General features: G+C 64.6%; 52 protein-coding genes and 3 pseudogenes (2 of these 55 running past the window's edge). 38 read left to right on the forward strand and 17 right to left on the reverse strand.

From position 1 onward, the window contains the following. From ACUP6Y_RS00495 to ACUP6Y_RS00520, 6 genes are all read left to right on the forward strand, one after another. On the forward strand, positions 1-43 hold the final stretch of the coding sequence (locus tag ACUP6Y_RS00495; protein ID WP_462553646.1) for a sugar ABC transporter substrate-binding protein. 950 nt of this gene lie to the left of the window's left edge; the window shows 43 of its 993 coding nt (coding positions 951-993); its start codon lies beyond the left edge, outside the window; the stop codon is at positions 41-43. A gap of 91 nt (positions 44-134) precedes the next feature. Next, positions 135-692, forward strand: coding sequence for a VOC family protein (locus ACUP6Y_RS00500; RefSeq protein WP_462553647.1), 558 nt, complete (start codon positions 135-137; stop codon positions 690-692). 103 nt (positions 693-795) lie between these two features. After that, positions 796-1,251, forward strand: a complete 456-nt coding sequence (locus ACUP6Y_RS00505) for a TIGR03618 family F420-dependent PPOX class oxidoreductase (protein WP_462553648.1) — start codon at positions 796-798, stop codon at positions 1,249-1,251. A 428-nt stretch (positions 1,252-1,679) separates the two neighbouring features. Continuing rightward, positions 1,680-2,363 carry an NADPH-dependent F420 reductase gene (gene npdG / locus ACUP6Y_RS00510; protein WP_462553649.1) on the forward strand — a complete coding sequence of 228 codons (684 nt, stop codon included), beginning with the start codon at positions 1,680-1,682 and terminating at the stop codon, positions 2,361-2,363. Positions 2,364-3,023: 660 nt separating this feature from the next. Continuing rightward, on the forward strand, positions 3,024-3,344 hold the full coding sequence (locus tag ACUP6Y_RS00515; protein ID WP_462553650.1) for a helix-turn-helix domain-containing protein: 321 nt from the start codon (positions 3,024-3,026) through the stop codon (positions 3,342-3,344). Between the two features lie 144 nt (positions 3,345-3,488). After that, a protein-coding gene (locus tag ACUP6Y_RS00520; protein WP_462556739.1) for an IS3 family transposase occupies positions 3,489-4,660 on the forward strand; the annotation gives its coding sequence in 2 pieces (ribosomal slippage) (positions 3,489-3,741 and positions 3,741-4,660; 1,173 coding nt in all). A 365-nt stretch (positions 4,661-5,025) separates the two neighbouring features. Here the strand turns inward: ACUP6Y_RS00520 and ACUP6Y_RS00525 are convergent. Further along, positions 5,026-6,444, reverse strand: a complete 1,419-nt coding sequence (locus tag ACUP6Y_RS00525; protein WP_462553651.1) for an IS1380 family transposase — start codon at positions 6,442-6,444, stop codon at positions 5,026-5,028. A gap of 210 nt (positions 6,445-6,654) precedes the next feature. Then, the gene (locus ACUP6Y_RS00530; RefSeq protein WP_462553652.1) at positions 6,655-7,416 is read right to left on the reverse strand and encodes an SDR family NAD(P)-dependent oxidoreductase; all 762 of its coding nucleotides are present in this window, start codon (positions 7,414-7,416) and stop codon (positions 6,655-6,657) included. Between the two features lie 67 nt (positions 7,417-7,483). Between ACUP6Y_RS00530 and ACUP6Y_RS00535 the strand changes: the two genes are divergently transcribed. The 6 genes from ACUP6Y_RS00535 (at position 7,484) to ACUP6Y_RS00560 (ending at position 13,721) form a co-directional block, all read left to right on the forward strand. Then, a complete protein-coding gene (locus ACUP6Y_RS00535; RefSeq protein ID WP_462553653.1) occupies positions 7,484-9,295 on the forward strand; it encodes an acyl-CoA dehydrogenase in 1,812 nt (603 codons plus the stop codon). 88 nt (positions 9,296-9,383) lie between these two features. Beyond that, entirely contained in the window at positions 9,384-10,610 is a 1,227-nt protein-coding gene (locus ACUP6Y_RS00540) for an LLM class flavin-dependent oxidoreductase (protein WP_462553654.1), read from the forward strand. Continuing rightward, positions 10,610-11,647: an aldo/keto reductase gene (locus ACUP6Y_RS00545; protein WP_462556825.1), complete on the forward strand. Its 1,038-nt coding sequence runs from the start codon at positions 10,610-10,612 to the stop codon at positions 11,645-11,647. The genes ACUP6Y_RS00540 and ACUP6Y_RS00545 overlap by 1 nt, the downstream gene beginning before the upstream one ends. A gap of 4 nt (positions 11,648-11,651) precedes the next feature. Next, positions 11,652-12,728: a lactonase family protein gene (locus ACUP6Y_RS00550; RefSeq protein ID WP_462553655.1), complete on the forward strand. Its 1,077-nt coding sequence runs from the start codon at positions 11,652-11,654 to the stop codon at positions 12,726-12,728. Then, positions 12,725-13,237 carry an NADPH-dependent FMN reductase gene (locus ACUP6Y_RS00555; RefSeq protein ID WP_462553656.1) on the forward strand — a complete coding sequence of 171 codons (513 nt, stop codon included), beginning with the start codon at positions 12,725-12,727 and terminating at the stop codon, positions 13,235-13,237. Before ACUP6Y_RS00550 ends, ACUP6Y_RS00555 begins: the two co-directional genes overlap by 4 nt. Next, the gene (locus ACUP6Y_RS00560) at positions 13,227-13,721 is read left to right on the forward strand and encodes a flavin reductase family protein (protein ID WP_462553657.1); all 495 of its coding nucleotides are present in this window, start codon (positions 13,227-13,229) and stop codon (positions 13,719-13,721) included. Before ACUP6Y_RS00555 ends, ACUP6Y_RS00560 begins: the two co-directional genes overlap by 11 nt. Here the strand turns inward: ACUP6Y_RS00560 and ACUP6Y_RS00565 are convergent. The 6 genes from ACUP6Y_RS00565 to ACUP6Y_RS00590 form a co-directional block, all read right to left on the reverse strand. Beyond that, positions 13,696-14,331 carry a TetR/AcrR family transcriptional regulator gene (locus ACUP6Y_RS00565; RefSeq protein WP_462553658.1) on the reverse strand — a complete coding sequence of 212 codons (636 nt, stop codon included), beginning with the start codon at positions 14,329-14,331 and terminating at the stop codon, positions 13,696-13,698. The two genes, ACUP6Y_RS00560 and ACUP6Y_RS00565, sit on opposite strands and share 26 nt — an antisense overlap. 50 nt (positions 14,332-14,381) lie before the next feature. Continuing rightward, positions 14,382-15,548 (reverse strand): epoxide hydrolase family protein, encoded by a 1,167-nt coding sequence (locus ACUP6Y_RS00570; RefSeq protein WP_462553659.1) that lies wholly within the window; start codon positions 15,546-15,548, stop codon positions 14,382-14,384. Positions 15,549-15,551: 3 nt separating this feature from the next. Further along, a complete protein-coding gene (gene fdhA, locus ACUP6Y_RS00575; protein ID WP_462553660.1) occupies positions 15,552-16,763 on the reverse strand; it encodes a formaldehyde dehydrogenase, glutathione-independent in 1,212 nt (403 codons plus the stop codon). Between the two features lie 14 nt (positions 16,764-16,777). Further along, positions 16,778-17,659 (reverse strand): TIGR03620 family F420-dependent LLM class oxidoreductase, encoded by an 882-nt coding sequence (locus ACUP6Y_RS00580; protein ID WP_462553661.1) that lies wholly within the window; start codon positions 17,657-17,659, stop codon positions 16,778-16,780. 74 nt (positions 17,660-17,733) lie between these two features. Beyond that, a complete protein-coding gene (locus tag ACUP6Y_RS00585) occupies positions 17,734-18,150 on the reverse strand; it encodes a MaoC family dehydratase (RefSeq protein ID WP_462553662.1) in 417 nt (138 codons plus the stop codon). Further along, positions 18,150-18,641, reverse strand: coding sequence for an FAS1-like dehydratase domain-containing protein (locus ACUP6Y_RS00590; protein ID WP_462556827.1), 492 nt, complete (start codon positions 18,639-18,641; stop codon positions 18,150-18,152). The genes ACUP6Y_RS00585 and ACUP6Y_RS00590 overlap by 1 nt, the downstream gene beginning before the upstream one ends. Positions 18,642-18,832: 191 nt before the next feature. On the opposite strand from ACUP6Y_RS00590, the gene ACUP6Y_RS00595 reads away from it, so the two are divergent. The 5 genes from ACUP6Y_RS00595 to ACUP6Y_RS00615 all read left to right on the forward strand — a co-directional run bounded on the left by ACUP6Y_RS00595 (position 18,833) and on the right by ACUP6Y_RS00615 (position 24,841). Beyond that, positions 18,833-19,891, forward strand: a complete 1,059-nt coding sequence (locus tag ACUP6Y_RS00595) for a Rieske 2Fe-2S domain-containing protein (RefSeq protein ID WP_462553664.1) — start codon at positions 18,833-18,835, stop codon at positions 19,889-19,891. Continuing rightward, positions 19,888-21,081 (forward strand): acyl-CoA dehydrogenase family protein, encoded by a 1,194-nt coding sequence (locus tag ACUP6Y_RS00600; protein ID WP_462553665.1) that lies wholly within the window; start codon positions 19,888-19,890, stop codon positions 21,079-21,081. Before ACUP6Y_RS00595 ends, ACUP6Y_RS00600 begins: the two co-directional genes overlap by 4 nt. 28 nt (positions 21,082-21,109) lie before the next feature. After that, positions 21,110-22,675 carry a class I adenylate-forming enzyme family protein gene (locus tag ACUP6Y_RS00605; protein WP_462553666.1) on the forward strand — a complete coding sequence of 522 codons (1,566 nt, stop codon included), beginning with the start codon at positions 21,110-21,112 and terminating at the stop codon, positions 22,673-22,675. An 82-nt stretch (positions 22,676-22,757) separates the two neighbouring features. Then, entirely contained in the window at positions 22,758-23,285 is a 528-nt protein-coding gene (locus ACUP6Y_RS00610) for a DoxX family protein (protein ID WP_462553667.1), read from the forward strand. Next, positions 23,282-24,841, forward strand: coding sequence for an ANL family adenylate-forming protein (locus tag ACUP6Y_RS00615; protein ID WP_462553668.1), 1,560 nt, complete (start codon positions 23,282-23,284; stop codon positions 24,839-24,841). Before ACUP6Y_RS00610 ends, ACUP6Y_RS00615 begins: the two co-directional genes overlap by 4 nt. Before the next feature lie 702 nt (positions 24,842-25,543). Here the strand turns inward: ACUP6Y_RS00615 and ACUP6Y_RS00620 are convergent. Further along, the gene (locus ACUP6Y_RS00620; protein WP_462553669.1) at positions 25,544-26,770 is read right to left on the reverse strand and encodes an NAD(P)/FAD-dependent oxidoreductase; all 1,227 of its coding nucleotides are present in this window, start codon (positions 26,768-26,770) and stop codon (positions 25,544-25,546) included. A 9-nt stretch (positions 26,771-26,779) separates the two neighbouring features. Then, on the reverse strand, positions 26,780-27,097 hold the full coding sequence (locus tag ACUP6Y_RS00625; RefSeq protein WP_462553670.1) for a 2Fe-2S iron-sulfur cluster-binding protein: 318 nt from the start codon (positions 27,095-27,097) through the stop codon (positions 26,780-26,782). 111 nt (positions 27,098-27,208) lie between these two features. Between ACUP6Y_RS00625 and ACUP6Y_RS00630 the strand changes: the two genes are divergently transcribed. The 9 genes from ACUP6Y_RS00630 to ACUP6Y_RS00670 all read left to right on the forward strand — a co-directional run bounded on the left by ACUP6Y_RS00630 (position 27,209) and on the right by ACUP6Y_RS00670 (position 37,929). After that, a complete protein-coding gene (locus ACUP6Y_RS00630) occupies positions 27,209-28,927 on the forward strand; it encodes an N-acyl-D-amino-acid deacylase family protein (RefSeq protein ID WP_462553671.1) in 1,719 nt (572 codons plus the stop codon). Between the two features lie 61 nt (positions 28,928-28,988). Then, positions 28,989-29,840 carry an LLM class flavin-dependent oxidoreductase gene (locus ACUP6Y_RS00635; RefSeq protein WP_462553673.1) on the forward strand — a complete coding sequence of 284 codons (852 nt, stop codon included), beginning with the start codon at positions 28,989-28,991 and terminating at the stop codon, positions 29,838-29,840. After that, entirely contained in the window at positions 29,837-30,958 is a 1,122-nt protein-coding gene (locus ACUP6Y_RS00640; RefSeq protein ID WP_462553674.1) for a lactonase family protein, read from the forward strand. Before ACUP6Y_RS00635 ends, ACUP6Y_RS00640 begins: the two co-directional genes overlap by 4 nt. Positions 30,959-31,056: 98 nt before the next feature. Next, positions 31,057-32,247 (forward strand): thiolase family protein, encoded by a 1,191-nt coding sequence (locus ACUP6Y_RS00645; protein ID WP_462553675.1) that lies wholly within the window; start codon positions 31,057-31,059, stop codon positions 32,245-32,247. 21 nt (positions 32,248-32,268) lie between these two features. Further along, on the forward strand, positions 32,269-33,036 hold the full coding sequence (locus ACUP6Y_RS00650; protein WP_462553676.1) for an SDR family NAD(P)-dependent oxidoreductase: 768 nt from the start codon (positions 32,269-32,271) through the stop codon (positions 33,034-33,036). Between the two features lie 94 nt (positions 33,037-33,130). Then, on the forward strand, positions 33,131-34,876 hold the full coding sequence (locus ACUP6Y_RS00655) for an ABC transporter permease (RefSeq protein WP_462553677.1): 1,746 nt from the start codon (positions 33,131-33,133) through the stop codon (positions 34,874-34,876). A gap of 42 nt (positions 34,877-34,918) precedes the next feature. Beyond that, positions 34,919-36,088: an ABC transporter ATP-binding protein gene (locus ACUP6Y_RS00660; protein WP_462553678.1), complete on the forward strand. Its 1,170-nt coding sequence runs from the start codon at positions 34,919-34,921 to the stop codon at positions 36,086-36,088. Further along, positions 36,075-37,181, forward strand: a complete 1,107-nt coding sequence (locus ACUP6Y_RS00665) for an ABC transporter substrate-binding protein (RefSeq protein WP_462553679.1) — start codon at positions 36,075-36,077, stop codon at positions 37,179-37,181. The genes ACUP6Y_RS00660 and ACUP6Y_RS00665 overlap by 14 nt, the downstream gene beginning before the upstream one ends. A gap of 136 nt (positions 37,182-37,317) precedes the next feature. Further along, positions 37,318-37,929, forward strand: coding sequence for a carboxymuconolactone decarboxylase family protein (locus tag ACUP6Y_RS00670; RefSeq protein WP_462553680.1), 612 nt, complete (start codon positions 37,318-37,320; stop codon positions 37,927-37,929). Positions 37,930-37,983: 54 nt separating this feature from the next. Here the strand turns inward: ACUP6Y_RS00670 and ACUP6Y_RS00675 are convergent, their stop codons facing one another. Continuing rightward, positions 37,984-38,637, reverse strand: coding sequence for a TetR family transcriptional regulator (locus ACUP6Y_RS00675; protein ID WP_462553681.1), 654 nt, complete (start codon positions 38,635-38,637; stop codon positions 37,984-37,986). A gap of 319 nt (positions 38,638-38,956) precedes the next feature. Here ACUP6Y_RS00675 and ACUP6Y_RS00680 point away from each other — a divergent pair. The 10 genes and pseudogenes from ACUP6Y_RS00680 to ACUP6Y_RS00725 all read left to right on the forward strand — a co-directional run. Further along, positions 38,957-39,352: pseudogene (locus tag ACUP6Y_RS00680) on the forward strand (MFS transporter); the annotation flags it as partial. Between the two features lie 82 nt (positions 39,353-39,434). Next, complete coding sequence (locus tag ACUP6Y_RS00685; RefSeq protein WP_462553682.1) at positions 39,435-40,871, forward strand: MFS transporter; 1,437 nt, start codon at positions 39,435-39,437, stop codon at positions 40,869-40,871. A gap of 123 nt (positions 40,872-40,994) precedes the next feature. Continuing rightward, complete coding sequence (locus tag ACUP6Y_RS00690; RefSeq protein ID WP_462553683.1) at positions 40,995-42,248, forward strand: acyl-CoA dehydrogenase family protein; 1,254 nt, start codon at positions 40,995-40,997, stop codon at positions 42,246-42,248. Between the two features lies 1 nt (position 42,249). After that, on the forward strand, positions 42,250-42,984 hold the full coding sequence (locus ACUP6Y_RS00695; RefSeq protein WP_462553684.1) for an SDR family oxidoreductase: 735 nt from the start codon (positions 42,250-42,252) through the stop codon (positions 42,982-42,984). Then, positions 42,981-44,042 carry a phosphotransferase family protein gene (locus tag ACUP6Y_RS00700; RefSeq protein ID WP_462553685.1) on the forward strand — a complete coding sequence of 354 codons (1,062 nt, stop codon included), beginning with the start codon at positions 42,981-42,983 and terminating at the stop codon, positions 44,040-44,042. The genes ACUP6Y_RS00695 and ACUP6Y_RS00700 overlap by 4 nt, the downstream gene beginning before the upstream one ends. Before the next feature lie 349 nt (positions 44,043-44,391). After that, positions 44,392-45,606, forward strand: coding sequence for an acetyl-CoA C-acetyltransferase (locus tag ACUP6Y_RS00705; RefSeq protein WP_462553686.1), 1,215 nt, complete (start codon positions 44,392-44,394; stop codon positions 45,604-45,606). 31 nt (positions 45,607-45,637) lie between these two features. Continuing rightward, a complete protein-coding gene (locus ACUP6Y_RS00710) occupies positions 45,638-46,243 on the forward strand; it encodes an enoyl-CoA hydratase/isomerase family protein (protein ID WP_462553687.1) in 606 nt (201 codons plus the stop codon). A gap of 101 nt (positions 46,244-46,344) precedes the next feature. Continuing rightward, positions 46,345-47,607, forward strand: a complete 1,263-nt coding sequence (locus ACUP6Y_RS00715; protein ID WP_462552196.1) for an ISL3 family transposase — start codon at positions 46,345-46,347, stop codon at positions 47,605-47,607. 27 nt (positions 47,608-47,634) lie between these two features. Then, on the forward strand, positions 47,635-47,976 hold the full coding sequence (locus tag ACUP6Y_RS00720; protein WP_462553688.1) for a hypothetical protein: 342 nt from the start codon (positions 47,635-47,637) through the stop codon (positions 47,974-47,976). Continuing rightward, positions 47,946-48,350, forward strand: a pseudogene (locus ACUP6Y_RS00725) (transposase); the annotation flags it as partial. The gene ACUP6Y_RS00720 and the pseudogene ACUP6Y_RS00725, both read left to right, overlap by 31 nt. Here ACUP6Y_RS00725 and ACUP6Y_RS00730 read toward each other — a convergent pair. After that, complete coding sequence (locus ACUP6Y_RS00730) at positions 48,307-49,605, reverse strand: ISL3 family transposase (protein WP_462551837.1); 1,299 nt, start codon at positions 49,603-49,605, stop codon at positions 48,307-48,309. The pseudogene ACUP6Y_RS00725 and the gene ACUP6Y_RS00730 overlap by 44 nt on opposite strands. Positions 49,606-50,374: 769 nt before the next feature. Here ACUP6Y_RS00730 and ACUP6Y_RS00735 point away from each other — a divergent pair. Further along, the gene (locus ACUP6Y_RS00735) at positions 50,375-51,535 is read left to right on the forward strand and encodes a Glu/Leu/Phe/Val family dehydrogenase (protein WP_462553689.1); all 1,161 of its coding nucleotides are present in this window, start codon (positions 50,375-50,377) and stop codon (positions 51,533-51,535) included. A gap of 1 nt (position 51,536) precedes the next feature. Next, on the forward strand, positions 51,537-53,018 hold the full coding sequence (gene hglS, locus ACUP6Y_RS00740) for a 2-oxoadipate dioxygenase/decarboxylase (protein ID WP_462553690.1): 1,482 nt from the start codon (positions 51,537-51,539) through the stop codon (positions 53,016-53,018). A 104-nt stretch (positions 53,019-53,122) separates the two neighbouring features. Here the strand turns inward: hglS and ACUP6Y_RS00745 are convergent, their stop codons facing one another. From ACUP6Y_RS00745 to ACUP6Y_RS00765, 5 genes and pseudogenes are all read right to left on the reverse strand, one after another. Then, positions 53,123-54,427, reverse strand: a complete 1,305-nt coding sequence (locus ACUP6Y_RS00745) for an IS256 family transposase (RefSeq protein ID WP_462553128.1) — start codon at positions 54,425-54,427, stop codon at positions 53,123-53,125. 180 nt (positions 54,428-54,607) lie between these two features. Beyond that, a complete protein-coding gene (locus tag ACUP6Y_RS00750) occupies positions 54,608-55,519 on the reverse strand; it encodes a helix-turn-helix domain-containing protein (RefSeq protein ID WP_462553691.1) in 912 nt (303 codons plus the stop codon). Positions 55,520-55,584: 65 nt separating this feature from the next. After that, positions 55,585-56,388, reverse strand: coding sequence for a LysR substrate-binding domain-containing protein (locus ACUP6Y_RS00755; RefSeq protein ID WP_462556830.1), 804 nt, complete (start codon positions 56,386-56,388; stop codon positions 55,585-55,587). Positions 56,389-56,448: 60 nt separating this feature from the next. After that, a pseudogene (locus ACUP6Y_RS00760) lies at positions 56,449-56,664 on the reverse strand (helix-turn-helix domain-containing protein); the annotation flags it as partial. Then, a protein-coding gene (locus ACUP6Y_RS00765) for an FAD-binding and (Fe-S)-binding domain-containing protein (RefSeq protein WP_462553692.1) crosses the window boundary here: on the reverse strand, positions 56,624-57,501 show its end. Its footprint extends 1,855 nt past the window's final position; only the last 878 of its 2,733 coding nucleotides appear in the window; its start codon lies beyond the right edge, outside the window — the gene reads right to left on this strand; it ends in the stop codon at positions 56,624-56,626. The pseudogene ACUP6Y_RS00760 and the gene ACUP6Y_RS00765, both read right to left, overlap by 41 nt.

Raw genomic sequence — 57,501 nt, forward strand, 5'->3', positions numbered from 1 at the left:
GAGCATCATTTTCACCCAAGGTGACGCAGTCAACCTCCAGTAGCCACTGGCATTAAGAGCCCGGTTGGCGATGCGCTAGGGACCGACGGACGTTCCTCAGCGTGGTGTACCCCTCTCAATGAAGTGAGACAACGATGACCGAAACAGCCCAGCGTCGCGGTATCCCAACAGCGACCAACGTCGACCACATTGCCTGGACCGTTCGCGACCTCGACGAGACCGTGCGCTTCTTCGTGGACGTTCTCGGCGGCGAGGAGATCCTCCGCGCAGGGCCGTTCTCTGACCCGGACGGCGAGTGGATGGCCACCCAGTTCGACGTCGACCCTCGCGCCACCGCAGTCGCAGCGCTCGTGCGACTCGGGCCCACGCAGGTCGTCGAGTTTCTCCAGTGGACTGCGGACAGCCAGGACCTCAACTGGCCGATCAACAGCGACGTAGGTGCAACGCATGTGGCCATCCACGTGACCGACGTAGAGGCAGCCCTGGAGTACCTCGTGAGTCACGGGTGCAGCCCGTGCGGCGAACCGATCCACCTGGCCGGGGTCCCGCACGCCGGCCTGACCATCCTCTACGTTCGCACGCCCATCGGCCTCTACCTGGAGCTGGTCAGTCAGCCCGACGAGCCGATGCCGTACGAGGCCGAGACCAGCGTGCGACTGCTCGCCCCGGCCAAGGAGTGGACGAACTTCTAGCCCGGCCGCACGCCGCACGGCGCTGTCTCCGCGCGGCGAACTGCACAAGTGGGATGCTCGCGCACAGACGTGCGGAGCGTCATCGCTCAGAAAGGAACTGCGAATGCCCTTCGACCTTCACCCGGAGGCGCGTGCCCTCATTGAGTCGCGTCCCCCTGCGCACCTGGTGACGACACGGCCGAACGGTCGCCCGCACGTTGCATTCATCTGGCTGGACGTCACCGACGAGGGACAGATCCAGTTCGGGACACCAGGGTGGCGTGTGAAGGCCAAGAACCTTCGCCACGACCCACGATGCACATTCTCCATCCAAGACACCGTCAAGGCTGAGAACGGCCTTCTCCGTCACCTGCTGATCGAGGGCGTCGCGACCATTGACGACCACCCCGAGCACGGCGACCAGTTCATGGACGCCCTCTACTTCAAGTACACGGGCAGCTATGGGTTCGCGTTGGACGAGAAGAACCCGCACTGCCTGATCACGGTCGACATCACCCGTGTCACGGGCCACGGACCTTGGCACACCGGTCGTACCACGTCCTACGGCACCCCTATCTGATGACGTGTGGGGATCTCCTCAGCAGCCTGGGAGTGGAAACGACGCTTGTCTCGCTTCGCCCGCGGATCATGCTGTCCGTTGGCTTAGGTCTGGACTTCGCTTAACCGACATCCTTTGCGTAGCTGAGCAAGCGGTACTTCCTGCTTGCGGGAACGCCGTCTAGGTTGTCCAGTGGTCACTGCATCCTGGTCCTCGATCGACGCGGATATCGACGGGCCGCTGGAGCAGGACTCTGGCACGCCCGCTCGTCACGACCAGCGTTGGCGGCGCCGTGACTGGGTGGACCACGTGTCGCGAAATGCGTCAATGCCGAAGGCGCGATCGTCACAACCGGAGCAGTCAGGCGAGGTTGGTCGACCCCGGTCCTCACGCAGGCCTTGACGCGCCATACACCCGAACGCATTGCCATCACACAAGAGAGAGAATCCGTGCCCAAGTACACCGTCGCCGTGATCGGCGGCACCGGGCCTCAGGGCAAAGGTCTGGGGTACCGCTTCGCCCGTCACGGCCACGACGTCGTCCTCGGTTCCAGGGCCGCAGGCAAGGCTCAGGCGGTCGCCGAGGAGGTGACCGAACGCCTTGCGCGTGTTGGGGGCACAGGATCGGCACAGGGCGCGTCCAACGCGGATGCAGTTGCTGCTGCGGACGTCGTACTGCTCGCTGTTCCCTATGACGGTCACGACGAACTCGTCGCATCCTTGGCCGGTGGGCTGGAAGGAAAGACGCTCATCTCATGCGTCAACCCCTTGGCGTTCGACAAGGGCGGTGCCCACGGGCGGGTGATCGGCCACGGTGAGAGCTCGGCTGCGGAGTCCGCTGCCGAACTGGCGCCGGAGGCGGCCGTCGTCGGAGCGTTCCACAACGTGTCGGCCGTAGGCCTGTGGGGCGAGGACGAGTTCCTAGACGAAGACGTGATCGTTGTCGGGGACTCGGCCGAGGCCAAGCAGGTCGCGATCGACCTCGCGGCCGCAGTCACCGGACGTCCGGGCGTGGACGGTGGGCGGCTCCGGCTGGCGCGGGTGCTGGAGCCGTTCACCGCGTTGCTCATCTCGATCAATCGAAAGTACAAGACACACTCAGGCATCCGGGTCACCGGACTCGGGGAGCACTGAACCGTCGCCGTTGACCGACGGCGCACTGTCGCACTTTGAGATCGGGCTGGTAGTCCCCGCGAACGCCTAAATGAGATGGCTAGGGAGTGCACGCAGCGGCCAGGCTCTAACCGGCACTGGATCGGAGATTGCCTGAGGGGGAGCGCTCGCTCTTCGGCTGATCGGGCACCCCATCAGCGCCTTCGAGCGCCTGCAGCGCGGTCACTTGTGGGCTGAACTTCGCCGCTATCGACTACCGTTGGTTCGCCGGCGGCAAGCCGGCACAACTGAACATTGGCTGGTGCACCCCCGGGGCGCACGGAGCCGAGGAAACGGGAGCCAACTGGAGCAAACGGGACGCCGACTTCACGCTCAGAACGCTGGTTCGTGCGTGATTGAGTGTGGTGTTCCTACGGTTCAACTCCCCCCTCGCGCACGTGGGCAGTTTCAGGTGAAAGCCTGGATCTGCTTCAGGCAAATGAATGGGCCTCTGACCAGCAGGAACGGACAGAGGCCCATTCGCTTCCTCGCTGCGGACGGAGGTCGGGATGTGAGCCCCCGAGTCCTTCCGCGCCGTGTTCTTCGGCGGGCGACCGGTCTATCGGCACGCTTGAGCTGGGTGTGCTCGCGAGGTGCGTCGTGGCTGTAGCTGGTGCAGCTCAGGGTGCTGAGCATGCCGTCGTGGGTGAGCTGCGGGCGGCTGAGTTGGAGTGGGTTGCTGCGCGGGCCGAGGAGTTGCAGAAGTCTGACCGTCTGACTCCGGCCAAGGCTGAGCGGGCCGCCATCGAGGAGCGTCGCAAGGCTGAACTGAGGCGTCTTGGTTCGCGGGTTCAGGAGCTTCGGAAGGCTGCGGGTTGGACGCAGGCTGAGGTGGCGGCTGTGATCGGGGTGACTCGGGTGACGGTGGCTCGCTTTGAGGCCGGCGGTAATGACTTGGGGTCGAGTCGGCTTCGTGTTTTGGCGCTGGAGCTGGGTGTCGATCCTGGGGCGTTCTGGGAGTAGGCGTGCGGCGGGTTCGGGGGCCGGGGTGTGTTGGCTGGTTTCTGGCTCGCTCGTGGTTACGGCCTAGTCAACGGCGTGACACGCTCCGCGCTTCTCGGACAGTTGGCCCCAAGATAGAATTCTTGGGATTGACTGAAAGGCAATATTCCGTTGGCTGCGAAGAAGTATTCTCAGGAGTTCAAGGACGCGTGTGTCCAGGAAGTGATCAGGACTTCACAGCCGATCGCTGTGGTGGCCCGCGAGAACGGGGTTGTCGAGCAGACGCTGCGTAACTGGGTGAACGCGTACAAGAAGGCGCATCCAGTTCCGGAGGCGGAGTTGTCGGTTTCGGAGCGTGCCCGTTTGAAGGCGCTCGAGGCCGAGGTGCGTGAGTTGCGCGCTGAGAACGAGTTCTTGGGAAAAGCAACGGCCTTCTTCGCGAAGAAGCACCGGTGAGCGTGAAGTACGCGTTCATCGAATCCGAAGAGGGCAACTATCCGCTGATCTCGATGTGCCGCTGGGCGGGTGTGTCCCGATCGGGGTACCACTCGTGGAAGACCAGGCCGCCGTCGGCGCGGGCGGTGCGAAGGGCCGAGCTTGCCGTGCTGGTCCGGTTCTCGTTCACCGAGTCTGATGAGACCTACGGCTACCGACGGGTCCATGCCGACCTGCTGCGGTGGGGTCACGACGTTGATGACGAGACAGTCCGTTCGATCATGCGCGAGCTCGGTCTGGTGGCCTGCCAGCCCCGTCCATGGCGTCCGGTCACGACGATTGCCGGCGACGCCGGCGAGACTCCCGACCTCGTCCGACGCGACTTCACCGCTGCGGCGCCAGCTTCCAAGCTCGTCGGCGACATCACCTACATCCGCACCTGGCAGGGATGGTTGTACCTGGCGACCGTGCTGGACTGCTTCACCAAGAAGGTCGTGGGCTACGCGATGGCCGACCACATGCGCACCGAGTTGGTCACCGCCGCGTTGGATATGGCTGCACGCAATGGTCATATCCGTCCCGGAATTACCATCATGCACACCGATCGCGGCACTCAATACACGTCGGACGAATACGCGAAACACGCCACACGGCTCGGGATATTGCGGTCCGTTGGGCGCACCGGGATCTGTTATGACAATGCTTGGGCGGAATCGTTCAACTCGACCCTGAAGAACGAGCGAGTTCACCGGACCTCGTACCCCACTCGCGATGCTGCTCGGTTTGACATTACCCGCTATATCGAACTACGGTATAACGCCAGAAGGCTTCACTCTGCGGTCGGTTACCGCACCCCGAACGAGGTCGAAGAAGCTTGGTACGCAGCGCATAGCGCCGCGTAATCAACCACCGAAATTCACTGTCCGAATTTCGCGGGGCGGCTCAGCGCGAGGCGGGTCGCTCCGCATGCTGTCGTGTGGTGACGGTTCGTCTTCCAGCTGGTTACCCAGCAGGTACTGGGTAGCGCGCGGCTGCTTGTATCCGGGCCTGCGGCGCGATGTTGGTGGAGGGTCTCCGCGCTTCTGCGGGTCGCATTAGCCTCGGCGTTTCATGCCGCCGCGTGGCGGCGGCGGTTTCGGGTTCCGGTGGCCGGTGAGGTGGCCTGGGGGCCGGCGAGGGTCGCTGGTGGTGCGGCTGGCGCTGCCGGTGGGCGGTTCTCCGGGTCCTGGGTCGTGGGCGGGCAGGGCGCGTTCAGCAGTGTGTGGAGTCAGCTGAACGCGGTGCGTAGTCGGTGGAACCCTTCGGCGATCTCGACTGCCCAGCGCCAGGTCGTGTCGATGCGGAGCCGGATCTGTCGCGAGCCTCGGGTGATCCGGGCGGCGACGTGCAGGACTCGGTAACGGAACGCGTGGATCTCGCAGCGTGCGAGCTCGGGTACGTCGGCGAAGCAGATCTTCTTGGTCCATGCGATGAGGTCGACCGCGATCATGACGACCTCCAGCCACGCGGCGTTCTCGTTCCACGCCCGGCACGGGAGGTTCCGCAGTCCGGTGGCCTTCGCCTCGCGGATCCGGTCCTCCACCCGAGCGTGTTGACGGTGCCGCAACTCCAGCCCAGCGGCCTGACCGGGCACGACACCGGGCCCGTGGGCTGGGGTGTTGGTGAGGATCGCGGTGACCCGGTGTCCGTCGACATCGGTGAACGTGAGCTGTGCACCGGGATGAGGACGTTCCTTGCGCAAGATCAACCGCGACCCTTCGGGCCAGGTCGAGAGGTCGATCATGCCGGTGGCCTCCGCTACCCACGCCCCTTCACGGAACTCGCCGTCGGTCTGGATCGCGGGGTGCCAGCATTCCTCGGGGATGATGTCGACGATCCGCTGGATCCGCGCATCTACGGGGAATCCGAACGAGAACCCGACACCCCGTTCGACACACGCGGCCGCGAACGCGTGCGTGGCGCCAGCCGAATCCGAACGAGCAACCAGACGCTGGGCGCCCCAACACCCGGTGTGTGGGTCGAGCCAGGGGCGGGCGTGCTCGGGCAGCGCCTCGATCGCCATGTCCAGCACGGTGATGTGGTCAGCGGCGGTGTTCGAGCCGGCGTTCCCGGGACGCAGCAGACCGGCGAGCGCTTCGCCGGAAGCGATGTCGGGACGGTCCAAGAAGCACAACAGTGGATGGAACCCGAAGGTCCGTTTCCAGGTCGCGGCAGCGTTCTCCTTCTCGCTGTGCGCGATCGTGATCGTGGCGTCAAAGTCCAACAACAGTTCGGCGAACTCCTCACTGCCCAGGTCCGGCCCGCCGCCCGCGGCCCACGCCTGCTCCCGAGCCGCAGCGCGTGCAGCTCGCAGCGCGGGGAGGTGGTTCGCATCGGCCTTGTCCAAGACCCGCCAGGTCGTCGGCATCGAGGCCACCGGACCGTGGAGGTCCTCACGATCACCGAGCACTGCGATCCCGGTGATGGCGTCCGCACCGTCAGCAACCGCGGCCGCGAGATCGGTGAACACCCGGCCCGGCGCATGCAGCCAGGGACCGCGGTAGGTGTCGGCCAGCGCGGCGCTGACGGCGTCGACCAGCCCGGTGTACTCGGCCATCTCTCGGAGCAGCCCGACCCCAGCGTGCGACACCACGCCAGCCCCGTCCGCACTGACCACGACCCGACGCATCCGCTTGTTACGCTTCACCTGCAAAGTGCTCGCTCTCTTGGTCAACTTCAACTGTCGCAAGTCAAAGTTTCCCAAGCAGGACGGGCACTTTCGCGTTCCTGCGCTACGTGTCACCCAGAACCGCGTGAAACGCGGAGGCTAGTCGTCGATTCCTTCAGGACAGTAACAATCACTTTCGTGAGATCCCTTCGGGCTGTCGCGTGCGCCAAGCTGATCGTCGAGCAGTGATCAGGTGATCGAGAAGCCGCCGTCGGCGATGACCGTCTGGCCCGTCACATAGCCGCCGGCGTCGCTCACGAGAAACAGCAGCGCTGCAGCCAGTTCCTCTGGCCGTCCCATGCGACCGGCACCGATCCGACGAAGCTGTTCAGCCAGGTATTCATCCGTGTAGTCCTCCGTCATCTCCGTCGCGAAGAAGCCGGGCGCGAGAAGGTTCACCCGAATTCCGCGTCGGCTCGTCCACTGCTGCGCAAGGTCTCGGGTGAGACCGATGAGACCGGCCTTGCTTGCCGAGTAGGCAGCCTGGGGGAGTCCGGCCGTGGTCAGCGCCAGCACGCTTCCGACGTTGACAATGCTGCTGCCGGGCTTCATCACGCGGCCGCAGGACTGCGCCATCCAGTAACAGGCGTTGAGGTTGAGATCGATGACTTGGCGGAACTGTTCCGCGGTCTCGGTGACGGCGGGGTGCGCTGTGCCGATGCCGGCGTTGTTGACGAGAATGTCGACCCGCCCGAACTCATCCATGGCGCGATCGACCAGGGTCTGGCACTGGGTGGGGTCGGTGACGTCTGTGGGCACGGCAAGCGCACGGCGCCCGGTCGCCTCAACTGCTGCCTTCGTCTCGGCGAGCCGATCGGCACGTCGGGCGGCGATCACAACGTCGGCGCCCGCCTCCGCGAGCCCGACGGCGAAGGCAACACCTAGACCCGAGGAGGATCCGGTCACGAGCGCAACCTTCGTGTCGAGTCGGAACAGATCGAGCAGCGTCATCGGGATGCCTTTCTAACAGTGTTTGGTTAGGATACGGCCTAGTCCTGAAGAGTTGAAGGGTGGCCCGATGAAATCGACCGAGTCGCGCATCATGTCGAGAAGCGACCTCGCGTTCCTCCTCTACGACTGGCTTAAGGTCGAGGACCTGGTCTCCCGAGAACGGTTCGACGCCCACGGTCGCCAGACGTTCGACGATGCGATCGACCTCGCTGCGACGATCGCAGCCAATCGCTTCGTACCCGGCAACCGCGTCGCCGACCTCGACGAGCCGACGATCGGAGCCGACGGCGCGGTGGTGTTGCCTGTCGAGACCCGCGCCGCGGTAGCGGCATATCTCGAGAGCGGCCTCCAGGCGGCAACGTTCGACGACGAGCTCGGCGGCATGCAACTGCCGATGGCGGTCCACAGCGCCGTCAGCACGTGGTTCCAGGCGGCCAACGCCAGCGCGTTCGCCTATCCGACCCTTGCTATCGCCAACGCGAACCTAGTAGCGGCCCATGGCACGACACGCCAGGTCGACCGCTTTGCGCGGCCCATCGTCGACGGGCGATGGCTAGGCACAATGTGCTTGTCAGAGCCCGAAGTCGGTTCGTCACTGGGGGATGTCCGGACTCGTGCCATCCGCCAACCGGACGGCCGCTACCGCCTGTTCGGCAACAAGATGTGGATCTCGGCAGGCGACCACGAACTGAGCGAGAACATCGTCCACTTGGTACTCGCACGCACTGGCGCTGCGGACTCGGGCGTCCGCGGCCTGTCTCTATTCATTGTCCCCAAGTTCCTCGTCGAGGACGATGGAACGCTCGGTGAGCGAAACGACGTCGCGGTGGCGGGGCTCAATCACAAGATGGGATACCGGGGCACGACGAACGCCCTGCTGAACTTCGGTGAAGGACTGGTCCAGCCGGGCGGCGCGGCCGGTGCAATCGGCGAACTCATCGGTGAGGAGGGCAGCGGCCTCGCTTACATGTTCCACATGATGAACGAGGCGCGTATCGTCGTCGGTGCCGGAGCGGTCGCCCTTGGCTACACGGCGCATCTCCACTCGGTGGCATATGCCCGGGAGCGGCGACAGGGTCGACTGCCCGGAGCAAAGGACCCTGCGCAGCCGCAAGTTCCGATCATCCGCCATCCGGATGTTCGCCGGATGCTGCTCACCCAAAAGGCCACAGTTGAGGGCGGGCTGGCGCTCGTCCTCTACTGCGCTCGACTCGTGGACGAGCAGCGCACTGCGCCGGACGCAGGCGGGCGGAACGACGCCGCTTTGCTTCTCGAGATCCTGACGCCCATCGCGAAGTCCTGGCCATCGTCGTGGTGCCTCCACGCCAACGACCTGGCCATTCAGATTCACGGCGGCTACGGCTACACCCGCGACTACCCAGTCGAGCAGTTTTACCGCGACAACCGACTGAACCCCATCCACGAGGGAACCCACGGCATCCAGGCGCAGGACTTGCTCGGTCGCAAGGTGCGTCTCGAGGAGGGACGCGCGCTGAGTCTATTGGTGGACCGCATGACCGCTACGGCGTCCGCGGTGAGCAGGGACGGTGACGTCGTTCTTGTCGAGCTGGCAGAAGAGTTGATCCGATGCGTAGGCCGGATCGTAGACACCACTCGCGTGCTCTGGTCGACCGGCGATTCGACCCAAGTATTGGTCAATGCCTCGTCCTACCTGGATGCGGTCGGTCACGTCGTGGTCGCTTGGCTCTGGCTCGATCAACTCCGCGCTCTCGATGAGCGCACAGACGAGTTCGCCGAGGGCAAGCGGGCTGCTGCGATCCACTTTTATAGGCATCTCCTGCCATCGGTTCACCAGCACTTCGACCTCTTGATGGCAATGGACACTTCGCTCGCCGACCTTGACGACGCCATCTTCTGACAGGGCCTTGTGACTAGGACCGCATTTTTGCTAGCTTAGCCAAAATAGCGCTCGAGAGTAGCCACCTAGCGGGAGCAGAGGTCGAAGAATGGGCAGTTCAACCGCGTTCGCAGTTTTGCCGTCACCACCTCGCTCAGGTGGCACCGAGGTACGAGACACCTTCGAAGACGTGCTTGGTCTCGCCCGACGCGTCGAAGAATCCGGTGCCGACGCCTTCTTCCTCGCTGACTCACTCGCCTACGACCCAAGCTTCTCGACACACACGAGATTCGAACCCGTCTCCTTGGCCGGCTCCCTGCTCGCGACCGTGGAACGTATCGGCGTCATCATCACGATGTCGACCACGTTCAGCCACCCCTACCACGTCGCACGATCCCTGACCTCGCTGGCGAACATCGGAGCTGGGCGAATCGGCGTCAACCTGGTGACCTCGTTCGGAGGTGAGGCAAACTTCGGCCTTTCTGAGCTCCCCAATCCGGAGGATCGCTACCACCGGGCAAGCGAGTTCATCGAGGCCATCAACAAGCTGATTGGGAGCTGGGGGTCAGATAGGTCAACCCCAGAACCTGTCAACCACGTCGGCAAGCACTTCGACATCGCCGGACCCCTCAGTATCAAGCCGCACGAAGACAACCTCCTCGTTGCCCAATCCGGCCAGTCCCCGGAGGGGATCGAACTCGCCGCCAGATCAGCCGACCTAGTCTTCACCGCAGCCCAGTTCGACCATCTTCAGCAGCGATACTCCGACGCCCTGACCACGACCGCTGCCCAGGTCCGCCCAGACGGGACGCGTCCGACCGTTCTCGCCGGACTGGCACCCATCATCGGCACCACCGCGGAGGAAGCCTGGGAGCACGAGCAGACCCTGTGGGGAAGTGAGACCTATGAGACCCAGCGTCTCAAGATCGAGGAAGTACTCGGCGTCGACCTCTCGGACATCGATCCACACGACCGAGTCCCTCGACACCGACTCCCCCCGATCGACCAGGTCACTCGCAGGCCCGGTCGTGCGAGCACTATCTACGAGATCCTGGATCGCTATGACCTCACTATGGCCGAACTGGTCCGAACCCAGACCCGCCACAACGGCCACCGGACCGTCGTCGGTACGGCTGACCACGTTGCCGACGAGATTCAACGGCTGGCCGACCTGCCGACCCTTGACGGCTTCATCATCCTGCTCCCCAAGGCGTCCGAGCTCGTCGATCCCGTCTTCGACGAGCTCCTCCCCAGGCTGCGCGACCGTGGCGTCCTTGTCCCGGCTGAGGACGCCCACCAGACGATGACGCGACTGAGCAGGAGGCAGACCCGATGATGGACTACAGAGTCCTGGGACGGACCGGAGTGAAAGTCAGTCCCCTCACCCTCGGCACCATGAATTTCGGCTCCTACGGCAAGGTCTCGGCACCGGCCGGCGCCGAGCTGATCGATCGTGCTCTGGAAGCCGGGATCAACGTCATCGACACCGCCGACGTCTACTCGGCCACTGAATCCGAGTCCATCATCGGCGCTGCCCTCGCCGTGAGCGGCCGCCGTGAAGACGTCGTGCTCGCGTCGAAGTTCAATCGCCCGCTCGACAAGGACCCGAACCATCGAGGGAACTCGCGCCGTTGGATCCGACGCGCGGTCGAAGACTCCCTGCGCCGGCTTCAGACCGACCATCTCGACATCTATTACGCCCACCGCCCCGACGAGGACACTGAACTCGAGGAGACCGTCGATACCTTGGTCGACCTCGTCCGAGAAGGCAAGGTCCTCTACTACGGGACCAGCACGTTCCCGACCAGCCAAATCGTCGAGGCTCAGTGGCTGGGGCGTTCTCGAGGGGTCCGCCCGACCGTAGAGCAGCCTCCCTACTCCATCCTTGTCCGACACGGCGAGCGCGAACTGCTACCAACCGCCAGCGCCCACGGTCTTGGCACCTTCGCCTGGAGTCCCCTGGCGGGTGGCTGGCTCTCCGGCCACTATCGCCAGTCGGACAACGGCGACCAGTGGACGAGGTGGAACAACGCCCTTCGGCACGACCCCGAACTCGATGTCAACAAGCGCAAGTCCGCGGCCGTTGCCCAGCTCGAAGACCTGGCCAACGCTGCAGGGCTGAGCCTGGTTCAACTCGCGATCGGGTTCGTGCTCGAACATCCGGCGGTGACTTCAGCGATCATCGGCCCCAGGACCGTCGAGCAGCTCGACGCATACCTGAGCGCGGCTGACACCGTCCTGGACAGCGACACGCTCGACGCGATCGACCGGATCGTCGCCCCCGGAGAGACGCTGAGCCCGGGTGACATCGGCGATGACCCCCTCCCAATCCGGCAGCCGCGGCTACGCCGGCGCCATCACCGAGGGGAGTAGCCCGATGCCCGTCTGGGACCTCTACGTCGGCGGACTGACCGCCGACGTCTGGCAGTACCACCCCCGACCCGAGGGGGACACCACCATCCCCGCCCGCGGAATCGAACGGTTCGCCTACGACGACGCCGACGGATCCATCGTTCATCACGACACCGTCTCCGGCGACCTCGCCAGTCCGCAATGCCTAGTCCCCCATCCCCGGCTGCCGATCCTCTACGCCGCCGAGTTCGCGGTCCCCGCCCGACTAGTTGCGTTCACGCGCCGCGACCAAGGACGACTTGAGCGCATGCAGGCCGTCGCGACCGGCGGTTCCCTGGCGATCACGGCAGCCGTCCATCCCAACGGAACCAAAGCGTACGTCGGCCACCTCGGGGACGGGATCGTGACGACTATTGCTATCGCCGACGACGGGCAACTCGAGACGCCGACGGCCGTCCACGATTTGCAGGGCCGAGACGCCAAGGTCCACCACCTCGTCGTCACCCCCGACGGACAGTCCCTTATCTTGACCGACTTCGGGCGCGACGAGGTCGTCTCCTACGACCTCGACCGACAAGGAAACATCAAGCCCGAGTCGAGGCAAGTCATCACGTTTCCGAAAGGTTGCGCTCCGCGGCAGGTCGAGCTGCACCCCCACGGAGCGCGCGCCTACGTCGTGGGTGTCGGGGACGGCAACCTCTACGTTCTCGAGGCTGCCCGCCACGTTCCAAACCGGATCCTCGCTGTGCACCCGATCGCTACCGCGAGCGAGGTCAAGCCGGCCGAAACGAGCCTGCACACCAACGCACGCTTCCTCTTTGTCGGGGTCCGCGGCAGCGACTCCGTCGCCACCATCGACCTTGACGAACGCGGCGACCTCCGAGACATGACATCGGTGCCCAGTCGTGGAAGCTCACCACGATCCATCGCTGTCGACCCATCGGGGAAGCGCCTTCTTGTGGCGAACTGGCACTCGAACGAGCTGGTCGTGCTCGAGGGAGCCGACACTGGTGTGCTGCGGTCCGCCGAGCAGGATCTGCTCGTTCGTTCCCCCGGATCGTTCGTGTTCCTCCGACCCGTGCAGAGTCGGGAGGGAGCATGAACCTGACGATCGTCGTGGGCAACCCAAAGCCCGCGTCGCGAACCCTCAGCGCAGCCCAACTCTTGGCACGGACGCTCACCGGTCATGACGACGCACGTGTCTTCGACCTCGCACTGTTCGGCCCAACGCTGCTCGCTGAGCAGGACGAAGACGTAGCCAGCGCCCTTGACATCGTGACCCGGTCGGACCTCGCGATCTTTGCCAGCCCGACCTACAAGGCGACCTACACAGGGATGCTCAAGCTCTTCCTCGATCGCCTTCCCAACGGAACGGGGCTAGAGAGCGTCGTTGCTGTTCCACTCATGTTGGGGGCGCAGTCTCGGCACGCGATGGCGGCGGATTTGCTGCTCAAGCCCCTTCTGGTTGAACTCGGAGCAGTCGCGCCCGCCCCGGGTCTCTACATCGATCAGTCGTCCGAAGCGCCGAGCACATCGATCTCTGCCTATGTCGACCGCTGGGGCGATGCCATCATGGCGGCGACCGGAGGGCGGAAAAGCGATGAGAACTGACCTCGTCAACCTCAGCCCTGGTTCTCTTCGCCGGGCCTTCGCGGAGTTTCCCACTGGTGTGGTGGCTATCTGTGCCGAACTCGAAGGCCAACCAGTGGCCATGGTGGCCAGCACCTTCGTCGGTGTCTCCCTCACACCGGCACTAGTCACCGCCTGCATTCAGAACTCATCAGCGACTTGGCTTCAACTGCGCCGAGCTCGACACCTCGGCATCAGCGTCTTAGGTCAGACCCATGACGCTGCCGCCCGTGCTCTAGCGGGCAAGTCCGGTGACAAGTTCGAAGGCGTGAAGACAACGCGCAGGGACAACGGAGCCGTCTTCGTCAACTCGTCCTGCGCTTGGCTCGACGTGACCGTGGTGCAAGAGATCCCCGCCGGCGATCACTCCATCGTCATGATGCAGGTCATCGACCTCGACATCCTGGACGAGTTGCCGATCGTGTTTCACCGAAGCCGGTTCAACCGTCTCGGCGAGTCAGACTGAAACGCTCCATGCCGGACCTGGCGTAGTCCAACACAGCGTCGAGCATGTCCTCTATCGACGACCCCTGAGCAAGAGACTCCGCGGAAAAGAAGTGGATCTCCCTGAGGCCGCCCATGATCGAGACCGCGACGAGCCGCGGCACCAAAGGATCGCGTGTCAGTTCTTCGCTTCGGGCGAGATGGTCTGCAATGAGATCCTCGAACTCGGTGAAGCTGGCCGTCGCGTAGCCCTGCAGGATCTTGCTGCTACGGATCACGCTGGCTCGGACACGTCGTTGACGCCAGAAGACCTTCTCATCCCCTTCCGAGATCGCCGAGCGGATGCTGTCCAAGTACCAGCGCCGCACTGCGTCGAAGACAGTCCAAGGATCGCCGGTCTCGCCGAGCTCGGAACGCAGCAGGTCCAATGACCACAGGTCGACGCCAATAACCAGGTCGTGCTTCGCAGGGAAGTGGTGCGTAAGGGTGCGCGGCGCTACGTCAGCTCGGTCGGCGATCTCCTGGAGGGTGGTCTGGTCGTAGCCCTTCTCATCGAACAAGGACAGGGCTGCGTCCTGGATCCGACTGGTTGTGGCTCGACGCTTCCGTGTCTGCCGCGTCCGATCTGCCATTGCTCGATCCTAGGCCGCTCTCACGTACCCATTGGTGACAACTGGCGGCATCAATGAGCAGCTTGGCGGAACGGGCGGAAGAACGACCGGAGTTCCTCGGCGTACAGTTCCGGCTCCTCGAAGGCGGCGAAGTGGCCGCCGCGGGGTGGCTCGGTCGCATAGACCACGTTCGCGACCCTTTCGAGCCACTCCCGGGGAGGCCGGACGATGTCGCCGGCGAAGATGGAGAAGCCCGACGGCACCTCGACCCGTCGAAGCTGCTTCTCGCGGGCGATTGCGGCATCTGCACGGTACATCCGCATGGACGAGCCGATAGTTCCCGTGAGCCAGTAGATAGTGACGTTGGTGAGGATCTCGTCCTTCGTGTAGGACGTCTCGATGTCACCGGCGCAGTCACTCCACGACTGCATCTTCTCGACGATCCAGGCAGCCAACCCGACGGGGGAGTCGTGGAGGCCGAACGCAGCCGTCTGGGGCTTGGTGCGGTGCATGAGCCCATAAGCTCCCTCCGTCGCGCCCCAGGCGAGCGCTCCGTCCAAAAAGTTTCGCTCGATGTCGCTGAGCTCGGATCGATCTCCGTCGAACACTGGCAGCCCCGCGTCTGTGCGATGGACCGCATGCACCTGCTCCGCGTGCTCGAGCGCCAGGTAGCGGCAGACCAGGCTTCCTTTGTCCCCGCCCGCCGCAAAGAACGAGTCGTAGCCCAACCCCGTCATAAGCGTGCTCCACAACGAGGCGACGTCCGTGGAATCGAGCGCTCGTCCGCGTGGGCGCTCCGAGTAGCCGTGGCCCGGCATGTCAGGCACCACGACGTCAAAGGCGTCCGCAGGGTCGCCTCCATGAGCTGCGGGATCGGTCAGCAGAGAGATGACCTTCGCGTAGCGCCAGAACGAGTCGGGCCAGCCGTGACAGAGCACGAGGGGGATAGCCTGCTGGGTCGAATCCGCGGCGCGTGCATGGATGTAGTGCACCCCGAGACCGTCAACCGTCGCGCGAAAGCGAGAGAGTCGGTTCAGCTCCCGCTCCTGTGCGAACCAGTCGAACTCCTCGGCCCAGTAGCGGACAAGTTCCCGCATGTAGGTGAGATCGACTCCTGCCGTCCAGCCAGCGTCCTCGGGCGCGTCCGGCCAGCGCGTTGCCCGCAGCCGGCGCCGGAGGTCTTCGATAGCCGCAGGATCGGTGGTGTGTCGGTAGGTCTCGGGGTGCACGTTCGTCATCGCTCAGATGCTCCCGTGGGGGTCGAGCACGTACTTCTTCGCAGCGCCCTGGTCGAAATCTGCATAACCCTGAGGCGCCTCAGACAGCGGGATGACCGTTGCGCCCACAGCCTTCGCGATCTGCACCTTATCTCGAAGGATTGCCGACATCAGATAGTGGTTGTACTTCATGACGGGGCACTGGCCCGTGGCGAACGACAGCGACTTGGCCCAGCCCGTGCCGAGGGCGAGCGACAGGGCGCCCACCTTCGCCGCCTCGTCGACACCACCCGGGTCGCCGGTCACGTAGAGGCCCGGAATGCCGACGGAACCGCCAGCGGCGGTTAGTTCCATCAGAGAGTTCAATACCGTCGCCGGTGCCTCCTGAGCCTGCGCCGAGCCGTGGCCGCGTGCCTCGAAACCGACGGCATCGATGCCCGCGTCGACCGTCGCGACACCAAGGATGTCCTCGACCTGATCACGAGGATCGCCCTTTGTAACGTCGACGGTCTCGCAGCCGAAGCTGCGAGCCTGCTCGAGTCGTTCGGCGTTCAGGTCCGCCACGATGACTGCGGCAGCACCGAGCAGCTGGGAACCCACCGCCGCGGCGAGGCCCACCGGGCCAGCGCCCGCGATGTAGACCGTCGATCCGGGACGGACGCCGGCGCTAACGGCGCCGTGGAACCCGGTCGGGAAGATGTCGGACAACATGGTGAGATCGAGGATCTTCTCCAGCGCCTCATCGCGGTCCGGGAACTTCAGGAGGTTCCAGTCAGCGTATGGCACCATCACGTACTCGGCCTGGCCGCCGACCCAGCCGCCCATGTCGACGTAGCCGTAGGCGGACCCGGGCCGGTCGGGGTTCACATTGAGGCAAATTCCGGTCTTGCCCTCCTTGCAGTTCCTGCAGCGGCCGCACGCAATGTTGAACGGGACGCTGCAGACGTCACCGACCCGGATGAACTCAACGTCTCGGCCCACCTCAATGACCTCACCCAGAATCTCGTGTCCGAGCACCAAACCCGACGGGGCGGTCGTACGTCCCCGAACCATGTGCTGGTCGCTGCCACAGATGTTGGTGGACAACACCTTGAGAATGACACCGTGGTCACACTTGCGTCCCACGTTGGCGGGGTGCACCCCCGGGCCATCCTGCAGTACCAACGTCGGGTACGGGGTGTTCTGCACCTCCACCTGACCGGGGGCGACGTACACCACTGCGCGGTTGCCTGACATGTCGAAGTCCTTTCTCAGAGAACGGCCTGCGCGAGTTCGCGCCACTCGTTCAGAGGTACGGTCGTGTCGCCGCGCAGCACCTGGACTGCAACGTGATTTGCGCCGGCGTCGAAGTGCTCGTTGATTCGCTCGGCGGCCCGGTCCACGCTTCCCCAGGCGACCAGGGCGTCGACGAGCCGGTCCGAGGCGGCGCGGGGGTCTGCCCAGTCCGCGTCCTCGAAGCCGAGGCGACGAAGGTTGCCGAGGTACCCCGGCGCGCGCAGGTAGTAGCTCAGGGCAGTCCGCGCGATGGCGCGCGCCGCTACGGGATCCGTCTCCAGGACCACCATCTGTTCAGGCGCCAGGAGCGGCTCCGGACCGAGGATCTGTCGTGCAGATCGGGTGTGTTCCGGGGTGGTCAGGTACGGATGCGCGCCGTTTGCGTGACTTCCAGCAAGCTCGATCATCTTGGGGCCGAGTGCACCGAGGACGCGCGGCGGCGTACCGTCTGGCTGCACCGAGTGATACGGCGCCTCGTCGATCGCCTCCAGGTAGTTCGTCATGTAGCTGAGCGGCTTGGCATAGTCGTGACCGCGAACTTTTCCGACGAGCGCAGGGCTGCTGACGCCAAGGCCGAGCAGGAACCTGTCGGGGAAGGCTTCGCTCAGCGTGTACTGCGCTGCCTTGGTCGTCAGTGCGTCGCGTGCATAGATGTTCGCGATGCCCAGCGCAACGTTGAGCGACTCGGTTGCTGAAAGAACCAGGCCCGCCATGACGAACGGTTCCCGTCCCGTTGTCTCATTGAGCCACAGGGTGCGATAACCCATCTGCTCCAGCTCGCGCGCCGCGGCCTGAGCCCGCGCCACAGGCTGTGCCTCGAAAACTGCTGTCCAAATACCTACTCGGCCAAGATCCATGGCGCGAACTGTACAGAAACCAATCGCTGTTTGATAGGGGGCGTTGGGCGCGGCCGAAGAACGCCGTTTCTGCGCTAGAAGCGGGCGGTCGCGTATCCGTTCATTACCTCGGCGCCGTGCTGGTTGACCGCGGTCAATGAGAACTGGACCAAGGGCGCGCCGTCGTCGTCGGCCTGGACTTCCTCGACCGTTGCAGTGGCCTCGACGGTGTCTCCCGGCCGCACCAGATCGACGAATCGGGCGCCAATCCGAGTGAGCTGCGCTGTGCCGACCCAGTTCGTGATGACGGTCATCGCTGTCGCCATGGTCAGCATGCCGTGCGCAAAAACCGTCGGCTGACCGGCGGCCTGGGTCGCATATACCTCGTCGGTGTGGATCGGGTTGAAGTCGCCCGATGCCCCGGCGTACATCACCAGCCGGCTGCGCGTCAGCCTGTCAAGAACAACCTCCGTTCGCTGGTCGCCCTTGGACACCCCGTCTGGCATCGTCATCACTTCTCCTGCTCCTGCCGGGGTGAGGTGGTCGGTGCTGACTCGGGCAAAACCCAGACCGACCTAGCGGTGACGACGATCGAGCCCGTGCGGGCATCGCGGTACTCGGCAACGCGCTCACTGAACTTCAAGAGACCACCGCGTCGCGACCGCTTCTCCCACGTCCTGCCTTCACGCTCCGACACCTCCAAGACGTCACCGGCCACAATCGGCCTCGCGTACTCGAAGTGCTGCTCAGCATGAAGGCCGGCCGCGCCCTCGACCCTCCTGCCGCTCGGCGTGTCTGCCGAACCGAACCAAGGGGAGCCGTCCTTCGGGCGCAGGACGAAGTCGGGATCGAACTGAGCAGACGACAATGCGAACGTCGGTGGAGCGACGACGGCTCCAGGATCGCTCTCCTGAGACCCGGCTCGCCAAGCGTTCACCGCTGCGTCGTCTCCAATCGCGCGGGCGAACAACAGGATCTGTGCTGCCTCGACAGGAAAGTGCACGATCAAGATCGTCTCCTCAGTGCCTCGATGCGACCTCGTCTCGGCCGCGCGATGTCCGCTGGGGCCTGGCGCGGACTCTGCCGAGAGTGAGAGTGTCTTGTCAATCCAATCGGTGTTGGATTAATCTGCGAGCAACCCCGGTTGGAGCGTTGAAGCGGGGACCGACTCGACCCAATGGAGGGGGATCCCCCATGAATCAACCCCGACACCCTGCATCGGCTCTGCCTACCGGCTGGTTCCAGATCGGCTGGTCACATGAGCTCGCGCCCGGCGAGGTTCGCCCGGTGCGGGCGTTCGGACAGGACCTCGTCCTCTGCCGCTACGAATCGGGAAGCATTGGTCTCTTCGACGCCTTCTGCCCGCACATGGGCGCCCACATCGGCCACGGCGGCCGCACTGTGGGGGAGGACCTCGCCTGTCCATACCACGGCTGGCGCTTCGACAAAGCGGGATGCAACACCCTCGTTCCCTACAGCGAGCGGACCAGCCGTGTGGCCAAGCTGCGCTCCTGGCACGTCGAGGAAATCGGCAGTTCTCTCATCGTCGCGTGGTACAGCCCGAACGGCGGCGAACCGACCTTTGATGCACCCGATGCCGGCCAGATGCCGGGCGCAGGCGAGGTCGACTTCTGCCCTGTCAGCGATGACACGACCAGGCGCTACGAATCTACGCCGATGCAGGTCGACTTCGTCACCGAGAACACCGTGGACATGAGCCACTTCAAGTTCGTGCACGAAACGCCCGAGATCGGTTCCCTCATCGAGCTCGATCCGGTCGACCACCGATTCCACGTCAAGTTCTCTATGCCGATGAAGCTGTACTCGGACGAGGGCGGGGAGATCGTCGACACCGTCACCGAGCTCACAAACTGGGGTCTGGGCTTCATCTTTGCCCGGTTTGCTGATGGCGCGACCATCGTCCAGGCGCAGACCCCCGTGGATGAAGGCCTCTGCGACGTGATGATGACTGTCATCCTGCCCCGTGAAGACGCTGATTCCGACAAGCCGACCGGCAAGCAGAAGGCTCGCTTCAAGATGGCCTGCCGGCAGGTTGAGAACGACATGGTGATCTGGCAGCACCGCCGCCATGGGGCTCAGGCGCACCTGGTGGCCGAGGAGATCGCCGGTTTCAAGACATTCGCGAAATGGAAGCGGCAGTTCTACGCCGACGCGGCCGCTTCCACCGATGGAAAGACGGTTTACGTGCAGACTGAACAGAGCGACCGCGCCGACGCAGGGACGCGATCGTGACGCCGGGCGAGCTCGAGGAGCGCCGTCAGGACCTCCAGAGCTTCGTCGACGAGCGACTCGTCCCGCTCGAGCCCGACCTGCCCGTCGAGGGTTTGCCCGAGGAGCCACTGCTCTCCCAGCTCCAGAAGGAATCGCGGGCTCGTGGTTTCTGGGGTCTGACGGCGCCGAAGGAGTACGGCGGGCAGGGTCTCAATGTGTACGAGAGCGCCGTCCTCTACGAGGAGCTGATGCGCACGACCGTGAGCGGCGTCAGCGGCGGCTACTACGGAGCCGGAATCTTCGGTGGCAATCCGCCGGCGATCATCCTGTCCGCCGGCACCGAACGCCAGCGCGACCTCTACGCGCGACGGGTCACCGAGGAGGGCTGCGGCTTCTTTATCGCCATGAGCGAGCCTGCCGCCGGTTCCGACCCCGGCGGCATGATGACCACCACCGCTACCCGGCAGGAGGGTGGCTGGGTCCTCAACGGCGTCAAGGGCATGATGAGTGAGTTCTTCCTCGCCCGCTTCGGAGTCGTGTTCGCGCTTACCGATCCCGACAAGAGGGCACGCGGCGGAATCACCGCCTTCATCGTCGACCGTGACAACCCCGGGGTGTCCATCGACGGTGAGACGGCGACGATGTCCGGCAAGGTTGCGTCCTGGATGCGACTGACCGACTGTTTTGTGCCCGACGAAGACGTACTCGGACCCATCGGCGGTGGTTTCGCCCTCGGCCAGCAGTGGTTCGGCAAGCTGCGCACGCTCTACTACGGCGCCGGCATGCTCGGTCCCGCCCGCCGTGCCCTGGAGATCGCCAGCGACTACGCCAACCAGCGCGTCACGTTCGGAGAGCCCTTGGCATCCCGACAGGCCATCCAATTCATGCTGGCCGACTCAGCAATTCAGCTCAACGCTGTGCGCACCGTCACCCACGACACCGCACGCAAGCTCGATGCCGGCGAACGGGGCCGAGTGGAGTCCGCGATGGTCAAGATCATGGGAACCGAGATGGCCTGGGAGGTCCTGGACCGCGCACTGCAGATCCTCGGCGGTATCGGCTACACCAACCGATACCCGATCGAGCGCATGATGAGGACCGTGCGACTGTTCCGGATCACCGAGGGAGCGAACGAAGTACACCGCGCCTTCATCGCACGGGAGCTCCTCAAGCCTGACGCATCCAAGCCCCCCAGGCCCTTCGTCGGGTGACCGACACTTACACAAAGGCGGAAAACTGATGTCCGGCGAGAACCTCGGCGAGTTCGTGCGCTTTTGGGCGCGAGCGATGCCGAACCGCGAGGCGCTGATCCACGGCGACGCCACGGTGACGTGGGCCGAACTGAACGACCGCACCACTCGCCTGTGCAACGGGCTGCGCCAGCTTGGGATCGAGAAGGGCGACAGGATCGGACTCATCGCGCCGAACTGTGTCGAGTACCTCGAGATCGTGATCGCCAGCTACAAGCTCGGTGCGGTCACGGTCCCCCTCAACCATCGCCTGACCGCCAGCGAACTCAGCTTCATCCTCGAGCATGCCGGCTGTAAGGCGGTGATCAGCCACGGGTCATTCAGTGAAGTAACTGCACAAGCGGTAGATGCGCTCGCCACCACAGCCGCGCTCGAACCCGTGATCCGCATCGGCATGGAGCCCGGGTTCGGTGAGGACCTCGCCGATCTGTACTCCGAAGACAGCATCGATGTGGACGTACACGTCGACACAACCGACGTGGCGTACATCTGCTACACGAGCGGCACAACGGGACTGCCTAAGGGAGCGATGCTCACACACGGCAACGTCTTGGCGACAGCCAATTTCCGCAACCTGGCCGACGATCTCGGCCAGCAGGCACGTCTCTACCTTCCTGCGCCGCTCTCTTTCACCGGCACGCTGGTGATGTTGTGGGGTGTGAACTATGTCGGAGGCGGAGTGACCGTCCTCGACACTGCAGTCGATGCCCGACGGTGCCTCGAGGCGATCGATCGACACGCCATCACCGACTTCGTCGCCGTCCCGGTGATCTTGGAGCGCATGATCCGCGATCCGGAGCTGGACAAGTACAACCTGACGTCGCTGCGCACATGTCTCACTGGCGGAGCCAACGTCACGGAGTCCTTCCTGCGTCAGATGTGGGACCGCGGAATCCCGGTACGGAACTCATACGGATTGACCGAAGGCTCCAGTTGCAGCACCTGGCAGAGTCTCACCGAGTCGCAGCAGGACCCCGCATCTGTAGGCCACGCGACGATCTTCAACGAGATCAAGATCGTCGACCATCACAAAGCAGAGCTCATCGACCTTCCCGTCGGCGAAGTTGGCGAGATCGCGATCCGGGGACCTGAGGTCATGCTGGGCTACTGGGACGACCCCGCCGCGACGTCAGCCACTCTTGTCGATGGCTGGTTGCGGACAGGTGACCTTGGCCTTCTCACCGACGCCGGCTTCCTCCACGTCGTGGGCCGCGTCAAGGACATGCTCATTTCCGGCGGCATCAACGTGTACCCGGCCGAGATCGAAGAGGTGCTGGCGACCATCGACGGTGTCCTCGAGTGCAGCGTGATTGGCGTCGCCGATGAGATCTGGGGTGAGACGCCGGCGGCCATCGTCCACCCGGCGCCGAACAGGTCGCTGGAGCCCGCGGCGGTCCGCGAATACTGCGCCGCCTTCCTTGCCGACTACAAGTTGCCTCGGTACGTCGTGATTCGCGACGAGCCGCTGCCACGCAACATGTCCGGGAAGATCCTCAAGCGGATCCTCCAAGAGGAGTACTCCGGCCCCACCACGCTTGGCCCCCCGCTGCGGTAGCTGAATAGCCATCGAACCGGGCCGCTGAGCGCAGCGCCGGCCCTAACCCGACATCTCGCCGATTGTTTGAAAGGACCGCGCTATGCCGTTCGGATCGTCTGCAGTGGATCTCGATCTCGGTCTCTTCCTGGTGCGTATGTCCATTGGACCGATGCTCCTCGTGCATGGGCTGAACAAGGTGCTGGGGGACGGCGGCCTGTCGGGGACGGCAGCTTGGTTCGAAGGCCTCGGCCTGCGGCCGGGGAGACTCCATGCTCGAATGGCGGCAGGAACTGAGGTTGTAGCTGGTGCACTGATCAGTACCGGGTTCTTGACCGGTTTCGCAGCGCTCGGGTTCGTAGGCCTCATGGTGGTTGCGGCGCTCACAGACCATCGAGGCAAGGGCTACTTCGTTTTCAAGGGTGGCTCGGAGTATGTCGCGGTGGTGGCAGTGGCTGCCCTTGCCCTCGCCGCAGCAGGACCAGGCGATTGGTCCATCGACAGTGCCTTGTCCATCGATGTATCTGGGCTCTGGTGGGTTGGCACCGCGGCCGCTGGTGGATTCGCCGGCGCCACCGCATTTCTCGCGGTCTTTCGCCGTTCGTCCGCGCCTGCCGAGGTAGGGCAATGACGAACCTGGGAACGGCCGAACGGACTGGAGGGATCAGTATGCATCTGACCGCGCTACTCGAGACAGCCGCCGAGTCGTTCGGCGACCGCGTCCTGATTGGAAGCAACTCCGACGGGCTCACGGCCGATGAGCTGAAGATGGCAGCGTTGCGCGGCGCTGAAGTGATCGTGGAGGCCGACGCAACGAGCGTCATCTTCGCGAACACGGACGGCGTCGGCCTCGCGATCGCATTGTTCGCTGCTGCCTACGCCGGTGTGCCGCTCCACCCCGCCAGCCCGCAGGCGCAGGACGGACCGGTCGACAACCTCGTGGCGCTCGGTGAGCATGCCGTCGTGGTCGGTGACTCCGGTGGCGACCTTCGATCGCCGAAGGTGGTCCGGACCTTCTCCGGAGCCGAGTGGCTGGCCCTCACCTCTGACACCTCGCGCGACGCGGAGCGGTCGGATACCCGTCCCGTTGTCGGTGATCCGCCGGCAGTTGTGGTCTATACACCCGGCGTGGTGTCGGCACCGAAGGGTGTGCTTCTTCGCCATTCCCATCTGACGACCTATGCCAAGAACGCGGTCTTGGACGAAGATGTCGAGCCTGGTGAAGCCGAGCTCGTTGCGGTCCCCTTGTCGGAGCCGGTTGCGGTAACTCACCTGATCCGGAACATTCACGCAGGCCGACGGTCGGTGTTCCTCGACCGGCTTGAGCCCGACCTGTGGCTTGAGACCGCTCGCGAGGAGCGCATCACCAGGGCACTCGTCGTGCCTCCTCTCCTCGCTCTCATCGTCAGCGGTGGTGACAGGGCGAGGAGCGCGGCCGACAAAGCGGTCCCTTCACTCAAGACGCTTGAGTACGGGGGTGCACCGATGCCAGCATCCGTGATGCAGAAGGCCCGGTCGACCTGGCCGCACCTCAACTTCTTGAACGAGTACTGGCTCGCAGAGGCCAGTTCGACCATCACGCGGTTGACTGAGTCCGACTACCGAAAGGCAGTGCTCTCGCGCGACATCTTCGTGCGAGCACGGCTTGGATCAGTTGGACGGCCCTTGGCCGAGACCTACGTCCAGATCCGTGGCGAGAAGAACAACGTGCTCGAGGCCGGCGAGCGAGGGAGAATCTGGGTCAAAGGACCCCACGTGTCCGCCGAATACCTCGGCAACGCGCCACTCCTGGACGCTGGCGGCTTCTTCGACACCGGCGACGATGGATTCGTGGATGAGGACGGATATCTGTATCTAGTTGGCCGCCGCGACCAGTCGATCGTACGGGCCGGGAAGAGTGTCGCACCGGAAGAGGTCGAGGCACTCTTCGCCCAGCATCCCGCGGTGGCTGACGTCGCTGTCGTCGGGCTTCCGGGGATTGGCTCCGACCAGCGAATGATTGCGGTGGTCGTCCTCCGCGACGACGTCGTCGCAACAGAATCGGAGTTGCGAGACTTCGCGGTTACCAAGTCGCAGCCAACGAAGGTGCCGGACGAGATCATCTTCCAGTCCGAGCTGCCCCGAACCGAGACCGGCAAGCTGATCCGCCGTCACGTCTTGGTGCAGGTCGAGCCCGATCTTGGTTGATTGCTAACGCGCCCGACCCGAAGCATGTGGGTGGGCATACCTGGGACGCTCCCAACCCCTGCCTGCAGACCGGCTCGGCCCGGTGACACGTGACCGGCTGACCGCGTTCGCGATGTAACAAAGCTCCGTTTGGCGCCGATCGGATAGATTCGGCTGCCTACTGCATGATCGTTGTCGGTGTCGTCACGGACCTGGGTGTCGACACCGCCACGGCGAAGTGGGGCGCGCACCCTTGGCGCGCATGCCGCGTGTCGCGAGTGTGTCGCTCCATGGTCACTCCGACCAACCGTTGGCCGGGCGATGCGTCCCGCTTGCGGAGCCGGAGATAGCCCCATAGCGGTCTGGGTTAGTCGCGGACGGCGTCAACGCGACGGTGACGCGAGACCGCGCCTCCGGCTAAGCTGTTACGCGCCGGCCCTCAGAATGAGCGAAGTCCTGGCCACTAACGAAGTCGACGCGTCCCGATGCGTGCAGGGAAACCTGGGTGCCGACCGGCACCAGAAGGCGTGCGGCCGCGATCCTCGATCGCGACGCGAGCACGGCAGAGAGGAACTGACCGGGATCGCGCCGTCGAACGCTGCGATGTCGCATCAAAGGGTCCGACGCTGTTGGGGCGCACCGAAACCCCGCGCGAGCTCCGGCGGCAACTCCGCCCTGGGGTGGTAGTCGAGACACGAGCCCTTGGCGCTCTGGGCCATCGTCCTAGAGCTCTTTCAGCGGTACAGCCGGATCCGCAAGAGCCGCGGGATCTGGACGGGCGCCCGTGACCACCAGCCGCCGTCCGTGGGTGTAGTCCTTCACTGCGTTGACGCAATCCAGCGCAAGGACCCGACCGTCTCTCAGGTAGACGACGGAGAACTTACGCGACGCAGGGTCACCTCGTACGACGGTCGCGTCATATCCACGGGACAGCCCGACGGTCTGGAGGCGCAGGTCGTACTGCTTGGACCAGAACCAAGGAACACTTGTATAGGTCGCAGGTTCGCCGGTGAGCGCGTGGGCCACGACGCCGGCTTGGTCATTGGCGTTCTGGACGGACTCGAGCCGGACGAGGGCGCCGTTGGCGTAAGCGTTTCGATGGAGAGCGCAATCGCCGATCGCGAACACATCGGGAAGGCTGGTTCGACAGGAGTCGTCCACCTCGACGCCGTCGAGGCCGTTCGCACCTGCGGCACGCAACACGTCGACGGCGGGGATGATGCCGACTCCAACGATCACGAGGTCGCAGGGCAGGACCTCTCCGCCGGTCAACCGCACGCCTTCGACTCGGTCAGTTCCCAGCAGGCTGTCGACGGTCACGCCGAGCCGGATGTCTACCCCTCGTGAGCGGTGTTCAGCCTCGTAGAAGCGTGACAGCGGTTCGCCGGCGACTCGAGCAAGAAGACGATCCTGCGCTTCGAGGACGGTCACCTGCTTTCCCGCCTCGGCGAGGACCGCGGCCGATTCCAGGCCGATGTAACCTCCACCGATCACCACGATCTGCGTGGATTCGTCGAGTTCTTGCCGGATGCGGTCAGAGTCTGCGCGGCTACGCAACGTGTGGACACCGTCCAGCGTGGTGCCCTCGCAGGCCAGCATCCTCGGCGTTCCCCCGGTTGCCCAGATCAGGGACCCGTACTCGATTTCGACACCGTCACTGCACCGCACGCGATGAGCCTCGGGATCCACTGCCACGACGCGCCGGCCTGTGCACAGCGCGATGTCGCGCTCGGTCCAGAATGCGGGAGGACGGATGAGCATTCGCTCGAAGGCAGTTTCGCCTCCGAGATAGCCCTTCGACAGGGGCGGCCGCTCGTAGGGCGGCTCCGGCTCGTCCCCAACGAGGCCGATCGAACCGGTGAACTTCGCTTGACGCAGTGCGCCCGCTGCGGCCGCTCCAGCATGGCCAGCACCGACGATCAGAACGTCGTAGTGAGGTGACGGATTCATCGGAGGCTCTCAGTCCTCAGGCGCAATCGTCACGTGGAGCTCGTTGAGATCGCCGCCAACGGGGATCTGGCAGGACAGGCGCGACGTCGGCTTGCGGTAGTCAGAGCTGTCGAGCAGGTCGTCCTCGTCCTCGCTCATAGGTGGCACACGGTCGAGAAACTCCTCGGCGACGTAGACGTGGCAGGTTGCGCAGCATCTCTCGCCCCCGCAGAGCGCCATCAACTCGTCGAATCCGGCATCGCGAATGACCTCCATGGCAGAGAGGCCGTCCTGGCCCTCGACCGTGGAGGTCTCTCCCTCGCGGGTCGTGATGATGAGTTTTGACATGGCTTGGTCCTTCCCTTGGCAGTGATCCAATCACTGTTAGGTTATTGCATTCGAGCGCCGTTTGGTTAATGCTGTGACGTAGACACCACTAGACGTAGGAGGGGCATAGCAATGCAGTCTCAGAGCACAGATTCGAGCGGCGACCTGATCGTCCGTGGCGGCACGCTGATCGACGGCACCGGTGCCGAGCGGCGCCGAGCCGACGTGCGCGTCCGCAACGGCCTGGTGGCCGAGATCGGCCCCAACCTTGCAAAGGACGGCGAGACCGAACTCGACGCCAGCAACGCGTTCGTGACTCCCGGGCTGATCGAGAGCCACACGCACTTTGACCCGTCGCTGTGGTGGGACCCTGCCTGCGACCCGATGCCCCAGCACGGCGTGACGAGCATCCTCTTCGGCAACTGCTCGCTGTCCCTCGCGCCGGTTCGTCAGGCTGACCGCGCAGGTCTTAGCCAGACGTTTGCGGTGATCGAGGAAATCCCCGAGCTCGGGTTTTCGGAGTACATCCCGTGGGATTGGGAGTCCTACCCCGAGTACATCGACTCGATGCGGTCGCGCGGTTTCGGTGTCAACGTCGCCGGTCTGGTCGGTCTGTCCGCGCTCCGGCTGTACGTCATTGGCGCGGAGGCATGGGAGCGTCCCTCGACCGAGAAGGAGCGCGCGCAGATCGCCGCCCTACTCGACGATGCCCTGCGTCACGGAGCCTCGGGTTTCTCCAGCTCGTTCTTCGACCGTGGTGCCGACGGGCGTCTCGTCCCCGCAGCGCAGGCCGACGATGCCGAGCTCGAGGCGCTGCTGAAGGTCACCGGCAAGCATGGCGGGCACTTCGAGATGCTCTCGCAGATGATGGATCAGCCCACCTCTCTTGAGCAGCTCGAGCGTTGCTCGCGCCTCGCCGGAGGCGCCGGTGTCGTCATGACTTGGAACGGGTTCCAGGACTGGGATCGCGACTCGTCGATCATCGAGACCTACGTCGACCTCGCGCGGCGACTTCAGGCCGAGGGACTTCCGACCTATCCGACTCTGTCGCCTCACCCGCAGGAGTTCCTCGCTAACTTCCAGGGCGGGATGGGCTTCCTGGCTGTTCCCGCTTGGAACGAGCTGCTCCAGGCGGAGGAGCCCGAGCAGGCCAAGATGCTGGCCGATCCCGCCTGGCGGGCTCGGGCTGCGGCAGATTGGGACAAGTTCCCGAAGACGACCTTCCCGCACCAGGACCTCGACCGAGTGCGGATCGAGACTGTCGAGCGCGCGGACCTCGAGCACCTCGTCGGTGAGTCCTTCGGCGACTGGGCACGACAGCACGGAGGCCACAACTCCGACGCACTTGCCGACTGGCTCCAGATGAACGAGCTGCACCCGGGCCTCGCCTATGTCACGGCCAACGCGGACCCTGACCGCCTGGCATCCTTCCTCAAGGACCCTGCGGTCATGATCGGTGCGAGTGACGCCGGTGCACACTGCATCTCGCACTGCAACAGCGGCGACACCACCCTGTTCCTCAGCCGGTACGTCCGCGACCGCGGCGATTTCACCCTCGAAGAGGGCATCGCCCAGCTGACTTCGCGGCAGGCTGACCTGTACGGCTTCGCGGACATCGGCCGCCTTGAGGTCGGCAAGCGAGCGGACCTGATCGTGTTCGAACTCGACCAGCTGAACTTCGCTCGCCCCGAGGCTGTCTATGACTTCCCGGGCAACACGAAGCGGTACCGGCGCCCCGCTGGCGGGTACCGAGCGACGGCCGTCGGGGGCGTCATGACCCAGATTGATGGAAAGGCCACCGGAACGCTTCCTGGTCAGTGGCTGACCGGACAGTCTCCGGTGCGGCCCTGACATGCCCTCACGAATGCGGTGACGAGCGCCGGCTTCAAGAACACGACCGAAGGCTGATCTCATGACGATGTTCGGAGCGCACACGGCGCTGGAGAACTGCACGATCAAAGAGCTGCGGGACACCTGGACCTTGGCGGAGTCCCTCGACTTCGACTGGGTGAGTATCTGGGACCACCTGCTCCCTGCAGCATCGACCCCGGACGCACAGACCTGGGACTCGGTGGCATGCCACGCCGCGCTCGCTCTCACCACAAGTCGGGTGCGGGTCGGTTCGTTGGTGTACTCGAATGGCTTCCGCAACCCGGCGCTGCTGGCCAAATCTGCCGCGACCATCGACCATCTTTCTGGGGGGCGGATGGAGCTGGGCCTCGGCGCGGGGTGGAACCGTGATGAGTACGTCGCTTTCGGCGTTCCGTTCGAGGCACCGCCTGTGCGTTTGCGGCGGCTCGCCGAGGCGATCGAACTGATCAGGCGGGTCTGGACCGAGCCAGTTGTCGATCATGCTGGTGAGTTCTATCGGGTCGAAGGTGCCCGGTGTGGTGGTGCGCCGTTGCAGTCCTCCCCTCGGATCTGGGTCGGTGCAACTGGTGAGCGCCTAGGACTGAAAATGGCCGCTGCCGTGAACGACGGGTGGAACTGCACAGCAGTCACCCCAGAAGATTTCGCGCGCAAGCGCCAGATCCTGCTCGACGCGGCCGCCGAGCCCGAGAAGATGGTCTGCGCAGTCAATGTCGGATTCGGCGACGCCGCTGGCGAAGGCCCGGCGCTGACGGGCACAGCGGAGGAAATGATCGACCGCGTCGGTCAGTACGTCGAGGCCGGCGCAGACATGATTGTTCTTCGCATGGTTGCTCCGTTCAACCGGGACGAGATTGCAAAGTTCGCTACCGACGTGATCCCGAAGTTTCGATGACCACGTGGAACGTGTACGTCGGTTGCTTCACCGATGACATTTGGAACTACTACCCCCGACCCGAGGAGGTCCGCGCAAAGACCTCTCCGGGGTTGGAGTGGTTGGTTCTGGACGACGCTACCGGCGACCTGCAGCATTGCGGGTCGACCGGTGGCGGTCTCCGCAGTCCTCAGTACTTGGCGCGTCACCCCAACCTTCCGATGCTCTACGCCGCGGAATTCAGCAGGCAGGCTCGGATGCTGGCCTACGACATTCGACCGGACGGCGGGCTGAGTGCGCGGTCATTCATCGAGTCCCACGGTGCGATGGCGCTTGCCGTCGAAGTCCATCCACTTGGGCATGTCGCCTACCTCTGCCACCTCGGAGGAGGGGTCCTTTCCGCAGCTCGGCTGACGGGCGAGGGAGAGGTGTCAGAGATGAACCGCATCGCTGGCACGGCTGTGCAGAACGTGACACCGCTGAGTCCGGAGGCAGTGTTCGACTACAAGGGCGCCGGGTCCAAGCTGCATCACTTGCAGGTTTCCCCGGACGGGTCGTGCGTGCTCGTCGCCGACGTGGGCCGTGACGAAGTCAGTACGTACGAGGTGGTGGAGGAGGCCGGAGATCCCGGGCTCCGACTCACGTCCCGGCTGTCCTTTCCTGACGGGAGCTCGCCGCGTCATGTCGAGTTCCATCCGTCTGGGAACCGGGTGTACGCGGTAACCGAAGGCGACGCGCGCCTCTACGTTCTGGAGTCTCAGGCATTCGTCCCGACCAAGATCCTCAGTGCCCACACCCTGGTCCCCGCCGACTATGAAGGCGACAAGCTTCCGTCCGAGGTACGACTGCATCCCGACGGTCGCACACTGTTCGTCGGAGTGCGGCGTGCAGATCACATTGCCATCTTCAGCGTCAACGAGGACGGCGATCCGAGCCTCGACCGGTTCCAGCCGAGTCGTGGTCGTGATCCCCGCAGCCTCGCGATCGCACCGGAGGGGCGATACCTGCTCGTCGCGAACTGGCAATCGAGCGACGTTGCAGTGTTCGCCATCGCCCCTGACGCCGGACTCGTTCCCGTCGGAGAACCAGTCTCGGTTCCGTCGCCGAGCTCAATTGTCTTCGGCCTCCCGGCCGACTAGTTGCAACCGCTGGCAAATCGGCACAGCGACATGCCGAGCCGGCCAAACGGCCGGCCTCTCCACTCGACGAACCTCAATGCCTCAATAGGAGTACACCCATGCCGTCCGCAGTAATCGTCGACATCGTTCGCACTGCCTCTGGCCGCGGGAAGCCAGGCGGCGCGCTCTCCGTCGTCCATCCCGCCGATCTGCTGGCGACCACCCTGGCCGCATTGGTCGAGCGCACGGGAATCGATCCCGCGTTCGTTGACGACGTGATCAGCGGTTGCGTCAGTCAGTCGGGGGACCAGACCGCGAACATCGCTCGCACCGCTCTCCTGGCGGCCGGCCTGCCCGAGTCGGTGCCCGGCACGACCGTTGACCGCCAATGCGGTTCATCGCAGCAAGCTATGCACTTCGCCGCCCAGGGCGTCATTGCCGGCGCTTACGACGTGGCGATCGCATGCGGCGTGGAATCGATGAGCCGAGTGCCCATGGGGTCATCCGCTGGAGGAGTGAATCCGTATGCGCCGTTGGAGCGCCGCTACTCGGAGGGCCTGATCGCGCAGGGTGTCTCCGCTGAGCTCATCGCTGCTCGATGGAAGTTCAGCCGAGACGAACTCGACGAGTTCTCCGCACAGTCGCATGCCAGGGCCGTCGCAGCCACGTCGGCTGGTGCCTTCGATTCCGAAATCGTGCCTGTCGCCGTCACCGCTGCCGACGGCACTGTCACGACGCACCTAACGGACGAAACCATTCGGGCGACCACAACCGCTGCCGGTCTCGGAGGTCTCAAGCCGTCCTTCTATGATGAGCTGCTCGGACAGCGCTTTCCCGAAGTCGACTGGGTCATCACGCCCGGCAACTCTTCGCCACTGACCGACGGAGCTTCCGCCGCGCTCATCATGAGCGAGACGATGGCCAACCGCCTCGGTCTCAAGCCTCGCGCCCGGTTCCACTCATTCGCCGTCACCGGTAGCGACCCGCTCCTGATGCTGACCGGAGTGATCCCGGCGACCGAAAAGGTCCTCGCGAAGTCTGGTCTGAGCATCGCTGACCTTGACGCCTATGAGGTCAACGAAGCATTCGCTCCGGTCCCACTCGTGTGGGCACGCGAGCTCGGTGCGGACCTCGACAAGCTGAACCCGGCCGGCGGCGCGATCGCATTGGGGCACCCCCTGGGCGCATCCGGAACGCGTCTGATGGCCACCATGCTCAACCACCTCGAGCGCAGTGGGGGGCGATACGGCCTGCAGACCATGTGCGAAGGCGGCGGCATGGCCAACGCCACCATCATCGAACGACTCTGACCTAACGCGAAGGCACATCACATGGATATCTCAGAGAACGTTGCAATTGTTACCGGCGGCGCCTCGGGCTTGGGCCTGGCCACTGTTCGGCGGTTCGTCGACGAAGGCGCGCGGGTCGTGATGCTGGACCTGCCGTCCTCGGCAGGGGCTCAGATTGCGGCGGAGCTGGGCGAGCAGGTCGAGTTCGTCGGGGCGGACGTGACTAATGAGGATCAGGTCTTGGTAGCGGTGGATCGCGCCGCCGCCTGGGGTGAACTCGTCGCCGTCGTCAACTGTGCCGGCATCGGAGCCGCCACCCGCGTGGTCGGCCGGAAGGGCCCGCACCCCTTGGAGACCTTCCGCAAGGTGGTCGAGGTCAATCTGATCGGCACGTTCAACGTCATTCGATTGGCGGCCGCCGCGATGATCGATCAGGGCAGCACCTCGGAGTCCGAGGAGAGGGGCGTGATCATCAACACGGCCTCTGTCGCTGCGTTCGACGGTCAGGTGGGGCAGGCGGCCTACTCCGCCTCGAAGGGTGGCGTTGTAGGCCTGACCCTGGCTGTGGCGCGCGACTTGGCACAGCACCGGATCCGTGTCGCAACCATCGCGCCTGGGCTCTTCCTCACCCCGTTGCTGCAGCAGCTGCCCGACGATGCGCTGACATCGCTAGGTGGACAGGTTCCCCATCCGAGTCGCCTCGGCGATCCGGCCGAGTATGCGGCCATGGCTGCGCACATCGTCAGCAACCCGATGCTGAACGGTGAGGTGATCCGCCTCGACGGTGCGATCCGAATGGCACCGGTCTAAATGTGACGCAGGTCTTCCGTATCAAGCACTGTTAGATTAATCTCGGCAGAGGCGTTACGCCCGTCACAACGCCGTAGTGGAGAAAGGGGGAGCTATGTCCGACACGCTTGAGCTCGCCGAAATCAACAAGCACCGAGCCCCGTCCTCGTCGCAGAGTCCTCGGCTCAGCGACTACGCCCCGGTTCGGTCCGGAGTCAGCAGAACCTCTGCCGGCGTGTTGGTGCTCTTTGTAGGGCTGCTCTGCCTTCCGCCGGTGTACTTCGTCGTTCACTCGGCGCTCAGTGACGGAGCGACTGGCCTGCGGCAGATGCTCGATGACCCCGACCTGGCGAAGACTCTGCGGGTCACCGCTCTTCTCGCGTTCGGCTCAGTGGTCATCAGCACCGTGCTCGGCACCCTGCTGGCGTGGGGCGCCCAAGGCCTCAGCCCCCGCCGGCAATGGCTGTCCTTTCTGCCGTTCGTTCCGCTGGTGATGCCGGCCCTCGCGTCAGTGACCGGGTTCGTCTACCTCCTCGACGCCCGCATCGGCTATGGCAATCAACTGCTCCGCAAGCTCCCGTTCTGGAGTGATCTGCGGCGCGGGCCCCTCGACGTCAACACGGTCCCGTTCGTACTGTTCGTCACCGCGACGGTGCTGACCAGCTTCGTGTACCTCTTTGTTCGCAGCGCTCTGGCACAACTGGACCAAGGGGTCTACGACGCCGCGGCGGCCTCGGGGGCATCCCCCAGTCGCACGTTCCTCACCGTGATTCTGCCACTTCTGCGGCCCGCTCTGGTCTACTCGTCCCTCACGGTAATGCTGCTCGCGCTAGGACAATTCGCGATCCCGCTCTTTCTAGGCCGACAACAGAACATCACCGTGCTGTCGACCGCGATGTTCAAGAGCACCGCCCAGTCGCCGCCGAACATTCCTCTTGCCTCGGCATACGGACTGCCGATCATCGTGACCGGCCTGATCTTCATCATCATCCAGCGGGTCGCGCTCCGTGACCAGGACCGATTTGCCGGAACCGGCACCAAGGGCGCGGCACGCTCGCTCCGAAAGAGCGGCTGGCTGTCCCAGGGAGCGCTGCTCCTCTATGGCCTGATCGCCGTCATCGCGCCCATTGGATCCGTCGTCATCGTGGCATTCCAGCCGTACTGGTCACGCGACATCATGTGGGACCAGTTCACCCTGATCCACTTCCGCGAGGTGTTCAACCACCCGCTGCTCAGCGAGTCCATCCGCAACAGCATCGTGTACGCGCTATCGGCGGCGGCCATCGTGGTCCCGCTTGGATATCTGATCGCCAAGTTGCTCTACCGGCGATCTCAACACCGCATCCTTGCTGCGATTGCCGATGTGCTTGGCAGCGCCTCGCTCGGTATCCCCGCAGTGATCTTTGGAGTCGGATTCCTTCTGGCTTACACGCAAGGACCGCTGAACCTGTACGGCAAGAGCTTGGGGCTCATCGTCGTATACGTCGTGCTGACAGTTCCCTTCGTCACTCGCGTCTTCTACGTTGGCATGGTCAACCTCGGCAGCAACTTGGTAGATGCCGGCGCTGCGTGCGGTGGCAGGTTGTGGCGCCGCACCTTGACGCTCGAACTGCCGATGCTGCGCTCTGCCGTGGGTAGTGCGATCGCGATCGCACTGATCTTGACCTCGCAGGAGTTCGCTGCGTCGGTCCTCGTTCGCTCCACCCGAACCCAGGTCATGGGAACCGCCATGTACGACAACTTCGTCAACGGCAACAACTCGGCAGTAGCCGTGATGGCCCTCGTCATGTGTGGCATCACCGGCGTTGGCGTCGTCCTAGCGCTGATGTTGGGCCGCCCCTCGAGCCGGAAGGCGCTGTGATCGCCATGGCAATCAATCGTAAGTACAAGGAGAAGATCAGCGATGTCTGACATCAGGGTCAAGGACCTACGGAGGGCGTTCGGTCGACGTGGCGACATAGTCGCCGTCAACGACGTGTCCTTCGATGTCGAGCCGGGGGAGATGCTTGTTCTCGTCGGTCCCAGCGGCTGCGGGAAGACGACCACCCTGCGGTGCCTGGCTGGCCTGGAGACCCCCAGCGCGGGTTCCATTGCATTCGGCGACCAGATGGTGTTCGACGCGAAGCGCAAGATTCAGGTTCCGATTCATCGCCGCGACATCGGTCTCGTTTTCCAGAACTATGCGTTGTGGCCGCACCTGACTGGGTGGAACAATATCGCCTTTCCGCTCAAGTCACGGCGCATGGGACGTGTCGAGCGCGAGAAGAAGATCAAGTCGATTGCCCAGGTCGTCGATCTCGATCCCAAGCTGCTGATCAAGCATCCTGCGCAGCTCAGCGGAGGTCAGCAGCAACGTGTTGCGCTGGCCCGGGCGCTTGTTGCCGAGCCGAAGGTCGTCATGTTCGACGAGCCGCTCAGCAACCTGGATGCTGCCCTGCGTGAGCAGCTCCGCTCGGAGATCCGCCGGCTGCACGAGGAGGTCGGCTTCACGGGCGTCTATGTCACTCATGACCTGTCGGAGGCCATGCTGCTCGGCGACCGCGTCGCCGCGATGTCTGACGGCTCGATCATCCAGATCGGGACACCCAATGAACTGTTCCAGGAACCGGCCAATCTGCGGATCGCGCGGCTGATGGGATACCGCAACGTGGGCACCCTCCGCTGCCGATCCGGGCGTTGGAGTGCGAGTGACTGCGAAGTCACCGGGCCTATTCCGTCAAACCTGCGCTCGGGTACCACGTACGAGATGGTCGTGCGTGCCGAGTGCATCTCTCTCGGGGTCAAGAACCACGACGATCACACGTACCGCATCGGTGGCGGAAGGCTTGTGAGCGTGGGTTATCTCGGTGGCGAGCAAGAGGTGATCGTCGACTTCGGTGGACGACGCCTGCGTCTCATCACGCCGCTAGACGACGAGTTCGTCCCTGGGGAGCCAGTCGAGCTCTCTGTCAATGCGTCGGATGTCCGCTTCTTCGCTGCCGGTGATGACAGCGGCATGACTGCCGAAGACGATCTCGTCAAGTCCGACGAGGTCGCCAGCAACAATCAGGAGAGAGAATATGAGCACTCGTAGCAGCCGTCGCCGCCTCGTCGGTCTCGTCGGCGCCACTCTTGCTGGGCTCGTGTTGGCGGCGTGCGGAAGCGGGGCCGAGTCGGGTACGTCGGACGAACCGAGCGTCGCACCGCCGGCCAACACCAATCCCGCACTGGAGCCGTTGATCAAGGCCGCCCAGAAGGAGGGCTCGCTCGAGGTGTGGGGCGTTCTAAACCCCGCCCACATGGACACGGTCGCCAAGGCCTTCGAAGCCACCTACGGGATCAAGACGACGATCACGGCGTACAGCCCCGCTGACGTGATCACTCGTGTCGACGCCGAACAGGCCTCGAAGGTCGGTTCCCAAGACGTCCTGCTCCAGACTGACCGGGTGTGGCACGCACAGCACCAGGACTACTTCGCTGAGATCACCGGTCCGGACGTCCTTGCGGCTGACGAATTGGTCCGCAACGGCGCCGCGCCGGTTGACACCGAGGAGCCGGTCGCCACCCAGGCGCTCTATGGGGACAACACTCGAGTCGCCACTCTGTACGCCCCGTGGGGGTATGCGTGGCGAAAGGACGCGGTCGATTCGGACCCGTCTTTTGAGGACCTGTTCGCCGATGACACCTTCGAACAGGCCATCGGCATGAATGATCCCGATGGGAATCCGCCCACCACGGCGCTGTACTACAACCTGCGCAAGCGGTACCCGGATCTGTTCGAGCGGCTGGGTAAGCTCAAGCCCACGCTCTACCCGCTCTCCGGTCCCGCCGCGGAGGGACTGGGCGCAGGCTCGGTCGACGCCATCTTGGCGATTTCGGCGGCAGCTGTCGCCCAGCTCGACAACGTCGGGTTTGCCTACGATGACAAGTTCCCGGCACTCGCGACCCCGGTGTACGGAGAGATCCTCAAGTCCTCCAAGAGCCCCAACGCTGCTCAGCTCTTCGTCGACTGGCTCATGACCCCCGCTGGTCAGGAGGCGTGGTGCTCTGGGTACGCATCCGTACTTCCGGACATCAAGAGCGCCACGCTGTCGTCGGCCGACCTTGAGGTCTACGACGCCAGTTCGGTCTCTGAGGCCGACCTGGACAAGACTGTCGAGGACTTCAACAAGGCACTTGGCCGCTGATCGGCGCGTGAGTCTGACGGTTTGACAGGGCTGGTCCTCGGCGTCGTGGTCGCCGAGGACCAGCCCTCCTTGATTGCACCCCGGTTCCGACGCGAATCGGGTTGGCCTTGAAGTTCGATCTTCCAAGGAGGAAGACATGTCGCCAGATCGGACCAAGCGTCGTCCCCGTCGCTTTGGCGCACTTCAACGCGACGAGATGGACGTTCAACAGCAGGCGGTGAACGACCAGCTCGTCGCGTTCCTCCACCCCGACCGCGCCGGCAACGGCGAGGTCATCGGTGGACCGATGGATGCGCTCCTTCGCAGTCCGGCGGTGGCAAACTCGACCGGTCGAATGGTGATCACGATGTTTCGTGAGCTCGACCTTCCTCGAGAGGTCACCGAGCTGGCCATCCTCATCACCGCGAGACACTGGAACTGCGACTACGAGTTCCAGGTGCATACGCGCTACGCCGAGGCCAGTGGTCTGGACGCAAAAATCGTCGACGCGATCGAGAACGATGACGTGCCTGACATGCCGCCCGAACTGGCAGCCGTCCATGCCTTCACAACTACGCTCCTGGGTGAGGGGCAGGTCGGAGACGAGGTCTTTCAGGCGGTCGCGGGCCGGTGGGGACAGGCCGGAGCAGTCGAGCTGATCGCGGCGATCGGCTTCTATACGACCTTGGCGTTCGTCATGAACGTAGACCGGCTTCCAGCCGAACGCGACGGCGAACCATGGACTCTGCCGCATCCGCAGTCCCGCTGATCACTGGCACAGAATGCCGACACGGACTCGACCGCTGAGACTAGAGCAGGATCGCTAACGGCTAGAGGAGGCGGCCCGCCGGCGGGTACCGCTTCGGCGTGTACCCGAATCTGCTTGCGGGACTGCATCGATGATCGCCCGCACGGAACGCTCCCACACGACGTCGTCGTTGACGCGGGCAATCGCGCGCGCGCGGGCCTGATTGAGGGCTGTCAGCGATTCATCGACGGGCGTGGAGTCACCGCGCATCGCCTCGGTGTAGAGCACAGATCCGAAGGTGAATGCCTCGATGCTCTCAATGAGCGCGAGCACCAGGTCCTCACGAACGTGTTGCTCGACGAGTATGCGGACCGCCTGATCGTAAAAGGGTAGAGCGAGTCGGTGCGGATGCTGGCTGAGAATGACGGTTACGAGGTACGGATGCTTGAGCAGCGCATCTCTATAGAACCGTGCCTGACCAAGCAGCCACTCTCGCCAATCGGAATCGGGAGACTCCATCAGGCGGGCCTCATCGAGGGCAAGCTGAGCGGCCCCGAGGAGGATCTCGTCCTTGTTCTTGAAATGGTGATACAGGGAGGCTCCGTTCACCTCCAGTTCGCGAGCAAGTCTGCGGATGCTCAGCTCCTGAAGGCCCTCTTCGTCCAAGATGCGAAGCGCGGCTTCCAGCGTGGCGCGCTTGGAGATCAGCGGCACCTTCGGTCGTCCCACAGCCCCAGCCTCCTTGAGTCGCTCGTCAGGCCAAACGGCTGAGGCCTGCACCATACCGGTGGCCCCACCAATTCACCGCTGTCCGCGGCGGTTGTTGACGTGGCCCAACGGCGTCAAGTAAGTACCATTATCATATCAAACGCCGCTGGATTGCGTACGGCCGACGGTATCGAGTTCTGTGCCAGGAGGCACGAATGGATCGAAAGAATCATGCCCGGGCGGCTTCGGTCTGCGGCAGCGGCATCTGCGGGATGTGGCCGGCGTGAATCCCCATCCGGAGGTCGCTGGACCGAGGTCGAAGCCATGGCTCATGGTTGCAATGCTGTCGTCCTGCGGAATCGTCGTCTCCCTTCAGCAAACCCTCCTGCTGCCTCTGCTCCCTGACCTGCCGCGGCTGCTGGATTCTTCTGCCGATAGCACCTCGTGGTTGGTCACGGCCACACTGCTCAGTGGTGCTGTTGCGACCCCCACCATCTCGCGCCTGGCTGACATGTACGGCAAGCGTCGAATGATCGTGGCTGCGCTCGCCGTCTCGGTGCTCGGCTCGCTGGCCGGCGCCCTGAGCCAAGCACTGCCGCTGCTCATTGGCGCTAGAGCCATTCAAGGCGTCGGCATCGCTGTCGTGCCTGTAGCCATCGCGATCATGCGAGACGAGCTCCCGCGCGACCGCGTGCCGCTCGGCGTGGCCCTCGTGAGCGCCACGCTCGCTATCGGAGCGGGTGCTGGCCTTCCCCTGTCGGGTCTGATCGCTGAGCACATGGACTGGCATGCGTCGTTCTGGCTCACGGGAATCGTTCGTGCTGATCGTCGGCACGGTGGTCCTGCTCCCCGAGTCGCCCGTTCGCACGAGCGGTGCGTTCGACCTGCGAGGCGCCGTGCTGCTCTCGGTGGCCCTCACCTCCCTGTTGCTTGCCCTGTCCAAAGGAGGTCAATGGGGCTGGACCCAGCCCAACACGGTTCTCTGCATCGCTGGAGGCGCGGCGGTCCTCGCCGTATGGATCCCGATCGAGCTTCGAACCCCCCGTCCTCTCGTCGACATCAGAGTGGCCGCACGGCGATCAGTCGTCCTGGTGAACTTGGCGTCGCTCTTCGGTGGCTTTTCCATGTTCGCGAACATGCTCATCACCACCCAGCTGCTCCAGCTGCCGGTTCAGACCGGTTACGGCCTTGGGCTCGACGTCCTCGACACGGGGCTGTGGATGGTTCCCAACGCAGCTGCCTTCGCGTTGATGGCCCCGGTGTCTGCCTGGATGTCGCGCCGGATCGGGCCGCAATGGACCGTTATCCTCGGCGCGCTCTTCATGGGCGCTTCGTACATGTGGCGTGTCTTCTACAGTCACGATCTCGCGCAGATCGTGGTCGGATGCGTAGTGGTTGGCGTCGGCACCGCGCTCGTGTACAGCCCGTTGCCGACTTTGGTTATGCGTGCAGTGCCGGTTACGGAGACCGCGTCGGCCAATGGACTCAATGTGCTCATCCGCTCGATCGGCACCTCGACCGCGAGCGCGACCACTGCCGCGATCGCCACCGCCTCCGCAGTCTCGATTGGAGGGCGGGCTCTGCCCACGTTGGACGCACTCATGCTGGTGTTCTGGCTGGCGGCCGTGGCTGCTGTGGCAACTGCCGCGATCGCGGTCCCGATGCTCCGCATGCCTGAGTACGCGCCGAAGGACGACCGCGCTGGCGTCGAGAACACCACGCGCGCACAGATCGTTCAGGGACAAGTGCTTTCCGGCGAAGGTGTTCCTGTGCGACAGGCGGTCGTCACGGTCCTCACCCCCGATGGCTGCGCGGTGGACTGGGGGCAGTCGGACTTTGAAGGAAGGTTCGCAGCAGCCGTCCCACGTCCAGGCGATTACTTGGTGATCACTGCTGCTGACGGCTGGATGCCGCGGTCGCGGATGGTGACCCTCGGTGGTGGATCTCCAGTCCCCCCGATCGTGCTGCGCGACAGGCTCATACTCGGGGGCAGGATTTGTGACTCCGAGGCCTATCCGATCACCGGCGCGCTGGTGATCCTCACGCGCAGTACGGGCGAACTGGTCGCCACGACCACGACCGACCACGAAGGCCGCTACCAGGTGCCCCGCCCGGCGAACGGCCGCTACGTCCTCACGGTTACGGGGTCCGAGGAGGCCCTCGGTGCGCGGACGTTGTCCATCTGGGAGGAAGCTCGAGACTTCGATCTCGTAGTCGGGACGCCACTTCGACGGAGCGACGCAGCAAAGGCCTGACTCGCCGGGTGCAGGATCAGCCCATTATCCGAACAGTGCTTGATTAATCGCCTGAATCCGAGTTAGATGACGGTGTCTCGTGCCCGTTGAGCAGCCAGCCTGCCCAAGACTTGGAGATGCTCGATGTCGACCATTCAGGGTGACCTATTCACCACCTCCGAACGCGCAGATTCGTATCAGGCCGAACTCCTCGACTTCATGGATCGACACGTCTACCCGGGCGAGGCCGTCTACCACGAGCAGATGCGTGCGGCCGGTGACCCCCACCACCATCCCGAGATCCTCGAGGAGTTGAAGGACGAGGCGCGTCGCCGTGGACTGTGGAACCTCTTCCATCCGCATCCCGAGTGGGGGCCCGGGTTGTCGAACCTGGAGTACGCACCCCTCGCGGAGATCATGGGCCGCAGCCCCCATCTGGCGCCAGAGGCCTGCAACTGCAGTGCGCCAGACACCGGCAACATGGAGGTCCTGACCCTCTTCGGAACCGACGAGCACAAGGAGCGCTGGCTCAAGCCGTTGCTGCACGGGACGGTCCGCTCGGCTTTCGCGATGACCGAACCGGACGTCGCAAGCTCAGACGCGACGAACATCGGGCTGCGCATGGAACCTCGATCCGGCGGCTACCTTCTCAATGGCAAGAAGTGGTTCGCATCGAACGCCATGCATCGGAACTGTCGCGTGCTCATCGTGATGGGAAAGACCGACCCATCCGAGGCGCCGCACAGACAGCAGTCCATGATGGTCGTCCCGATCGACGCGCCCGGCGTGAGCGTCGTCCGAAACCTCCCGGTCTTCGGCTACCACGACCGTGAGGGACACGCCGAGATCGTCTTCGACAACGTCTTTGTCCCGTCCAAGGACCTGCTCAAGGGCGAAGGTGAAGGATTCGCCATCGGACAGGCCCGTCTCGGGCCGGGACGAATCCACCACAGCATGCGTGCCCTCGGCATGGCGGAGCGCGCCCTAGAACTGATGTGCCGCCGCGCCCAGGACCGCACGACGTTCGGACAGCCGCTCAGCGAGCGCGCCAACATCCGAGACTGGATCGCCGAGGGTCGTATCGAAATCGAGAAGGCCCGCCTCCTCACCCTCAAGACGGCCTGGCTAATGGACACCGTCGGCAACCGCGCGGCCGCCACAGAGATCGCCGCGATCAAGGTCGACGCGCCCAGCGTTGCGCTCAAGATCGTCGACCGTGCCATTCAGGTCCACGGGGGTGCAGGTGTCACCGATGACACGCCCCTCGCCGCATTCTGGGCCCACCTGCGCGCTATGCGCATCGCCGACGGTCCGGATGAGGTACACAAGCGCACGGTGGCGCGACGGGAACTACGCAAGTACGCCACACCCCATTCAGCAGCCGCCAAGGTGTCTTGAGATGACCGACCTTCGCGGCCGCACCGCCATCGTCACCGGTGCATCCCGCGGCATCGGGCTCGCCACCGCACAGGCACTCGCCGCGGCCGGGGCCAACGTCGTCCTCACGGCACGCACCCAAGAAGCGGCCGACGCCGGCGCGGCACAGGTCGATGGAACGGCCCGCGGATTCGAGGCCCATGCTGTCGACGGCGACGCAGCGCAGCGTTGCGTCAGCTTCACTCTTGAGACGTTCGGAAGCTTGGACATCCTCGTCAACAACGCAGCAACGAACGCGGCCTACGGCTCCGTCCTAGAACAGGAGTACGACCGCTTCCACAAGACAGTCGACGTGAATTTGTGGGCTCCCCTCATGTGGACGGCACACGCAGCGCGGGCCTGGATGAGCAAACACGGCGGCACGGTCGTCAACGTCGCCTCCCTCGGCGGACTGGTCACCGAACGCAACATCGGCATCTACAACGTCACCAAAGCCGCGCTGATACACCTGACCCGCCAGAGCGCGCTCGAGCTCGGGCCCGCCATTCGAGTGAATGCCGTCGCGCCCGGAATCGTCCGCACGACCTTCTCCGAAGTCCTGTGGTCGGACAAGGAAGACGAACTCGGGACTGCGCTACCCCTGGGGCGAATCGGAGAACCAGACGACGTCGCATCCGCGATCGTCTTCCTCGCTTCCGAGCACTCATCCTGGACCACAGGACAGACCCTCGTCTTGGACGGAGGCGCCACACTGTGAGCGCGCAAACCCCATCAGTCCGGCCCACAGCCGTTCCCGGCGTCGACGAGCACGAGCTCACCCGATGGATCAGCGCTGCGGACCCCACCGTTACACCGCCGATTCGCGTAGCTCGCATCGGCATCGGCCAGTCGAACCTGACCTATCTGGTGACCGATGCCCGCGGTCAGCAACGCGTTCTGCGACGTCCACCAGTTGGAGAACTCCTGCACTCCGCTCACGATGTGCTTCGTGAAGCACGGATTCTGATCGCGCTGCAACGCACCCCCGTTCCGGTGCCGCACATCTACGGCACGGCAGAAGTAGGCCAGGTCGCTGATACCCCGATGGTTCTCATGGACTTCGTCGACGGTGTTGTTCTCGATCGCCCACAGACCATGGCGCGGTTGAACAACGAAGCGCGACGTGTGGCGGGCTTGGGTCTTGCAGACACGTTGGCGAAGATCCATGCCGTCGACATCGACGAGGCCGGCCTCGGCGACCTCGCCAGCCACTCGCCGTACGCCGATCGGCAGCTACGCCGATGGTCGGGCCAATGGGAAAGGTCCAAAACCTCCGACCTGGGGGAGTTGGAGTTGCTCACTCGGCGTCTCCAGTCGAGCAAGCCGCCTCCGCGTGACCTCACATTGGTCCACGGCGACCTCCACCTGCGCAACGTGCTGGTCGACGGCTCGGACGGGAGCATTCGCGCAGCGATCGACTGGGAGCTGTCCACGCTGGGCGATCCGCTAGCCGACCTCGGGACGACATTGGCCTACTGGCCTGAACCGGGCGAGAGCGCGCTGGCCGACTTCGGGGGAGCAACCGTCCCAGGATTTCCTTCTCGGTCAGAGCTCGTGGAGCGCTACATCGAGAACACCGGCCGCGACGTGAGCGAGGCGGAGATCGGCTTCTGGCACGTCCTGGCACTGTGGAAAGTCGCCATCATCGCGGAAGGCGTTCTGCGCCGTGGGTTGGACGATCCGCAAAACCGCGCGACAGGAGGCGCCCCCGACCGGCGGATGGTCGAAGAGATTGTCGCGCTTGCTCATCGCGTAGCCGATGACACCCGCCTCTGACCGCGCCCGCGGATGCCTGGACGATCGGGGTCATCGATGAGCCTGCCTAGGCAGAACCGAACCGGTCGCTGGGGTGCACATCAGGGCGGAGACACGCTTCCCTTTAGCGGCGCGGGCCGTCCGGATGCCTCAGCACAGAAGTCCAGCGACGCCCGAACTGGATGCGGTCGCAACGGACTCTCTGGTCATCGCCGTCCGCTCAACGCAACAGGCGCATCTCGGGCCCAAGTAGCCCCAGCGTCGAACGCAGGGGGACACCCTCAGCGAATGCAAACCAAAGATCTGAGATCGAACGGCTCGGCCACGTCGAGCGATCGCTCGACCGCCCAATGACCCTGAAGGACATCACGTGACTCAAAACGAAGCGTTCATCTACGACATCGTCAGAACCCCACGAGGACGTGGAAAGTCCAACGGCTCATTGCATGGCACGAAGCCGGTGTCATTGGTCGTTGGCCTCGTGGACGCCCTGAAGCGCCGCAACACGAACCTGGACCCCATGCTGATTGACGACCTGGTCCTCGGCTGCGTGTCGCCGCTGGGTGATCAAGGAGGCAACATCGCCCGAACGGCAGCCCTCGCAGCGGGCTTCCAAAGCTCCGCACCGGGATTCCAGCTGAACCGGTTCTGCGCATCCGGCCTCGAAGCGATCAATCTCGGCGCGCAGAAGGTACGGGCAGGATGGGACGAACTCGTGCTCGCCGGCGGCGTCGAATCGATGTCGCGTGTCCCTATGGGAACCGACGGCGGTTCATGGATGAACGATCCGGCGACCGCCTATGCAGCCGACTTCGTACCGCAAGGCATCGGCGCCGACCTGATCGCGACTATTGAGGGATTCGATCGGACCGACGTGGACCGGTTCGCCGTCGAATCGCAATCCCGAGCCGCCAAGGCGCTCTCCAACGGCGCATTCGACCGATCGGTCGAGCCCGTCCGGGATCTGGCGGGCCGAGTTGTCCTCGACCGCGACGAGTTCCCGAGACCGGAGAGCACCGTCGAGTCTCTGGCCAAGCTGAGGCCTTCCTTCGAGGCTGCGGGCGCTCAAGGATTCGATGCAGTCGCCCTGCAGAAGTACCACTGGATCGAGCGCATCGACCACGTTCACACCGCGGCCAACTCATCTGGAATCGTTGACGGTGCGGCATTGGCGATCCTCGGAACAGAGGCAGCGGGCCGCAAGTCCGGCCTCACCCCGCGCGGCAGGATCGTCGCCACCGCCGCCGTCGGAAGCGAACCGACCATCATGCTGACGGGACCGACGCCGGCAACCCTAAAGGTGCTCGACCGAGCTGGGATGACGGTCGACCAGATCGACCTCTTCGAGGTCAACGAAGCTTTCGCGGCGGTCGTGCTCAAGTTCATGAAAGACCTCGACGTCCCCCACGAGAAGGTCAATGTCAACGGCGGCGCGATCGCTCTCGGACATCCCCTCGGTGCCACCGGCGCAATGCTCGTCGGCACGGTGCTCGACGAGCTCGAGCGCCGCGACCAACGCTTCGGTCTGTGCACGTTGTGCGTCGGTGGCGGGATGGGCATCGCCACCATCGTTGAACGCCTCTGAATCAACCAGAGTCCCAGTAGCGGAGAAGAAGATGACCTACCAAGCCACTATCGATTGGTCCCGTGACGACGACGGAATCGTCACGCTGACCATGGATGACCCCAACCAGCGCGTCAACACAATGAACGCCGACTACCGAGCCTCCATGCATGCCACCGTTCAACGGCTCGCTGCAGAACGCCGAGACATCACCGGCGTAATCCTGACATCCGCAAAGTCCACCTTCTTCGCTGGTGGCGACCTAAACGGCCTCTACGCTGTCGAAGAGAACAACCTCGCCCAATTTGGCAACGACGTGGAACAGGTCAAGGCCGACCTCCGCATCCTCGAGACCCTCGGCATCCCGGTCGTCGCAGCCCTGAACGGCTCCGCCCTCGGGGGCGGCCTGGAGATCGCGCTGGCCTGCCACCACCGCATTGCCGTCACCGGACAACGCAGCCAGTTCGGTCTACCTGAGGTCACCCTCGGCCTACTTCCGGGCGGAGGCGGAACCGTGCGCACGGTTCGCATGCTGGGCGTCGTCCGTGCCCTGACCGAGGTCCTGCTCGACGGCGTCCGCCACGACGCGGCAACGGCAACTCGATTGGGGCTTATCGACGAACTGGCCGATTCGCGCGACGAAATGAGGCTCTTGTGACGCATCCGTGGGTGCTTGAGCGCGCCTGAAACGTGAGCACGCCGTTCCCTGTCTAGGTTTCTGAGCTGTTGAGGAACCGAAACCAGTGAGCGGAGAACGGCGTGCAGAACGCCACCTTATGGCGCGCCCTGTTGGGGGTCGAGAAGACGGTCGTGGAGGACATCGAGTTCGACGAGGACGAAGAGCTGTTGGTGGCCCATGTGCGGCCGCGGAAGCGTGCTCGCGGTCGTTGTGGACGGTGCGGGCGACCTTCGCCTGGCTACGACGCCGGAGAAGGCCGGCGACGGTGGCGGGCACTGGACCTAGGCACGATCCAGGTCGTGCTCGAGGCGGACGCACCGCGGGTGAGGTGTCTCGAACATGGCCCGACGGTCGTCGCGGTGCCCTGGGCACGGCACGCGGCCGGCCACACAGTCGTGTTCGACGAGCAGGTGGCCTGGTTGGCCACCCAGTGCTCGAAGAGCGCGGTGGTCGAGCTGATGCGGATCGCCTGGCGCACCGTCGGCGCGATCATCACCCGGGTCTGGGCCGACGTCGAAGCCCTGCACGACCGGTTCGCGGACCTGCGACGGCTGGGGATCGATGAGATTTCGTACAAGCGCGGGCACCGATATCTGACCGTGGTCGTCGACCACGACAGTGGTCGGCTGGTGTGGGCCGCACCGGGCCGTGACAAGGCAACCCTGGAGAAGTTCTTCGACGCCCTCGGCCCCGAGCGCAGCGCCCAGATCACCCACATCTCTGCAGACGGGGCGGACTGGATCAGCACGGTGGTCGCACAGCGGTGTCCGAACGCGGTGCGCTGCGCTGATCCGTTCCACGTTGTCCGCTGGGCCACCGACGCGCTGGACGAGGTCCGCCGGCAGGCCTGGAACGAGGCCCGTGGCGCCGTCACCCAGCGCCGCGCCGGACGAGCCAGCGGCCAGGCGAAGGCACTCAAACACGCCAGGTTCGCGTTGTGGAAGAACCCCGAGAACCTCACCCTCCGGCAGCGGGCCAAGCTCGCCTGGGTCGCCAAGACCGATCCGCGCCTGCACCGCGCCTACCTGCTCAAGGAAGGCCTCCGGCTGGTGTTCCAGCTCCCGCACGACGAGGCCGAAGAGGCCCTCGACGTCTGGATCGGCTGGGCCCGTCGCTGTCGGATCTCGGCCTTCGTCGATCTGCAACGCCGGATCGTCAAGCACCGAGCCTCTATCCTCGCCGCGATCGAGCACGGCCTGTCCAATGGACGCATCGAGTCGGTAAACACCAAGATCCGACCGATCACCCGGGTCGCCTTCGGCTTCCGCTCACCCGAAGCCCTGATCGCCTTGGCCATGCTCAACCTCGGCGGCCACCCACCAGTGCTCCCCGGCCGCAAATGACCCACGGAAGGGTCAGGAGAGCCCGAAATGATCGTCAAAGCGAAGGAGTGGATCGCCGCCAACCCGGACTCCGTACAGATCTGGGAGCGTCCCGGCTACAAGATCCCGGGCGGCTCCGTCGAAGAGGGCACTCTCAAAGACATCGTCGCCATCCTCCCGGCACAGCTGCGACAGCGACTCAGGTCGACGAAGAACCCCGGACCCCACCACATCCTCAGCGCCGCAGTGGAAAGCGTGCAGGTCGATGCCGACACCGCCTTCAAGACTGAAGGCGCCTACTTCGTGGACCTCGCTCGCGGGCAGGTCGCCAAGAACATGATCAGCTCTTGGAGGTCGACTACCCCGACGCCGAGCAGGTGGTGCTGGTGATGGACAACCTCAACACCCACAACATCGGATCCCTCTACGAGGCATTCGAACCCGACAGGGCGTTCGCCCTCGCGCAACGCCTCGAGATCCACCACACCCCCAAGCACGGCTCCTGGCTCAACATCGCCGAGATCGAGCTCTCCGCGCTGACCCGGCAATGCCTGGACCGCCGCATCAGCGACCTCGACGTCCTCAACACCGAACTCGCCGCCTGGCAGGCCGACGTCAACGCCGATCAGCGGAAAGTCAACTGGCACTTCACCACCGACGACGCACGAATCAAACTCCGACACCTCTACCCAAAACAGGCTCTCCTGACGCATCTGTGGGTCAGTTTCGGCCGGGGAGTGCTGGGCGGTAGCCGCCGAGGTTGAGCATCGCGAGGGCGATCAGAGCGTGGGCGGAGTGGAATCCGTAGGCCATGCGGGTGATGAGGCGGATCTTGGTGTTGGTCGACTCGATGAGCCCGTTGGACAGGCCGTGCTCGATCGCTGCGAGGATCCGGGCGCGGTGTTTGACGATGCTCTTCTGGAGCTTCACGAACGCTGGGATCCGGCAGCGACGGGCCCAGCTGACCCAGCGGTCCAGCGCAGCGACGGCGGCCTTGTAGGGCACCCGGAACACCATCCGGAGCCCTTCCTTGAGCAGGTAGGCCCGATACAGCCTCGGGTCGGTCGCAGCGATCCAGGCCAGCATCGTCTGCTGGTTCTCGGTGAGGTCTTCGGGGTTCTTCCACAACGAGTACCGGGCACCCTTGAGCGTCTTGGCCCGCTCGTTGCCGGGCCGGGGCGGCGCGTCCGCGGGTGGGCGTCCACGACCACGCTTCGGCTCCTTCCTGGCCTGCTTGCGGGCGTCGTTCCATGCCTCGCGGCGGACCTCGTCGAGGGCGTCGGTGGCCCACTTCACGATGTGGAACGGGTCAGCGACCCGGACCGCGGCCGGGCACATCTGGGCGACGATGGCGTCGATGAAGTCGGCTCCATCCGCGCTCACGTGGGTGATCAGCTTGCAGCGTTCGGGGCCGAGGAGGTCGAAGAACTCCCGCACGGTCGCTGAGTTGCGTCCCGGGGCGGCCCATACGAGGCGTCGGGTGTCGTGGTCGACCACGACCATCAAGTACTTGTGGCCCTTCTTGTAGGAGATCTCGTCGATCCCGATCCGCCGTAGGCCGGCCAGACGATCATGCTGGGCATCGATGTCAGCCCAGACCCGGGTGATGATCGCCCCGACAGTGCGCCACGCGATTCGCATCAACTCGGTCGCGGTGGTCTTCGAGGCCCGCGTCGCCAGCCAGGCGACCTGATCATCGAAGGCCAGCGTGTGACCGGCGTCGTGCCGAGCCCACGGGACATGCGCGACCACGACACCGTGGTCGCGGCAGCGGACCCGAGGGGTGTCTGCCTCGAGCATCGCGACCGTCGTGCCCAGGTCGAGCGACCGCCAGCGACGCCGTCCCGGCCCGGTGTCGTAGCCAGGACACCGACGCCGACAGATCCCGCACCGGCCCTGTTGCCTGCTGGTGGGTCGGACATGAGCGATCAGGACCTGGGCGTCCTCGTCGTACTCGACCTTCTCGATCACCGTCTTCTCGACCCCGAACACGCCTCGCCATAGGCTGACATCACGCACGCCGCTCTCCTGTGCACCTGGTTCCTGTTCCTAGACAGCTCAGAAACCTAGACAGGAAGCGGCGTGCGGCTCGTTCAGGCGCGCTCAGACACCCACAGGTACGTCAGGAGAGCCCCAAAACAGCAAGAATAAGAAGCGACACTCTACTAGCATGCGTGCCGCTGGTTTGGTTCAAAGAATTGACCGTCCGGCAGAAGCGATTCCGCGACCCGTCAATCGTCGGTGTCGGAGGTCGAGGACCAACTGCTCGAGCGGGATCAAGGCAGCAAGAGGGCCGGCCAGCTGGTGTCGCGATCGGTAGTCGCCGAAGTTCAATTACGCCGCCGCTGGTCCCTCCGATCGACTCCGGGCGGGGGTGGAAACAGCTGCACTGGCAAGAGGTAGGTGGCGTTTCGGCCTTCGTCCGAACGTAGCGGGGCTGAGATTTGGGGATGGCGCTCGGCGACGTCGGCACACACTGGTGCGGGTGTGAACCGCCCCGGGTCTAGTGGAAGCGTTGGTGGGCTGACTGAGGCTGACGAGTGAGTCTGGCTAGCGGACGGGAGTCGCGGCATCACTTTTTAGGAGTTGGGCAATCGGTCTCGCTTACCAGCGACGAGCTCATCCGCCACGCCGCGGCGATCCCAGGGCATCCGGCAAGTCGATGGTGACCCTCAGAATCTCTATGGCTTGTCTTACCACTACGCGTTCTCACGCCCTCGCCTGACCGAACGGTGACAGCCAAGACTTGCTGTCGTCCAAGCAGAGCCCGAACATAGGAGCGCCCGCCATGTCCGTTGACACCCTCGATCTGATCGACGAGTGGGGACCGGAGAAGGTCGTCTGCGTATCTGACCGGCGTTCAGGGATGCGAGGCGTTCTCGTCATCGACAACACCGCTCGCGGGATGGGCAAGGGCGGGACGCGTATGAGCCCGACCCTTGATGTATCCGAAGTGGCGCGTCTTGCGCGCACTATGACGTGGAAGTGGGCGGCGGTCGATCTGTTCCACGGTGGCGCAAAGGCGGGCATCGTCGGTGACCCGCACGCTCCGAACAAGGAGGAGATCCTCCGTGCATTCGCGCGAGCACTCTCCAACGAGGTCCCGGCCGAGTACGTCTTCGGCCTCGACATGGGCCTCGCCGAGTCTGATGCAGCCATCTTTCTCGACGAGCTCCGCGACCGGGGCGCCGCCGTTGGGCTCCCGTCCGCGCTTGGCGGGCTGCCTTACGACCAATTGGGCGTTACGGGCTTCGGCGTCGCCGAGGCCGCCGACGCCGCGGCAAACGCGGCGAACCGAGATCTCAAGGGGGCGACCGTCGCCATTCAAGGGTTCGGCGCGGTTGGACAGGCCGCTGCCGAACGACTGATTGTGCTCGGGGCTCGGGTGACCGCGGTCTCGACGGCGCGTGGGGGCGTTATCGACCCCAATGGGATCGATGTCGCGCGACTCGGCGAGCTGCGTGCCCATGTGGGTGACGACTGCGTCTTGGAGTACGGCAATGCCACTACCGCAGACCAGGTCCTCCATGCGCCCGTGGACGTCCTTGTACCGGCTGCTCGCCAAGATGTCATCGACACTGATCTGGCGAAGGAGACGACCGCTTGGATGGTCGTTGAGGGAGCCAACATGCCTACCACCCGCGACGCGCTCGACGTTCTTCACGAGCGCAACATCGTCGTGGTGCCAGACTTCATCGCCAACGCCGGGGGAGTGGTGGCTGCCGCCCATTCCATGGATGCACGATATTCACCGTTCGTGGTCGACCCCGATCAGGTGCTCTCGATGATCGCTCAGAAAATGCGTCGGAACGCAGAAGCAGTCGTTGTTGAGGGCGGCAAACGGGGCCTGTCGACGCACGAGGCGGCCCGACAGCTCGCGCAGGACCGCGTGCGTGAGGCGATGGCCCTCCGCGGGCAGCTCAAGCCGAGCCAGAACCAGGGAGAATGAGATGTTGACAAAGTCAGTCCTCACGCGAACGGAACTGCGCGCGCAGTTCGCAGCGAAGCTGTCAGCGCTGTATGGAGCCGAGGTACCGGCCTACAATACGCTCGTTGAGGTCTCCCAAGAGGTGAACGAGCGGGTCCTGAGTCGCAGTGGGGCCGACGCCGAGCGGTTTGGAACCATTGAACGGGTGACGGCCGAGCGGCACGGCGCGATCCGGGTCGGGTCACCGCAAGAGATGGCACAGGTGGCGCGAATTTTCGCAGCGCTGGGTATGGAGGCCTGCGGCTTCTACGACCTCCGCGATGCCCGCCCGCAACCGATCCCCGTTGTCTCTACCGCGTTTCGACCGATTGCGGACACTGAGCTGGCCGCGAACCCATTCCGGGTGTTCACCTCCATGCTGGTCCCCGAGGATCGCAGGTTCTTCGACTCCTCGCTTGAACAGCGGCTCAAGAACTTCCTCGCGAATCGCCGGCTGTTCCCTAGCGAGCTTCTTACCTTGGCCGACCGCGCCCTCCAAGAGGACGGTCTGGCACAGGACAACGCCAAACGCTTCCTTCAACTCGCCACGAACGCTTTCGCGCTTTCATCCGAGCCAGTAGACCGCGGATGGTATGCCGAACTAGAGCGGATCTCCAGCGTGGCGGCCGACATCGGCGGCGTGACCACCACGCACGTCAACCACCTCACCCCTCGCGTCCTCGACATCGACGACCTCTATGTCTCCATGCAGGCCCGCGGAATCGAGATGATCGACCGGATTCAGGGCCCGCCGCGGTGGTCAGGACCTGACGTACTGCTGCGGCAGACGTCCTTCCGTGCCTTGGCCGAACCCCGCAAGTTTCGCGACCCGGACGGATCGGTCACTGACGGGGCGTTGCGTGTGCGGTTCGGCGAAGTCGAGGCGCGTGGCATCGCGCTCACTGCGCGAGGTCGTGACCTGTACGAGCGGCTGGTAGCCGAAGTGGAGGTTGCAACGGCAGCCGACCCAACGCTCGACCGTGAGGCCGTCGCAGTGGCCGTGTGGGAAAGCAACCTTCCGCGGACCGAGAGCCGGCTATGTGCCCAAGGGCTGGCCCATTTCACCTACGACCTGAACCTTGAACCGCTGCGTCGGATGGGCAACCAACTTCGCGCTGCCGTCGCGGCCGGAGACATCGAAGAGCTCTCCGCAGCCGGCGTTCTCATGATCAAACCGGTGGTGTACGAGGACTTCCTGCCGAAGTCCGCGGCAGGAATCTTCGCGTCCAACCTGACTGGAAATGGCGAAATGGACGTGTCGCAAGGTGGCGCGGCCCGATCCGCGGACTGGATGTCGGATGTCATCGGTGCCACCGTTCACGATCCGCAGGACCTCTATGCAGCTGAGTCCGAGCGTAGCCGCAAGCAGGTCGAACACGACCTCACCGCTTACGTGGCGCACTCCGGGGGTATGCCAGTCCGTCCTGTTGTGCTCAAAGATCAAGGCGACAACGCAAAGCTCTAGGTGTGTAACTGACGGAGGCCTATGCCAGCGGGTCGTTGGCTTTCTGTCGTAGGCGTTCGTAGGGAGTCTGACCGAGCAATAGTCAAGACCTGTGGATCGGCGTGTCATGCGGCGTGAGCGTCACCTCCTGATTCGTGGCTCGAGGGCTGCCCGTCTTGGTCGTTGGGGCGTTCGACGAGTACTCCGTTCTTGAACGTTGCGCCGGCACGGACGAGCGCGACGAGGTGGGGTGCGTTCACGGCACGCCACCTGGCCTGTGCGGACTCGATCAGTTTGAACGCCATCGCGATCCCGGCCGCTCGGGAGCCGGGCCCCTTGGTGATCCGCTGACGCAGCCGCACGGTCGCGAACGTCGACTCGATCGGGTTGGTGGTTCGTAGGTGGACCCAGTGCTCGGCGGGGTAGTCGTAGAAGGCGAGCAGCACGTCGAGGTCATCGGCGACCTTCGCGACGGCCTTGGGCCACTTCGTGCCGTAGTCGGCGGCGAACGCCTTCACCGCCGACCTCGCGTGGTCCTTGTCCTCGGCGTTCCAGATCTGCGCCAGTGCCGTCTTCGCGCCCGGCTGGGCCGACTTCGGGAGCGCGTTGAGGACGTTGGCGATCTTGTGGAACCAGCAGCGCTGCTCGTGGGTTTCGGGCCAGACCTCGCGCAGCGCGGCCCAGAACCCCAGCGCCCCGTCACCGACCGCGAGGACCGGTGCCCGCATCCCACGCCGCTTGCACGAGCGGAGCAGGTCGAGCCAGGACTCGGTGGACTCGCGGTGTCCGTCGTCGAGCGCGATCAGCTCCTTCGAACCGTCGGCACGCACGCCGATCATCACCAGCAGACATACCTTGTCCTGCTCCAGGCGGACCTTGAGGTGGATCCCGTCGACCCACACGTACACGTAGTCGGGCCCGGCCAGGGAGCGCTTGTTGAACGCGGCCGCCTCGTCTTGCCAGTCCTTGGTCAGCCGGGTGATCGTCGCTGGCGACAGGCCGTGGCTGGTGCCCAGGAACTGGGTCAACGCTGGCCCGAAGTCACCGCTGGACAGGCCGTGCAGGTACAGCAGCGGCAACACCTCCGCCACCCGCGGCGACTTCCGTGCCCACGCTGGCAGGATCGCCGAGGCAAACCGTCGCCGCTCCCCGGTCGCCTCGTCGATGCGCTTGTCGTTGACCCGCGGCGCCCGTACCGGGACCGCACCCGCGGCCGTGGTCACCTCCCTCGGCTGGTGGAACCCGTTGCGGACCACCAACCGCCGACCCTGCTCATCGACCTCGTCAGCGAACGCCTCGACATAGGCGGCAACCTCGGCCTGCAACGCCGCAGCAAGCATCTGCCGAGCGCCGTCGCGGACGATCTCATCAAGCAGCGACCCACCGGCCGCCTCGTTGGACGCCGAAGCGTCGTGAACTACCTTGAGCATGGACGTACCTTCCCGAGCCGGCGCGCCAACGCCGACCCCGATCCGAACTTGAGCATGGGCTTCGATCTTGCTCGGGAGGTACGTCCACTTCACGTCACCTCGCCGAGAGCCATCCACAGGTTCTGATCATTGCTCAGTCTGACCTCCGAGGGGCCTGCTGCACGAACGGGTAACAGTGGGTCAGGTCAAGATGTCACCTATCCGTGCAGCAGACCCGAGGGCGCCGTGCGGTCGATCGCAGTTGTAGTAGTCCTCCCACTCCTGGAGTCGGGTTTCGAAGAGCCGGGCGTCGTCGATGACCTCGCCTTCGAGGAGGCGGTAGAACTCCTCGGAATCGTGCGGTGAAACCTCTCCACCTTGCCGTTGAGCTGTGGCGTTCGGGGCTTGATACGGACGTGCCCGATGCGCTTGTCGAGTAGGTGCCAGTGGAACGATGCGCCGAACTCTTGGCCGTTGTCGGTTCTGCACCTTGTCGACCTGAAACGGCAGTTTCGATAGGACGTGGTCGATGAACGCGATGGCCGTCTTCTGGTCGTTGCGAGGGTAGGCGCGGAGCACGTGCAGGCGGGTGCAGTCGTCGGTCGCGGTGTACCGGTAGCAGCGCTTCTTGCGGCCGATCTGGCCCAGCAGGTCGACGAATTTCACGTCCACCTGCAGTTGGTGGCCCGGCCGTTGCTTCTCGTAGCGCTTCCACCGGGTCTCACGTCGCTTGTAGCGCTGCGATGCGGGGAGGCGGTTCACGCCGGCGCGATGCAGGATCCGCCAGATGTCTGACGGGCTGATCTTCACCTGGTGGTAGCGCTCCAGGTACATCGAGATCTTGCCGGGCCCGAAGTGGTACTGCTGGCGAAGCCAAAGGATCTTCTCAACCACGTCAGCGCTGGTCGCCGTCGGCGAGTTGTGGGGTGCGCTGGAGCGGTCCTTGAGGCCTTCGAAGCCTTCCTCTTCGTAGCGCTTGAGCCAGCGGTAGTAACAGGTGCGGCTGGTGCCGTAGTACCGGCAGGTCGCCGAGATGCTGCTGCTGACTTCTTCGACGTGTTTGAGGACGGCCAGCTTGTGCGTGGCTCGCCGTTCGAGCTCTCGGTCGGTCACGAAGATCTCCTATGGATCAGAGACCCGACCTGTCAACAACCTCCGTCAGTTCTAGATCTAGGCGGTCAGCGGTGGCTAAGGGCCACCGCAGCGCCGGGAAGCAGGAGGCTGGGCGCCACTTGAACGCCGTCGACCGTTCCGAGGTGCAGTGCGGTTGAGCAAAGCGCCCGCAGGAGCGGGGTCACGGTTGGGTTCACGCAGTCGGTCAGGTAGACCGCTCGCACGTGCCGGCGCGCGTTAAGACCGCACGACTTGGTCGCGTCCACGTCCGGATCGACGTTTGAGGCGGCGAGCGCGGGAACTACCGCAACTCCGAGCTCGGCCGCGACGATGCGGCGAACCACCCCGTAGTCGTTCGTGCGGAAACGAACTCGGGGGGCGAAGCCGTGACGTGCGCAGATGAGCCTCAGTGTCTGAGCGCCGGGGCTTTCCTCGGCCGTTGAGACCCAAGATGCATCCGCGAGCTCGTCGAGCCGGTGCACAGTCGCGGCCTGGTGTTTGGCCTGCAGTAGGAAAAGGTCCTCTGTGAAGAGGTGCTGCTGCGCGAGCCTCGGGCCTCGTCCGCCTTCGTCGGCGGAGGTGCTATATGACGGATACGGGTGACGCCCGGCGCTCGTTGGTCGACCGCCCCCCGACTCCGGCGCATCGATCTCGTAGTCGTATACCAACGCGACGTCGAGTCTGCCACTGTGCAGGCGGTCCAGTAGATCGCCGGGCTCACCCTCGTCGAGATCGACCTTCACTGCCGGTGCCGCCTTCAGCAGCGCCGACACGGCCGGGGGAAGGACATGTTGGCTCGCAGTAGGGAAGCTGCCGAGCCGAACCCTTCCGTTGCGCCCCGAGGCCCAGTCAGCGAACTCGGACTCCACGCGGTGCATCATCCCTAGGAGCTCACGCGCGCGCTCGGACAGCACGAGGGCTGCGGGGGTGGGCGAGATGGAACGCGCGGAGCGTTCGAAGAGTGGCGTGCCGACTGCACGCTCGAGGTGGGCAACCTGTTGGGAGACCGCGGACGGGGTGTATCCGAGTTCGCGTGCTGCCGCGGAGAACGACCCTGCCCGCAAAACAACATCGAAGGTGAGCAGCTGCGTCGGATTCAGCATTTCAGTCGCGCGCGGTTTGGGGCGACGACTGGAAGCGCACATCCCTACCTGAGAGCTGAGCTGCCAGGAGTTCCGCGAGGTGAACGGCGCGGCGGTCGGTCAGGTCGGCGATCTGGGTGCGGCACGAGAATCCGTCAGCGAGCACGACCGTGTCGTTGTCGGTCACGGCCAGCGCCGGCAAGAGCTGCGTGTTGGCTACGGCTACCGATACGTCGTAATGGCCGCGTTCGACTCCGAAGTTCCCGGCGAGACCGCAGCAACCGCCGACGCGGATCAGCTCGGCTCCGGCCGCGCGCAGCAGCGCCTCGTCTGTCTCCCAACCCATGATGGCGTGATGATGGCAGTGCGGTTGTGCGAAGATCTTGAGCCCGCTCATGTCCGGTGCCCGCCACGTAGGGGTCGAAGACAACAGTTCGGCCAACGTGGTGGTCGCTCCGGAGACGGCCTGCGCTTCTGGAGATGAGACGAACTCAGCGACGTCGTGACGAAGCACTGCCGTACATGAGGGCTCGAGGGTGACGATGGGTGTACCGGCATTCGCCGCTGGCGCCAGGGCAGCCACGGTTCGTTTGAGAATCTTGCGGGCCGCATCGAGCTGACCAGTTGAGATCCAGGTCAGGCCGCAGCACGCTGGGTCGGACAGGATCGGCGAATATCCCGCCGCTTCGAGCACCTCGATCGCGGCTCGACCGAGTTCGGGCTTGAAGTAGTCAGTGAAGGTGTCGACGAAGACCACTACGGGCAGGCCTTCGGCCGCCGGCGGCCTCGTGGCAGCCCACGCCCTGAACGTTTCCGAAGCGAACACCGGCACCCGACGTCGAGCATCTACGCCGGCGAGCCGCAGCGCCAGCCCGCGGGTGAGCCGGCTGGTGGTGACCA

Source organism: Nocardioides sp. S5-5 (assembly GCF_054954065.1).

Excerpts from the sequence above, each read along its gene's own strand:
- ACUP6Y_RS00500 (WP_462553647.1), top strand. The coding sequence starts at position 135 with ATGACCGAAACAGCCCAGCGTCGCGGTATCCCAACAGCGACCAACGTC.
- ACUP6Y_RS00505 (WP_462553648.1), top strand. The coding sequence starts at position 796 with ATGCCCTTCGACCTTCACCCGGAGGCGCGTGCCCTCATTGAGTCGCGT.
- ACUP6Y_RS00530 (WP_462553652.1), bottom strand. The coding sequence starts at position 7,416 with ATGACGCTGCTCGATCTGTTCCGACTCGACACGAAGGTTGCGCTCGTG.
- ACUP6Y_RS00535 (WP_462553653.1), top strand. The coding sequence starts at position 7,484 with ATGAAATCGACCGAGTCGCGCATCATGTCGAGAAGCGACCTCGCGTTC.
- ACUP6Y_RS00540 (WP_462553654.1), top strand. The coding sequence starts at position 9,384 with ATGGGCAGTTCAACCGCGTTCGCAGTTTTGCCGTCACCACCTCGCTCA.
- ACUP6Y_RS00545 (WP_462556825.1), top strand. The coding sequence starts at position 10,610 with ATGGACTACAGAGTCCTGGGACGGACCGGAGTGAAAGTCAGTCCCCTC.
- ACUP6Y_RS00550 (WP_462553655.1), top strand. The coding sequence starts at position 11,652 with ATGCCCGTCTGGGACCTCTACGTCGGCGGACTGACCGCCGACGTCTGG.
- ACUP6Y_RS00555 (WP_462553656.1), top strand. The coding sequence starts at position 12,725 with ATGAACCTGACGATCGTCGTGGGCAACCCAAAGCCCGCGTCGCGAACC.
- ACUP6Y_RS00560 (WP_462553657.1), top strand. The coding sequence starts at position 13,227 with ATGAGAACTGACCTCGTCAACCTCAGCCCTGGTTCTCTTCGCCGGGCC.
- ACUP6Y_RS00565 (WP_462553658.1), bottom strand. The coding sequence starts at position 14,331 with ATGGCAGATCGGACGCGGCAGACACGGAAGCGTCGAGCCACAACCAGT.
- ACUP6Y_RS00570 (WP_462553659.1), bottom strand. The coding sequence starts at position 15,548 with ATGACGAACGTGCACCCCGAGACCTACCGACACACCACCGATCCTGCG.
- fdhA (WP_462553660.1), bottom strand. The coding sequence starts at position 16,763 with ATGTCAGGCAACCGCGCAGTGGTGTACGTCGCCCCCGGTCAGGTGGAG.
- ACUP6Y_RS00580 (WP_462553661.1), bottom strand. The coding sequence starts at position 17,659 with ATGGATCTTGGCCGAGTAGGTATTTGGACAGCAGTTTTCGAGGCACAG.
- ACUP6Y_RS00585 (WP_462553662.1), bottom strand. The coding sequence starts at position 18,150 with ATGACGATGCCAGACGGGGTGTCCAAGGGCGACCAGCGAACGGAGGTT.
- ACUP6Y_RS00595 (WP_462553664.1), top strand. The coding sequence starts at position 18,833 with ATGAATCAACCCCGACACCCTGCATCGGCTCTGCCTACCGGCTGGTTC.
- ACUP6Y_RS00605 (WP_462553666.1), top strand. The coding sequence starts at position 21,110 with ATGTCCGGCGAGAACCTCGGCGAGTTCGTGCGCTTTTGGGCGCGAGCG.
- ACUP6Y_RS00610 (WP_462553667.1), top strand. The coding sequence starts at position 22,758 with ATGCCGTTCGGATCGTCTGCAGTGGATCTCGATCTCGGTCTCTTCCTG.
- ACUP6Y_RS00615 (WP_462553668.1), top strand. The coding sequence starts at position 23,282 with ATGACGAACCTGGGAACGGCCGAACGGACTGGAGGGATCAGTATGCAT.
- ACUP6Y_RS00620 (WP_462553669.1), bottom strand. The coding sequence starts at position 26,770 with ATGAATCCGTCACCTCACTACGACGTTCTGATCGTCGGTGCTGGCCAT.
- ACUP6Y_RS00625 (WP_462553670.1), bottom strand. The coding sequence starts at position 27,097 with ATGTCAAAACTCATCATCACGACCCGCGAGGGAGAGACCTCCACGGTC.
- ACUP6Y_RS00630 (WP_462553671.1), top strand. The coding sequence starts at position 27,209 with ATGCAGTCTCAGAGCACAGATTCGAGCGGCGACCTGATCGTCCGTGGC.
- ACUP6Y_RS00635 (WP_462553673.1), top strand. The coding sequence starts at position 28,989 with ATGACGATGTTCGGAGCGCACACGGCGCTGGAGAACTGCACGATCAAA.
- ACUP6Y_RS00640 (WP_462553674.1), top strand. The coding sequence starts at position 29,837 with ATGACCACGTGGAACGTGTACGTCGGTTGCTTCACCGATGACATTTGG.
- ACUP6Y_RS00645 (WP_462553675.1), top strand. The coding sequence starts at position 31,057 with ATGCCGTCCGCAGTAATCGTCGACATCGTTCGCACTGCCTCTGGCCGC.
- ACUP6Y_RS00650 (WP_462553676.1), top strand. The coding sequence starts at position 32,269 with ATGGATATCTCAGAGAACGTTGCAATTGTTACCGGCGGCGCCTCGGGC.
- ACUP6Y_RS00655 (WP_462553677.1), top strand. The coding sequence starts at position 33,131 with ATGTCCGACACGCTTGAGCTCGCCGAAATCAACAAGCACCGAGCCCCG.
- ACUP6Y_RS00660 (WP_462553678.1), top strand. The coding sequence starts at position 34,919 with ATGTCTGACATCAGGGTCAAGGACCTACGGAGGGCGTTCGGTCGACGT.
- ACUP6Y_RS00665 (WP_462553679.1), top strand. The coding sequence starts at position 36,075 with ATGAGCACTCGTAGCAGCCGTCGCCGCCTCGTCGGTCTCGTCGGCGCC.
- ACUP6Y_RS00670 (WP_462553680.1), top strand. The coding sequence starts at position 37,318 with ATGTCGCCAGATCGGACCAAGCGTCGTCCCCGTCGCTTTGGCGCACTT.
- ACUP6Y_RS00690 (WP_462553683.1), top strand. The coding sequence starts at position 40,995 with ATGTCGACCATTCAGGGTGACCTATTCACCACCTCCGAACGCGCAGAT.
- ACUP6Y_RS00695 (WP_462553684.1), top strand. The coding sequence starts at position 42,250 with ATGACCGACCTTCGCGGCCGCACCGCCATCGTCACCGGTGCATCCCGC.
- ACUP6Y_RS00710 (WP_462553687.1), top strand. The coding sequence starts at position 45,638 with ATGACCTACCAAGCCACTATCGATTGGTCCCGTGACGACGACGGAATC.
- ACUP6Y_RS00720 (WP_462553688.1), top strand. The coding sequence starts at position 47,635 with ATGATCGTCAAAGCGAAGGAGTGGATCGCCGCCAACCCGGACTCCGTA.
- ACUP6Y_RS00735 (WP_462553689.1), top strand. The coding sequence starts at position 50,375 with ATGTCCGTTGACACCCTCGATCTGATCGACGAGTGGGGACCGGAGAAG.
- hglS (WP_462553690.1), top strand. The coding sequence starts at position 51,537 with ATGTTGACAAAGTCAGTCCTCACGCGAACGGAACTGCGCGCGCAGTTC.
- ACUP6Y_RS00745 (WP_462553128.1), bottom strand. The coding sequence starts at position 54,427 with ATGCTCAAGGTAGTTCACGACGCTTCGGCGTCCAACGAGGCGGCCGGT.